Here is a 57671-nt window from a genome sequence, read left to right on the forward strand (position 1 = left end):
GGCTCGCCCTGATGGCGGTGCCGCTCGCCTTCTTCGCGGTCTTCTTCGCCTATCCCGTGGCCGCCATCGTCACCCGGGGGCTGCGCGTCGGCGGGCGGTGGCGGTTCGGCCGGATCGCCGAGGTGGTGACCGATCCGGCGACGCTGGACGTCCTGTGGTTCACCTGCTGGCAGGCGGTCGCGTCAACCGCCCTCACGCTCGCGGTGGCGCTGCCCGGCGCGTATGTCTTCGCCCGCTTCGACTTCCCCGGCAAGGGGCTGCTGCGGGCCGTGGTGACCGTGCCGTTCGTCCTGCCGACCGTCGTCGCCGGATCGGCCTTCCTGGCACTGCTCGGCCGGGGCGGGCTGCTGGACGAGCTGTGGGGGGTGCGGCTGGACACCTCCGTCTGGGCGATCCTCCTGGCCCACGTCTTCTTCAACTACGCGGTCGTCGTCAGGACCGTGGGCGGGCTGTGGGCCCAGCTCGACCCGCGCCAGGAGGAGGCCGCGCGGGTACTCGGCGCGAGCCGGCTGTCGTCCTGGCGCCGGGTGACGCTGCCCGCCCTGGCCCCGGCCGTGGCCGCGGCCGCGCTGATGGTCTTCCTGTTCACCTTCACCTCCTTCGGCGTGATCCAGATCCTCGGCGGCCCCCGCTACGCCACCCTGGAGGTGGCGATCTACCGGGAGACCGCGCAACTGCTCGACCTCCCCACGGCCGCGGTGCTGACCCTCGTCCAGTTCGCCGCTGTCGCCGCCGTATTGGCCCTGCACGCGTGGACCGTAAGGCGCCGCGAGAGCGCCCTGCGGCTCGTCGACCCGGGCCGCACCGCGCACCGCCCGAAGGGCCCGGCCCAGTGGGCGCTGCTGTGGGGCGTGCTGGCGGTGGTCGCGCTGCTGATCGTGACACCGCTCGCGGTGCTGGTGGAGCGCTCGCTGAACGGACCGGACGGCTACGGGTTCACCTACTACGAGGCGCTGCGGTCGGCCGCGGACAGCGGGGGCACCTTCTTCGTGGCTCCCATGGAGGCCGTCGGGAACTCCCTGTGGTACGCGGCGGTCGCCACCGTCTTCGCCCTCGTCGTGGGCGGTCTCGCCGCCGCGGCGCTCACCCGTAAGGCGGGCAGGCTGGTGCGGGGCTTCGACGCGCTGCTGATGCTGCCGCTGGGCACCTCGGCCATCACCGTGGGGTTCGGCTTCCTGATCGCCCTGGACGAGCCCCCGCTGGATCTGCGCGCCTCCTGGGTCCTGGTGCCGCTCGCCCAGGCCCTGGTGGGCGTGCCCTTCGTCGTACGGACCATGCTGCCGGTGCTGCGGGCGGTGGACCACCGGCTCCGGGAGGCGGCGGCCGTGCTCGGGGCGTCCCCGTGGCGGGTCTGGCGGGAGGTGGACCTGCCGCTGGTCGGACGGGCCGTGGCGGTCGCGGCGGGCTTCGCTTTCGCCGTATCCCTGGGCGAGTTCGGGGCGACCGTCTTCATCGCGCGCCCCGACCATCCGACCCTCCCGGTGGCCATCGCCCGCTTCCTGGGCCGGGCCGGACAGCTCACCTACGGGCAGGCGATGGCCCTGAGCACGATCCTGATGCTGGTCTGCGCCGGATCGCTGCTGGCGCTCGAGCGCATCCGCACCGACCGTTCCGGGGAGTTCTGAATGACGCTGCTGCGACTGGACGAGGTGACCGTAAGGTTCGGCCGGCACGACGCGCTGGCCTCCGTGGACCTGGAGGTCGCCGAGCACGAGACGGTCTCTGTGCTGGGGCCGAGCGGAAGCGGCAAGTCCACCATGCTGCGCGTGGTGGCCGGGCTGCGGCGCCCCGACACCGGCCGGGTCTGGCTCGCCGGACGCGACCAGAGCGGGGTGCCCACGCACCGGCGCGGTGTGGGGCTGATGTTCCAGGACCACCAGCTGTTCCCGCAGCGGGACGTGGGCGGCAACGTCGCCTTCGGGCTGCGGATGCGCAAGGTGGGCCGCGCGGAGGCGGATCGCCGGGTCGCCGAACTGCTGGAGCTGGTGGGGCTGCCGGGCGCCGAGCGCCGCCCCGTCGACTCGCTCTCCGGCGGTGAGCAGCAGCGGGTGGCGCTCGCCCGCGCGCTTGCCCCGCGACCCAAGCTGCTGATGCTGGACGAGCCACTGGGCCAGCTCGACCGGGGGCTGCGGGAGCGGCTGGTGGTGGAGCTGCGCGAGCTCTTCGAACGGCTGGGCACCACCGTCCTCGCGGTCACCCACGACCAGGGGGAGGCGTTCGCGCTCGCGGACCGGGTGGTGGTGATGGAGAACGGCCGGATTGCCCAGACTGGCACGCCGCTGGAGGTGTGGCAGCGGCCCGCCACCGAGTTCGTCGCCCGGTTCCTCGGCTTCGACAATGTGGTCGAGACGATCGTGCACGGCGAGGTCGCCGACACCGTATGGGGCAAGCTGCCCGTGCCGCCCGGCTCCCGGCCGGGCCCCGGCAGGCTGCTGGTCCGCCCCGCCGGGGTGCGGCTGACGGACCCCGAGGAGGGGCTGGCGTGCACCGTGGCGGCGCGCACCTTCCGCGGCGACCATGTGGCGCTCATCCTGCGGCTGTCGGACCCGGCCGCGCCGCGTCTGGAGGCGTCCTGCGCCCTGCGGGACGCCCCGGAGGCGGGGGCCCGGGTCGGGGCGGTCATCGACCCGGCCGACGTGGTGCTCCTGGACCCCGAGCCCTGACACCGGGCCCCCTGGTCTCCGCTGGTACGCCTCGCCTGGTACTCAGCGCTTCCTCGGCGCCGGTTCAGCCCAGCATCGACAGCAGCGCCTCGGGTGCCTCGTCCACCGAGTCCACCAGAGCGATACGGGCCTTCATGGACCGTCCCTCCGCGAGCGCCTCGAGCAGCGGCCAGGTCGGCAGCCGCCGGGTCCAGTGGTCCCGGTCCACCAGCACCATCGGGGTCGGCTCACCGCGCGACTCGTAGTAGTTCGGCGTCGCGTTGTCGAAGATCTCCTGGACGGTCCCGGCGGCGCCGGGCAGGAAGACCACGCCCGCGGTCGAGCGCGCCAGCAGCCCGTCCTCACGGGTGGCGTTGGCGAAGTACTTGGCGATGTGCGAGGCGAACGCGTTCGGCGGCTCATGCCCGTAGAACCAGGTGGGGATGCCGACCGACGCCCCGCCGTCCGGCCAGCGCTCGCGAACCGCGAAGGCGGCCTCGGCCCAGTCCCCGATGGACGGCCGGAAGGAGGGCGTCTTGCCGAGCAGTTCGAGCGCCTCGTCCAGCACCGCGTCCTCGTGCGGGGCCGCGTAGGCGCCGAGGTTCGCGGCCTCCATCGCGCCCGGCCCGCCGCCCGTCGCGACCGTGAGGCCGGTCCGCGCCAGGGCCCGGCCGAGCCGTGCGGCGCCCGCGAATCCGTCGGAGCCGCGCTCCAGCGCGTGACCGCCCATGACGCCCACCACCCGCGTCCCGACGAGGAATTCGTCGAGCGCGTCGGAGACCGCGTCGTCGTGGATGGAGCGCAGCATCGAGGCGAAGATGTCGCCGTCGGTCTTGGTCCGCTGGAACCAGGCGTAGGCGAGCGCGTCCGGCGTCCGCACGTAACCGTGTTCGGTGAGGCCCTCGAAGAGCTCCGCGGGGGAGTAGAGGGTGCCGCGATACGGGTCGAACGGCAGATCCGGCACCGGCGGGAACACCAGCGCGCCCCCGGCCCGGACCTTCGCCGCCGCCTCGGTCTCCATCGGGCAGCCGAGGAAGACGGACTCGCTGGTGTCGGTGGAGAGGAGCGCGGCCGTACGGCCTGTCAGGTCCACGGACTGGACCCGGAACCCGGCCAGGGTGCCGCGGGCGACGACCTGGTCGAACTCCTCGATGGACTCTATTTCCCGGTCTGGTTCCTGCACGCCGACATGCTAATCACACCGGAGGTAGGGGGCTGTGGATTGTGGCGATCGTGACCGGGCCGCTTCGCCGCACAATCCCGGCATGAACACCGACACCCGGGAATTTCAGCGGTGGAACGGCATCGCCGTGAGATGCGCCACCACCCACACCAGCGGCACCAGGAGCGCCAGCAGCGCCGTCGCGCGCAGCGCGGCCGCCCCGCGGAGCAGCCGGGCCGGGGCGCCGAGGCGGACGAGGGCGGCCGTCGTGCGCTCGCGCGCGCTCCTCGCTTCCACGACCGTGGTCAGGGTCGTGGCAGCGGCGCACAGGGCGACCAGGGCCGCGCCCAGACCGGTGAGCGGGCCGAAGGCATGGGCGCCGGACGGCCCGGAGGCCCTTCCATACAGTTCGAGGACGGTGAATCCGGCGGTGGCCAGGGCACACAGCGCGCCGACCGGGCGTCCGATCAGCCCGGCCTCCTGCTGGAGCATCCGCCCGGCCAGCAGCCGCAGCACGCCCGGCCGGCCGACGGCCAGCAGCCTGCCGCACAGATGGGTGAGGCCGGGTCCGGCCAGCACCAGCCCGAGCGCCGCCAGCGCCCAACCGCCCACCACACCGGGCGGGTTGCCGCCGAGCCGGCCGGGCACGGCGAGCAGGGCGTCGGGGAGCGGGGGTGCGTCACCGCTCGCGTACGCCTGGAGGGCGAGTCCGGCCGCGGTCAGGGCGATGCCCCAGGGAAGTCCGGAGGCGGCCCGGTGGGGCCGGGGCGCGACCGGCCCCGTCACAACGGTGGCCCGGACTGGGGCCACCGGGCGGCGGGCGCCCCGTGGTCCGCGGACCGGCTGGTGCACCGCCCTCGGCTGCCGGGGCCACAGCCCGGCCGCACACGCCGCGCCCACCACCACGGGGACGACGGCGAGCAGCGTGACCGTACCGGCCAAGGGCAGCGACCGGTCGCCGCCGAGCTGCCGACCGGCCGTCCCGCTTCCGGCCCAGTCCAGCCAGGAGCCGAGATCGCCGCGCAGATGCAGGAAGACCAGCAGCGCCAGCACTCCGCCGAGCGCACAGGCGGCCGCCATCGAGACCGCCGCGAGCAGCGCCGCCCGGGCCGGACCGACTCCGGCCGCCGCGAAACCGGGGCCAGGGCCGGTGCTGGGGTCGGCGCGGCCCACGGCGATGGCCAGCTGGACGGTCGCGGCCAGCGGTACCAGGCACCACAGCAGTCGCCCCACCGCTCCCTGCGGGTCATCCGGATGGCCCGAGGCGAACCCGAGGGCGCTCAGCAGCAGAAAGCTCGCGCCCGCCGCCGCGACGGTGACCAGCGACCGCCGCAGCAGCACCGACGGGCGGGCGCCGCGGGCTAGGCGGAGGCTGAGCACGCGGCCCTGCCTTCCGCCCCGGAGGGGTCCGAGCCCATCCTGCGCCCGTCGAGCAGGGCGACGGTGTGGTCGGCGAGGGTGGCCACCTCCTGGTCATGCGTCGCGAGGACCACGGTGATGCCGTGGGAGCGGGCCGCCGAGGTGAGGGTGCGCAGCATCTGGGCGCGGTCGGTTTGGTGCAGCGGGGCGGTGGGCTCGTCGGCGAAGAGCACACTGGGTCCGGCGGCCAGCGCGCGGGCGAGCGCGACCCGCTGGCGCTGCGACTGGAGCAGTGCGGCGGGCCGTGCCCGGGCGCAGTCGCCGATGTCGAGCCGGTCCAGCCATTCGCACGCGGCGCTCTTCGCGGTGCGCCGCCCGGTGCCGCGCAGCATCAGGGCGAGCGCCGCGTTCTCCCAGGCGGTGAGCTCGGGGACGAGCTGGGGTTCGGTGCCGATCCAGCCGAAGTGCTCGCGCCGCAGCCGTTCGAGGCCGAGTGGAGGGAGGCTGTGCACGGGCACGCCCTTGAACCACACCTCCCCGCCGTCCGGGACGAGTTGGCCCGCCAGACAGGCGAGGAGAGTGGTCTTGCCACAGCCGCGCGGACCGGTGACGGCGACGATCTCACCCTTCCGGGCGCCGAGGGAGACCCCGATGAGGGCGGGCGAGCCGCCGTAGGCGTACGACACGGTGCGTGCCGCGAGCATGTCGTCGTCCGGCGGAGCCACCATCCCGAGCACCTCGCCTTACCTGCGACCGTCTCATTCCCCCGGTTGGGGGAACGAGCGCGGAGCCAATGGGTCACTGGCACGGTAAGGACTCGGGTCGGGGCCCGCGCCCAGGCTCGGCGCGGGTGGCCCCCATTTCCTCCGATCAGCCCTGATCGAGGTCGGGCTCCGATCAGCGCTGATCGGTACTGGGCCCGTCCGGTCGGCGCTGATCGGGACTGGGCCCGCCATCGGGACCGTGGCCGCCGTCGGGGCCGCCGTCGGTGAGCCGGTCGAGGTGGGTGGGCGCGAACATCCGCAGCAGCGCGGGCAGTACCACGACCGACGGCCCGGGGGCCGCCAGGGCGCCGGCGAGGTCCGCGCGCAGCCGCTCGGGTGTGGTACGGACCGCCGGGACGCCGAAGGACTCGGCCAGTGCGACGAAGTCCGGGCGGGACAGCTCGGTGGCGGCCGCCTCGCCGAATGTGTCCGTCATGTACTCGCGCAGGATGCCGTAGCCGCCGTCGTCCACGATCAGCCAGGTGATGGGGAGTTGGTACTGATGAGCGGTCGCGAGTTCGGCGATCGAGTACATGGCGCCGCCGTCGCCCGACACGGCCAGCACCGGCCGCCCGCGGTCCGCGGCGGCGGCCCCGAGGGCGGCCGGGAAGCCGTAGCCGAGGCCGCCCGCGCCCTGCGCCGAGTGCAGGGCGCCCGCACGGGGATCGAAGGCGGACCAGGCCCAGTAGGCGAGGATCGTCATGTCCCAGAAGCTGGGGGAGTCATCGGGCAGCGCGTCTCGCACCGCGTCCAGCACCCGCCGCTCCAGCTCAAGGCCCTGCGCGTCGATCCGCTCCCGCACCCGGGTGAGCAGCCCGGCCGCGGCCTTGGCCGCCGTGCCCGGCGGGCGGGGCGTCACGGCCTCGGTGAGGGCGGCCAGCGCCTCGCGGGCGTCGGCGTGGATGCCGAGCGCCGGATGGTTGGACTCCAGCTTGCCGAGGTCGGCCTCGATCTGTACGAGACGGCCTCGTGGGCTGAACGTGTGGTAGTTGGAGGAGAGTTCACCGAGTCCGGAGCCGACGACCAGCAGGACGTCGGCGTCCTCCAGGAACTCGGTGGTGTGCGCGTCCTCCAGCCAGGACTGGAGCGAGAGCGGATGCTCCCATGGAAACGCGCCCTTGCCGCCGAAGGTCGTCGCCACGGGGGCGTCCAGCGCCTCGGCCAGTGCCCGCAGCTCCTGCCGCGCCCCGGCGCGCACCACTCCGCCCCCGGCGAGGATCACCGGACGCTCGGCGGCGTTCAGCAGCCGCGCCGCCTCCACCGTCAGCTCCGGCCGGGGCGGCAGCGGCCGGGGCTCGGCCCGCAGCGAGGTCACCGGCGGCACGGAGACCGGTGCGAGCAGCACATCCTGCGGAATCTCCAGCCACACCGGCCCGGCGGGGGCCTCCAGCGCGGAGGCCCAGGCGGCGGCGACCGCGGAGGGGATCTGGGAGGCGGTGCGGACCGTGTGGACGGACTTCACCACGTCGCGGAACGACGCCTTCTGGTCCACGAGTTCATGCAGATAGCCCTTGCGCCCGCCGCCCAGCCCCGCCGTCGGCACCTGGCTGCCGATGGCGAGGACCGGCGCGGACGCCGCCGTCGACTCCTGGAGCGCGGCGAGCGTCATGAGTGCCCCCGGCCCGGTGGACACCAGCAGCGGCGCCACCGTGCCGGTGATACGCGCGAAGGCGTCGGCGGCGAACCCGGCGTTGTTCTCCACCCGCAGTCCCACATAGGTGAGCCCGGACCGCCGCAGCGCGTCGAACGCCCCCAGAGCGTGCTGTCCGGGAAGCCCGAACACGGTGCTCGCCCCGAGCGCGGTGAGGGACTCCACGACGAGATCGCCGCCGTGACGCGCGCGCTGTGCGGTGGGCATGGGTTGGTGCCTTTCTGACGATGTGTATCGAAGAGAGCGAGCGTGACGCGGTGTCAGGCGCCTGCGGTGGCCGGACTGGTGGTCTCCGAGACGGGGGCCGCGGGCTCACCGGCCAGCCGTCGCCGCCAGACGTCCAGGATCGCCGCGTCCGTCGGCTTGGTGGCGAGGCTGACCGCCACATACGCCACCAGCGAGGCCAGCAGCCCGAAGTAGATGGGCTCGTTGGCGAGGATGCCCTTCCACCCCATCAGCGCGATGACCGTGAGGCCGCCGACACCGACCGAGGCCAGTGCGCCCGCGCCCGTGCCGCGCTTCCACAGCAGCCCGCCCAGGATCGGCATCAGCAACCCGCCGACCAGCATGTTGTACGCGACGGTCAGCGCCTCGACGACATCGTTGAGCGCCACGGAGATGCCGATCACGGCGACGCCCATGATGAGGATGAAGACGCGGTTGCCGCCGATCTCGTCATGGGAGGCACCGGCCGTACGGAGCGTACGGCCGCGCAGCCGGGCCCAGATGTCGTTGTTGGCCACCGTCGCGCAGGCGATCAGCGCGCCCGAGGAGGTGGACATCACCGCGGACAGCGCGGCGGCCAGCACCAGCCCCTTCACGCCCACCGGGAGGGCGTCCTTGACGATGGTCGCGAACGCGTCGTCCGGGGCGCCCAGCTTGGGGTACAGCACCCTGGCCGCCGTGCCGATGACGGCGCCCGCGACCGCGTAGGCCAGGCAGTACGTACCGGCCGCGGTGCCGCCGAGGCGGGCGACCCGGTCATCGCGGGCGGTGAAGACCCGCTGCCAGATGTCCTGGCCGATCAGCATGCCGAAGGAGTAGATCAGCACATAGGTGAAGACGGTCTGGCCGCCGATGCCCATGGGGGAGAAGTAGCCGTGGGGGAGTTCGGCCTTCATCGCGTCGAAGCCGCCCGCCTTCACCACCGCGATCGGCAGCAGCAGGAGCAGCACGCCCACCGTCTTGACCACGAACTGCACCATGTCGGTGAGGGTGATCGACCACATGCCGCCGAGCGTCGAGTAACAGACCACGATCGCCCCGCCGAGCACGATGGCGACGACCCGGTCAAGACCGAAGATCACGTCAAAGATGGTGGCGTAGGCGATGGTCGAGGTGACCGCCAGCATCAGGGTGTAGGCCCACATCACGATGCCCGAGATCAGCCCGGAGGAGCCGCCGTAGCGCAGGTCCAGCATCTGGCTGACCGTGTAGACCTTGAGCCGGGCGATGCGCGCCGAGAAGAAGACCGACAGCGCCAGCAGCCCGAGGCCGATGGCGATGACCATCCAGGCACCGGAGAGCCCGTACTGATAGCCGAGCCCGACACCGCCGATGGTGGACGCGCCGCCCAGCACGATCGCGGCCATCGTCCCGGAGTACATCAGCGGCCCCAGCCGCCGCCCCGCGACCAGGAAGTCACTGGTGGAGCTGGTGCGGCGCATCCCCCACCAGCCGAGCGCGAGCATGCCCGCGAGATAGACGACGATCACGGTGTAGTCGACAGCGGTCATGGCGGTGCTCCTCGGTCCGGCGGGGGTCGGCTGGCGGTCGGGAGGTCGGGACGTCGGGCGGGCGGGGACGCACGGGATCGGGGAGGTCCCGGCGATCCGCGGGGACCGAGCCCCGGGGGAGGGTGGGGAATGTGGGGAGTGACGGAGACCCTAGGTGTCGCCGAAGCGTCCGGGAAGTGTACGTTTCCTCCACTCCCGATCCCCGGGATGTACGAACCATCCCCTCGCGAGGCCCGCCGTGATGAACGACCGCGTCCCCCCGACGGCTCCCGTCCCGCTCTCCACCCTCCTTCGCCACCCCGCCCTGGGCTTGCGGCAGGTCGCGGGCGGGCGCGAGACGGACACGCAGGTCTACTTCGTCCACACCAGCGAGATGGAGGACCCCGTTCCGTATCTGCTGGGCGGAGAGCTGCTGCTCAGTGCGGGGGTGCACTGCCCGGAGGCGGCGGGGGCCGGCACCTACTGGGACCGCTATGTGGCCCGTACGCTCCAGGCGGGCGCGGCGGCGCTCGGCTTCGGCATCGCGCCGGTGCACGACACGGTGCCCCGTGCGCTGGCGGAGGCATGCGACCGGCACGGACTGCCGCTGGTGGAGGTGCCCCGGCAGACGACCTTCACGGCCGTGGCGAGCGCGGTATGGGACGCGATGGCCGAGCGCCGCCACCACGAGCTGCGGAGCCTCACCGAGGCGCAGCAGTCGCTGGCGACGGCCGCGGCGCGCCCGCACCCCGTACCGGCCGTGCTGCGCCAGCTCGGCCAGCACCTCGGGGCCTGGACGGTGCTCTACGGCCCGGCCGGTCCGGACGCCCCGGACGGCGCGGAGCTGGCGGCCGCCGGGCCGCGGCCGCCGCGCGAGGCCCGTAAGGCGCTCGGCGCGCTCGCGGCGCGGCTGCGCTCGGGCCCGTCCTCGGCGGCGGGCAGGGCGACCGGCGCGGACGGTGAGGAGCTGCTGCTGACCGCGTACGGGCTCGGCGGCCCGGCGGGGCCGGAGGACCGGCTCGCGCTCGGCGTCTGCGCACCTCGGCGGGACGGGGCGGACGGGGCGATCGTGGGGATGGCCGTGGTGCTGCTGTCGCTGCTGACGGCGCGCCGGGTGGTCGGGGCCGAGGCCGAGCGCACATCGGCGCTGGTACGGCTGATGCTCGGCGCCGAACCGGCGCGGGTGGCGGCGCTGCTGAGCCCCTCGCCGGGACGGCCGGGCACACCGGGCACGCCAGCACAGCCGGGCACGTCGGGACGGCCAGGGACGCCGGGACGGCCGAGCATGTCGGGGCAGCCGGGCATGTCGGGGCAGCCGGGCACGCCGGGACAGCCAGCACAGCCGGGCACGTCGGGACGGCCGGGCACGCCGGGACAGCCAGCACAGCCGGGTACGCCGGGACGGCCGGGGACGCCAGCACAGCCGGGCACGTCGGGGCAGCCAACACAGCCCGGCACACCCGGACAGCCGGGCATGTCGGGGCAGCCAGGCACGCCGGGGCTGCCGGGACGGCCCGGCACGCCGGGGCAGCCGGGCGCGCCAGCACAGCCCGGGCAGTCGGGGACCTCCCCCGAGCCTCCGGAGGGCGGCGGGCTGTGGACCGTGGTGTACGGGCGGCGGCGTGGCCGTGGCCGGGACGACGGGCTGCTGGCCACGGCGGCGCTCGCGGCCGGGCTCGGGACCCCGCTGGTCGACCTCGACGGGGACGCGCTGAGCGCCCTCGTCCCGGGCGAGGGCGAGGTACGGGCGCAGCCCGGCTGGACCCTGGGTGTCGGGGCGCCGGTACCGGCCGCGGACCTGACGCGCGGCAGCGCCGACGCCGCCCGCGCGCTGCGGCGGGCGGTGGCCGAACGGGTGCCGCTGGTGCGGGGCGGCCCGGCCCGCGCGGGCGGCGTCGGCTCGCTGGTGGACCCGGCCGAGGCGGGGGCGCACGGCCGGGCCCTGCTCGCGCCGCTCGAGGGCGCACCGGCGCTGCTGGAGACGCTGCGGGTGTGGCTGTCGCTGCACGGCAGCTGGGACCGTACGGCGGTGGCGCTGGAGGTCCACCGCAATACGGTCCGTCAGCGGATCGCCCGCGCCGGGGCCCTGCTGGATGTGGACCTGGGCGACGCGGACGTCCGTATGGAGCTGTGGTTCGCGCTCAAGTGGGCGTGAGACCGGGCGTGAGACGCCAGGGCCGGAGCGAAACCGGGCGTGAAACCCCAGACCTTGAGCTGCCGTGGCGGCCTCAGAGCTTGGTCCACGCCTCCGTCAGTACCGTCCGCAGCACCTGCTCGATCTCGTCGAACACCGCCTGGTCGGCGATGAGCGGCGGGGCCAGCTGGACGACCGGGTCGCCGCGGTCGTCGGCCCGGCAGTACAGCCCGTTCTCGAACAGCGCCTTGGAGAGGAAGCCGTAGAGGATCCGCTCGGTCTCCTCCTCGTCGAAGGACTCCTTGGTGGCCTTGTCCTTCACCAGCTCGATGCCGTAGAAGAAACCATTCCCCCGGACATCGCCGACGATCGGCAGCTCGTGCAGCCGCTCCAGCGTGGAGCGGAACGCGGTCTCGTTGTCCAGCACATGCTGGTTGAGGCCTTCGCGCTCGAAGATGTCGAAGTTGGCCAGGGCCACGGCGGACGAGACCGGATGGCCGCCGAAGGTGTAGCCGTGCAGGAAGGTGTTGTCGCCCTCGTAGAAGGGCTCGGCGAGCCGGTCGGAGACGATGCACGCGCCGATCGGGGAGTAGCCGGAGGTCATCCCCTTGGCGCAGGTGATCATGTCCGGGACGTAGCCGAACTTGTCGCAGGCGAACATCGTGCCCAGCCGCCCGAAGGCGCAGATGACCTCGTCCGAGACGAGCAGCACGTCATGGCGGTCGCAGATCTCGCGGACCCGCTGGAAGTACCCGGGCGGCGGGGGGAAGCAGCCGCCCGCGTTCTGCACCGGCTCCAGGAAGACCGCGGCCACGGTGTCCGCGCCCTCGAAGAGGATCTGCTGCTCGATCTGGTCGGCGGCCCAGCGGCCGAACGCCTCGGGGTCGTCGCCGAAGATCGGGGCGCGGTAGATGTTGGTGTTGGGGACCTTGTGGGCGCCGGGGACCAGCGGTTCGAAGGGGGCCTTGAGCCCCGGCAGACCGGTGATCGACAGGGCGCCCTGCGGGGTGCCGTGGTAGGCCACCGCCCGGGATATGACCTTGTGCTTGGTGGGCTTGCCGGTCAGCTTGAAGTACTGCTTGGCCAGCTTCCACGCGGTCTCGACGGCCTCGCCGCCGCCGGTGGTGAAGAAGACCTTGTTCAGGTCGCCGGGCGCGTAGCCCGCGATGCGCTCGGCGAGCTCGACGGCCTTGGGGTGGGCGTAGCTCCACACCGGGAAGAAGGCGAGCTCCTGGGCCTGCTTGTAGGCCGTCTCCGCCAGCTCGACCCGACCGTGGCCCGCGTTGACCACGAACAGGCCGGCCAGGCCGTCGATGTACCGCTTGCCCTTGTCGTCGTAGATGTACGTGCCCTCACCGCGCACGATCGTCGGCACGGGGGAGTTCTCGTACGACGACATGCGGGTGAAGTGCATCCACAGGTGGTCGTACGCCGTCTTGGAGAGGTCGGCGCTCATTGCTATCTCGTTCCCCAGGTATAGGTCTGCTTCCGGAGCTTGAGGTAGACGAAGCTCTCGGTGGAGCGCACACCGGGCAGCGTGCGGATCCGCTTGTTGATCATTTCGAGGAGATGGTCGTCGTCCTCGCAGACGATCTCGATCAGGAGATCGAAGGAGCCCGCGGTGACGACCACGTACTCGACCTCGTCCATGGCGGTCAGCGCGTCCGCGACCGGGTCGAGGTCGCCCTCGACGTTGATGCCGACCATCGCCTGCCGCCGGAACCCCACGGTGAGAGGATCGGTGACGGCGACGATCTGCATCACGCCCTGGTCGAGCAGCTTCTGCACACGCTGCCGTACGGCGGCCTCGGAGAGCCCGACGGCCTTTCCGATGGCGGCGTACGGCCGGCGACCGTCCTCCTGGAGCTGCTCGATGATCGCCAGGGATACGGAGTCGAGGGTCGGCGTGCCGTTCTTGTCAGGTGTGGCCACGACCCTCACTGTGCACGAGCCTCGCCCGTGTCGCAACCCTTCTTCGATGAATTTCGTCGTTGAGGGACCTTAAAAACACTGATTCCGTCGTTCTGGTGTGGCGGGTATGTTGAAAACGCAGCACCGGCGACTACTGTGGGTGTCTCACCCATCGGACAGCTGACAGGAGGGGTGGCACGTGACCACCGAACTGCGTCGTCTGCGCAACTACATCGACGGAGAGTTCCGGGACGCCGCGGACGGGCGGACCACGGAGGTGGTCAACCCGGCCACGGGCGAGCCCTACGCCACCGCGCCGCTGTCGGGCGCCGCGGACGTGGACGCGGCGATGGCCGCCGCCGAGGCCGCCTTCCCGGCCTGGCGCGACCTGGTGCCCGGAGAGCGGCAGAAGGCCCTGCTCAAGATCGCCGACGCCTTCGAGGCGCGGGCGGAGGAGCTGATCGCCACCGAGTCGGAGAACACCGGCAAGCCGATCGGTCTCACGCGGGACGAGGAGATCCCGCCGATGATCGACCAGATCCGCTTCTTCGCGGGCGCGGCCCGGATGCTGGAGGGCCGCTCGGCCGGTGAGTACATGGAGGGGCTCACCTCGATCATCCGGCGCGAGCCGGTCGGGGTGTGCGCCCAGGTCGCACCGTGGAACTACCCGATGATGATGGCCGTATGGAAGTTCGCCCCGGCGCTGGCGGCGGGCAATACGGTCGTCATCAAGCCCTCGGACACCACGCCCGCCTCCACCGTGCTGTTCGCCGAGATCATCGGCGGGGTGCTGGCGGAGCTGGGCCATCCGCAGGGCGTCTTCAACGTGATCTGCGGCGACCGCGAGACCGGCCGGCTGATGGTCGAGCACTCCGTGCCCGCCATGGCGTCCATCACCGGCTCGGTGCGGGCCGGTAAGCAGGTCGCCGAGAGCGCGTCCAAGGACATCAAGCGGGTGCACCTGGAGCTCGGCGGCAAGGCCCCGGTCGTGGTCTTCGAGGACACCGACATCCCCAAGGCGGTCGAGGACATCTCGGTCGCGGGCTTCTTCAACGCGGGCCAGGACTGTACGGCCGCCACCCGGGTGCTGGTCCACGAGTCGATCCACGACGAGTTCGTGAGCGCGCTCGCCAAGGCGGCCGCCGAGACCAAGACCGGCGCGCCGGACGACGAGGACGTGCTGTACGGCCCGTTGAACAACGCCAACCAGCTGGCCCAGGTCACCGGCTTCATCGACCGGCTCCCCGCGCACGCCAAGGTCGAGGCGGGCGGCCACCGGGTCGGCGACAAGGGCTTCTTCTACGCGCCCACCGTGGTCTCCGGGCTCAAGCAGGACGACGAGATCATCCAGAACGAGGTCTTCGGCCCGGTCATCACCGTGCAGACCTTCTCGGACGAGGAGCAGGCCATCTCCTACGCCAACGGCGTGGAGTACGCGCTCGCCTCGTCGGTGTGGACCAAGGACCACGCCCGCGCGATGCGGATGTCCAAGGCCCTGGACTTCGGCTGCGTCTGGATCAACACCCACATCCCGCTGGTCGCCGAGATGCCGCACGGCGGCTTCAAGAAGTCCGGCTACGGCAAGGATCTGTCCGCGTACGGCTTCGAGGACTACACCCGCATCAAGCACGTCATGACGTCGCTGGGCTGATGCGGGGCTGACTCCCGCGCGGGGCGGGCCGATGTCCGCCCCGTGCGGGTGGTTCCCGTGCGGGTGGTTCCGGTTCGGCGTGGGCCGATTCCCGCGCCGGGCTTGTCACTTGGTCATGGCGGGGTCACCTGTCATGACCAAGGGGGGCCATCCGCACCAGGGCCGCGAGCGCGGCGACGCGGTTGGTGGTGATCGCGTCGACGCCCGCCCGCAGCAGCCGGGACATCGACCGCCGGGTGTCCGCGGTCCAGGCGGAGACCAGCAGCCCGTCGGCGTGGTGGCGGGCGACCAGTTCCCGGGAGACCAGCCCGAAGCGGTAGTTGAGCCACCGGGGGCGCAGCTCGGCCAGCAGCGCCGGACGCGGTGGGGCCAGCGTGGTCCAGGTCAGCGCGATCTCGGCGTACGGGTCAGCGCGGCGCACGGCGTGCAGGGCCGCCAGGGCGCCGCAGTAGTACACCCGGTCGGCCGCCCCGCTCTCCCGCACCTGGGCGACGGCGGCGGGCGCGGCCGACGCGTCCGGCAGGTCGATCAGCAGCCGGGTGGAGCCGGCGTCGGCGAGGGCCTCGCGCAGGGTCGGCACGCCCCCGCCGGTCAGCTGCCGCACCTCCTCGGCGGTCAGCCCGGACAGCGGCCGGTCCTCGCCCCACAGCCGCTTCAGCGTGGCGTCGTGGAGCAGCACCGGCACACCGTCCCGGGTCAGCCGTACGTCGATCTCGACCGCGCCCGCGCCCGCGCGCACCGCGGAGCGGATCGAGGGCATGGTGTTCTCGCGGCACACATACGGGTCGCCGCGGTGGCCGACGGGGACGCATCCCGGCCCCGCCGGTCTCATCGGCCCGCGACCACCGTATAGGCGTCGATCTCCGCCGAGAGCCGCGCCTTGCCCTCGGCGTCCAGGAAGGACGCCTCGACCGCGTTCTTGGCGAGGGCAGCGACGCCCGCCGCGTCCAGATCCAGCAGCTGGGCCGCGACCTGGTACTCGGTGTTGAGGTCGGTGCCGAACATCGGCGGGTCGTCGCTGTTGATCGTGACCAGCACCCCGGCCTCGACCATCTGCTTCAGGGGGTGCTCACCGAGCGTGGCGACGGCGCGGGTGGCGATGTTGGAGGTCGGGCAGACCTCCAGCGGAATGCGGTGCTCCGCGAGATGGGCGAGCAGTTTCGGGTCCTGGACGGCGCTGGTGCCGTGGCCGATGCGCTCCGCCCGCAGCTCGATGAGGGCGTCCCAGATCGTCTGCGGCCCGGTGGTCTCGCCCGCGTGCGGCACACTGCGCAGCCCGGCGGCGATGGCCCGGTCGAAGTACGGCTTGAACTGGGGGCGCGGCACCCCTATCTCCGGACCGCCGAGACCGAAGGCGACCAGCCCCTCGGGGTTCAGCTCACAGGCGATCCGGGTGGTCTCCTCGGCGGCCTCGAGACCGGCCTCGCCGGGGATGTCGAAGCACCAGCGCAGCACCGTGCCGAAATCCGACTCGGCGGCCTTACGGGCGTCCTCGATCGCCTCGACGAAGGCGGTGTCCGGGATGCCGCGCCGGGTCGAGCTGTAGGGCGTGACGGTCAGCTCGGCGTAGCGGATGTGCTGCCGGGCCATGTCGCGGGCGATCTCGTAGGTCAGCAGCCGGACGTCATCGGCGTCGCGGATCAGGTCCACCACGGAGAGATAGATCTCGATGAAGTGCGCGAAGTCCTGGAAGACGAAGTACTCGGCGAGGGCCTCGGGATCGGTGGGCACCTTGGAGTCGGGGTGGCGGGCGGCCAGCTCGGCCACGATGCGCGGCGAGGCGGATCCCACGTGGTGCACATGGAGCTCCGCCTTGGGCAGCCCGGCGATGAAGGTGGTCAGATCGGTCAACAAAACCTCCGGGAGACGCCCGCCGACGGCGGGTTCCGGTCATCGTATTGTGTGGCGCCGACGGGCTCGCCACAGGCCGTAGCATGGGCGGACGTCTTTGTGGGGAGCTCCATGGCCGACCAGCACGATCCGTCCGAGCCGCGGGATGAGCAGCGGCGACCCGGACTGCCGAGGCAGCCCGAGCCGCTCGACCGCGACCCCTGGGCTCCACCGGCGCGGCGGGTCGCGATGGACAAGTCCGCTGGGGAGACAGGCGCGGCGGACAGTGGCGCGGGTGGTACGGGTGACGCGGGCGTGCCGGACAAGGCGGCGGACGGCGCGGGCATGGCGGACGTGGCGGACAAGGCGGCGGACGGCGCGGTGGGCGTGGGCGAGCAGGGCATACCCGCGCCCCGGCCCCCGGCAGCCCCCGCTCCCCGGCCCAAGGTGGCCGAGCAGCCGACCCTCACCTCACATCCCGCCATGCCGGGCCCGACGGCCCCGCCCCCTCCGCCGCCCCCGCCGAGCGCCGCGCGGCCACGGGGCCCGGTGCCCCCGCCGGGCGCGGTGCCCCCGCCGCCGCCCGCGCCGACCGGCCCGGGCACGCCCAGCGCCTACCCGGCGGGGCCGTACGGCCCCGCGGGCTACGCGCCGAACGGGTACGGCCAGAGCGGGTACGCCCAGCCGAACGGATACGGCCAGAGCGGATACACCCAGAACGGGTACGCCCAGCCCGCGTACGCGCAGCAGGCGCCGTACGAGCAGTCCCCTTACGGTGGGGCGGCGGGCCAGAGCCATCCCGGCTACGCCTACCCGGGCACGGGTTACCCCGGCACCGCCCAGCCCGGCACGGGTTACCTCAGCTCCGGTTACCCCGGCGCCGCCTACCCCGGAGGGGCGTACGGTCAGGGCTGGCCGGGCGGGCCGTATGTGCCGAACAACGGCCATGGCACGGCCGCCCTGGTCCTCGGCATCATCGGCCTGGTGCTCTTCGCGAGCATCGTGCTCGGCATCGTCCTCGGTGTGCTCGCGATCATCTTCGGTGTGCTCGGCCGCTCCAGGGCGGCTAGCGGCGAGGCGACCAATGGCGGCTCCGCGCTGGCCGGGGTGATCCTCGGCGTGGCCGCCGTGGTGGCGAGCGTCGTCATGATCTTCGTCTACATAGCCACCGAGGACGACGACTCGGGCAGCGATGACGACCCGGGCTATGCCACCGTCTCGGCCCCAGCGGTGCCCCCGCCCCCGCTCGCCGATATCAGCCGCTGACGCGCCTCCATCAGCGCGAACCCCAGCAGATTGAGCCCGCGCCAGCGGGCCGGGTCCGCCGCCCGCTCGTCGTCCGCCGCCAGCCCGATGCCCCACACCCGGTCCACCGGGCTGGCCTCCACCAGCACCCGCGACCCGGTGCCCAGCAGATAGTCGCGCAGCTCGGGGTGGTGGCCGAACTTGTGCACACTGCCCTCGACCACGAGCCCGAAGCGATGACGCCGCCAGGTCTCCTCGTCGAAGCCGCGCACCGCGCGGCCCGCGTCCTTGGCCTGCTTGGGGTGGGAGGCCCCGAGCGCCGAGCGCTCGGCCTCCGCGTCGCCGAACAGCCGCGCCTTGCCCGCCATCATCCAGTGCTCGGCCGTCGCGTAGGTCACCCCGGCCACGGTGAACGGCGACGGCCACCACTGGCTGAAGCACCCGGAACCCACGCTTCCGTCCGGTCTGGGCCGATGCCCCCAGAACCAGACGTACTTCAGGCGCTCACCGCGCGCCGCCCGCTCGACCAGCTCCTCGACCGACCGAGGGCCCCCGTCCGCCGAAACCGGTGGACTCCCCTCCGCCGAAACCGAATCCCCCACCCCGTTCGTCTTCATGCCCAGGATTCTCGCATCCCCCACTGACAGCCCCGCCGACCTGCGCAATTGGCCTGTCCAGGCATGAGTCCTGCCCATAACATTGCCGGACGTTAACCAGGAGGGGAGACCGAACGATGTCCAGCAACACACCCGGCCCACAGCAGGGGCCGTACGACCCACAGGCCAATCCCTACTCCGCGCCCCCGCCGCCGGCGCAGCCCCCGGCCGGGCAGCAGCCGCAGTACCCCGGGGCCGGCTACCCCGCCGCGCCGCCCCTCTACCCGGGGGCGGCCGGGATGCCGATGCAGCTGAGCAATGGCATGGGCACGGCCGCGCTGGTCTGCGGCATCGTCGGTCTGGTCTGCGGGATCACCTACTTCTTGTGGGTCTTCGCGGTCATCCTCGGCATCCTGGCGATCATCTTCGGCGCCATCGGCAAGGGGAAGGTCAGCCGCGGCGAGGCGAACAACGGGGGTTCGGCCACCGCAGGTCTGGTCTGCGGCATCATCGGCATGGTGCTCCCGGCGATCTACCTCGCCGCGCTGGACGCCGCCATCGACTCCGTCTTCTAGACGGCGCCCGGACCGGCCGTCCGGACCGGCTGCTCAATCCGTCGGTCCGGACCGGGGTCCGGCTCGGAAACGGTGATGCCGAGCCCACTCTGATCACTGAATCCGTCGCGAAACCAAAAAGCAACAACGGAATCCCTTGTTGAAGCGCTGCTCCTCTGTCAGGATCGGCCATCAATTCCGGTTGTAGCTACGCCGTGCCCCCATGGGCGGATCGGCGGAGGAGTGCGCGATGGATCAGCGGTTCGACGTGACGGAGCGATTCGCCGACGGTGCCCAGTACATCGCGGGCCGTCTGCGCGAGGGTGGCTCCGAGGGCACGCACGCGGTCGTCGACCCGGCCACCGGCGAGCAGGTGTTCAGCTACCGGCTCGCCGATACGGCCGATGTCGACGCCGCCGTGGCCGCCGCCGAGGCCGCCTTCCCCGAGTGGTCGGGCGCCACACCCGGCGAGCGGTCCGACGCGATGCACCGCTTCGCCGCGGCGCTCACCGAGCGGGCGGACGACCTCGCCCACGCCGAGTCGCTGCAATGCGGCAAGCCCATCAAGCTCAGCACCGAGTTCGATGTGCCCGGCTCCATCGACAACACCGCCTTCTTCGCGGGCGCCGCCCGCCACCTGGAGGGCAAGGCCGCGGGTGAGTACAGCGGCGACCACACCTCGTACATCCGCCGCGAACCCATTGGCGTCATCGGCTCCATCGCCCCCTGGAACTACCCCCTCCAGATGGCGGCGTGGAAGGTCCTCCCGGCCATCGCCGCGGGCAACACCATCGTGCTGAAGCCCGCCGAACTGACGCCCCTGACCTCGCTGATGTTCGCCCAGGCGGCCACGGAGGCGGGCCTCCCTGACGGCGTCGTCAACGTGGTGAGCGGTACCGGGCGTGAGGCGGGCGAGCGCCTGGTCTCCCACCCCGGCGTGGCGATGACCTCCTTCACCGGATCCACGGCGGTCGGCAAGCGGGTCGCGGAGCTCGCCACGGCCACCGTCAAGCGGATCCATCTCGAACTCGGCGGCAAGGCGCCCTTCGTCGTCTTCGACGACGCGGACCTGGAGGCCGCCGCCCACGGCGCCGTCGCGGGCGCGCTGATCAACACCGGACAGGACTGCACCGCGGCCACCCGGGCCTATGTGCAGCGCCCGCTGTACGACGCGTTCGTCGCCGCCGTCGCCGATCTCATGGCGACCGTAAGGCTCGGCGATCCCTTCGATCCGCACACCGACCTCGGCCCGCTGATCTCCCACGCCCAGCGCGACCGCGTGGCGGGCTTCGTGGACCGGGCCCGCGGCTACGCCACCGTCGTCACCGGCGGCGAGGCCCCGGGCGGCGACCTCGCCAAGGGCGCCTACTACCGGCCCACGCTCATCACCGGGGCGCCCCAGGACAGCGAGGTCGTCCAGTCCGAGATCTTCGGCCCGGTCCTGGTCGTCCTCCCCTTCGACGGCGACGACGAGGGCATCGCGCTCGCCAACGACACCCCTTACGGTCTCGCCGCCTCCGCCTGGAGCCGCGATGTCTACCGTACGGGCCGCGCCTCCCGCGAGATCCGGGCCGGCTGCGTCTGGATCAACGACCACATCCCGATCATCAGCGAGATGCCGCACGGCGGGGTGCGGGCATCCGGCTTCGGCAAGGACATGTCGGCGTACTCCTTCGAGGAGTACACGCAGGTCAAGCATGTGATGTTCGACAACACCGCGGTGGTCCGCAAGGACTGGCACCGCACGGTCTTCGGGGACCGACAGACCTGAATGTGCGGCCACCTCCGTGTGGCCTCGGCCGGCCGCCACCGGCCGACACCCTCGAAAGGCACAGCTTATGGAAGCACGGCACGAGCCCGAGAGCCTGTCCCCACCACAGATCGCCGCGATGCGGCGCTCCATGACCAACGGCCGTACGGCGCTCACCCGCCGCTCCCTGCTGCGTGCGGGAGGCGCCGGGGCGATCGCCGTCGGCGGGCTCGGGGCGCTCGGCGGCTGCGGTATCCCGCCCGCGGGACGCACCGAGGCGGACAACGCCTCAGACGACCACTCGGCCGAGGAGAAGCGGATCGCCTTCTCCAACTGGACCGAGTACATGGACGTCGGCAAGGGCGGCCGCCATCCGACCCTGGACGCGTTCCAGCGCCGTACCGGCATCAAGGTCAAGTACACCGAGGACATCAACGACAACGTCGAGTTCTTCGGCAAGATCAAGCCGCAGCTCGCGGCGGGCCAGGACACCGGCCGCGACCTCATCTGCGTCACCGACTGGCTGGCCGCCCGGATGATCCGGCTCGGCTGGATACAGCCGCTGGACCCCGCCCAACTGCCCCATGCGTACACCAACCTGGCGAAACCTTTTCGCACTCCGGACTGGGACCCGGGCCGCGCCCACTCCTACCCGTGGACCGGTATCCCCGCCGTCATCGCGTACAACAAGAAGGCCACCGGCGGCCGTAAGGTCACCTCGGTCTCGCAGCTGCTGGAGGACCCCAAGCTCAAGGGCCGGGTCGGGCTGCTGACCGAGATGCGCGACACCGTCGGGCTGACCCTCCTGGACATGGGCAAGGACCCCGAGACGGTCACCGCCGACGACTACGACGCCGCGATCGCCCGCCTCCAGAAGGCGTCCGACCGGGGCCAGGTCCGCCGCTTCACCGGCAACGACTACACCGGCGACCTCACCAAGGGCGACATCGCCGCCTGTATGGCCTGGGCCGGGGACCTGATCCAGCTCCAGTCGGACAACCCCGAGATCGAGTTCGCCATCCCCGACGCCGGCTATATGACGGCCACGGACAACCTCCTGGTCCCCAACAAGGCGCGCCACAAGAGGAACGCCGAACGGCTCATCGACTACTTCTACGAGCCCAAGGTCGCCGCGAAGATCGCCGCGTACATCAACTACGTCTGCCCGGTCGACGGAGTGCGCGAGGAGCTCGCGAAGATCGACAAGGCGCTGGCGGACAATCCGCTGATCCTCCCGGACGAGGAGATGGCCGCCAAGTCCCACTCCTTCCGCTCGCTCTCCAGCAAGGAAGAGACGGCATTCGAGGACAAGTTCGCCAAGCTCACCGGCGCCTGACAAGCGAGGAAGCGCACCGCCATGACCCAGCCCACCTCCGGCGGCGACGTCCGGCTCGACCGGATCAGCAAGACCTACGGGTCCTTCACCGCCGTCCACCCGCTCGATCTGCACATACCCGCCGGCTCCTTCTTCGCGCTGCTCGGCGCCTCCGGCTGCGGCAAGACCACCACCCTGCGCATGATCGCGGGCCTGGAGGACCCCACCACCGGGACCGTCCAGCTGGCCGGTGAGGACATCACCGTCCTCCCGCCCCACAAGCGGCCCGTCAACACCGTCTTCCAGAGCTACGCCCTCTTCCCGCACCTCGACATCTTCGAGAACGTCGCCTTCGGACTGCGCCGGCGCGGCGTCAAATCGGTGAAGAAGCAGGTCGAGGAGATGCTGGAGCTGGTCCAGCTCGGTGACTTCGCCCGCCGCAAACCGCAGCAGCTCTCCGGCGGCCAGCAGCAGCGCGTCGCGGTCGCCCGCGCCCTGATCAACCACCCCAGGGTGCTGCTGCTCGACGAGCCGCTGGGCGCGCTGGACCTCAAGCTGCGCCGTCAGATGCAGCTGGAGCTCAAGCGCATCCAGACCGAGGTCGGCATCACCTTCATCCATGTCACCCACGACCAGGAGGAGGCCATGACCATGGCCGACACGGTCGCGGTGATGAACGGCGGCCGGGTCGAGCAGCGCGGCGCCCCCGCCGAGCTCTACGAGAACCCCGGCACCACCTTCGTCGCCAACTTCCTCGGCACCTCCAACCTCATCGAGGCCGAGATCACCGACAAGAGCGGCGGGGACCTCGTGCTCACCGCCGCCGGCGGCAAGCTCGCCCTGCCCGCCGACCGATGTAGCGCCCCCGTTCGCACGGGTGGGAAACTGCTGGTGGGGGTGCGTCCCGAGAAGATCACCCTGGCCCATGCCGAGGACGCCGGGACCATCCCCGAGGGGCGCAACCGGATCACCGGGCGGATCGTCGACTCCAGCTTCATCGGCGTCTCCACCCAGTACCTCATCACCACCCCGGACTGCCCCGAGATCACCGTCTACGAGCAGAACATCGAGCGCGACGCCCGGCTCGTCCCCGGCGCCGAGGTCGTCCTGCACTGGAACCCCGCCCACACCTTCGGCCTCGACGCGGCCCAGGACATCGACGCCGGTACGGAGCTGGACGAGGAGGCCCCATGACGGCCACCGCGACTCCCGACGCGCCGCCGGCGGCCGGGCCCGTGCAGAAGCCACCCCTGGTCAAGCCCGCCGTCCGCAAGCGCCTGGTGCCCTACTGGCTGCTGCTCCCCGGCATCCTCTGGCTGCTGATCTTCTTCGCCGCGCCGCTGATCTACCAGGCGTCGACCTCCGTGCAGACCGGCTCCCTCGAAGAGGGCTTCAAGGTCACCTGGCACTTCCAGACCTACTGGGACGCGCTCACCGAGTACTACCCGCACTTCCTGCGCTCGGTGCTCTACGCCGCCACCGCCACCGTGCTGTGCCTGCTGCTCGGCTATCCGCTCGCGTACCTCATCGCCTTCCGGGCGGGGCGCTGGCGCAACCTGGTGATGATCCTGGTCATCGCGCCGTTCTTCACCAGCTTCCTGATCCGCACCCTCGCCTGGAAGACGATCCTGGCCGACAGCGGCCCGGTGGTGGGCGCGCTCAACTCGCTGCACCTGCTGGACGTCACCAGCTATCTGGGGATCACCGAGGGGCAGCGGGTGCTGGCCACGCCGCTCGCGGTGGTCTGCGGGCTGACGTACAACTTCCTGCCCTTCATGATCCTTCCGCTCTACACCTCCCTGGAGCGCATCGACCCCCGGCTGCACGAGGCCGCCGGAGATCTCTACGCCCGCCCCATCACCATCTTCCGGAAGGTGACCTTCCCGCTGTCCATGCCGGGCGTCGTCGCGGGCACGCTGCTCACCTTCATCCCCGCCGCGGGCGACTACATCAACGCCGAACTGCTGGGCTCCACCGACCAGAAGATGATCGGCAACGTCATCCAGTCGCAGTTCCTGCGGGTGCTGGACTACCCGACGGCGGCAGCGCTGTCCTTCATCCTCATGGCGGCCATCCTCACGATGGTCACCGTCTACATCCGCAAGTCCGGGACGGAGGACCTGGTGTGACGGCCCTGACGCGCTGGATACGGCGGAACCTGGTGGTCATCGCGGGGCTCGGCACCCTCGCGTATCTGATCCTGCCCAACGTCGTCGTCCTGGTCTTCTCCTTCAACAAGCCCAACGGCCGGTTCAACTACGAATGGCAGCGGTTCTCCACCGACGCCTGGACCGATCCGTGCGGCGTCGCCGACCTGTGCGGCTCGCTCTCGCTCAGCCTGAAGATCGCGATATGGGCGACGATCGGCGCGACCGTCCTCGGCACGATGATCTCCTTCGCGCTGGCCCGCTACCGCTTCCGAGCCCGCCCCGCGGTCAACAGCCTGATCTTCCTGCCGATGGCGATGCCCGAGGTCGTGATGGCCGCCTCGCTGGCCACCCTCTTCCTCAACATGGGCGTGGACTTCGGCTTCTGGACGATCCTCATCGCCCACATCATGTTCTGCCTGAGCTTCGTGGTGACGGCCGTCAAGGCGCGGGTGATGTCCATGGACCCCCGGCTGGAACAGGCCGCCCAGGACCTCTACGCCTCCCCGGCGCAGACCTTCCTGCGCGTCACCCTGCCGATCGCCGCGCCCGGGATCGCCGCGGGCGCGCTGCTGTCCTTCGCGCTCTCCTTCGACGACTTCATCATCACCAACTTCAACGCCGGCTCGACCGTGACCTTCCCCATGTTCGTCTGGGGATCCGCACAGCGCGGCACGCCCGTGCAGATCAATGTGATCGGAACGGCGATGTTCGCGGTCGCGGTGTTGTGCGTTCTCGTCGGCCAACTGGCCGGCGCCCGCCGCAAGAGGAGCTGAGAACCATGGCCACGGACGCCATGACCCGCTCGTCCGGGGGCGAGGGTGCCCCCACCCCGTCCGCACTCAAGGCCCTGGCCGGGGCCGCGTACCGGCCGTACTGGCTGGACGACCCCGGCAGGCCAGGCCCCCGCCCCGCCCTCGTCGGGGAGGAGCGGTGCGATCTGCTCGTCGTCGGCGGCGGCTACAGCGGACTGTGGACCGCCCTGATCGCCAAGGAGCGCGACCCCGACCGCGAGGTGGTCCTGGTCGAGGGCCAGGAGATCGGCTGGGCCGCCTCCGGGCGCAACGGCGGCTTCTGCGCCGCCTCCCTCACCCACGGCCTCGGCAACGGCGCCGCCCGCTGGCCCGATGAGCTGGCCGAACTCGAACGGCTCGGCCACCACAACCTCGACGCCATCGAGTCCGCCGTCGAGCGCTACGGCATCGACTGCGACTTCGAGCGCACCGGCGAGATCGATGTGGCCACCGAGCCGCACCAGGTGGCGGAGTTGCGCGAGGCCGCCCAGCTGGCGGCCGAAATCGGCGTCGGCGAGCAGGAGTTCCTCGACCGCGACGCGGTGCGCGCCGAGGTCGACTCGCCCACCTTCCTGGCCGGGCTGTGGGACCGCCGCGGCGTGGCCATGCTGCACCCCGCCAAGCTCGCCTGGGGCCTGGCGCGGGCCTGCGCCGAGCTGGGCGTACGGATCTACGAACACACCCCGGCCGAACGGCTGGCGAGCACGGGGGCGGCGATGGCCGTCCGCACCCCCTACGGCCGGGTGCGCGCCCGCCAGGTGGCGCTGGCCACCAACGCCTTCCCCGCGCTGGTGCGCCGCGTCCGCCCGTACATCACCCCCGTCTACGATCACGCGCTGATGACCGAGCCCCTTGACCAGGAGCAGCTCGACGCGATCGGCTGGCGGGGCAGGCAGGGACTCAGCGACACCGCCAACCACTTCCACTACTTCCGGCTCACCGCCGACCAGCGCATCCTGTGGGGCGGGTACGACGTCATCTACCGCTACGGCGGCCGGGTGCGCGCCGAATACGACCACCACCCCGCCACCTACCGCACCCTCGCCCAGCACTTCTTCCGCTGCTTCCCGCAGCTGGAGGGCGTGCGCTTCAGCCACGCCTGGGGCGGCGCCATCGACACCTGCTCGCGCTTCTCCGCGTTCTTCGGCAGCGCGCACGGGGGGAGGGTGGCGTACGCGCTCGGCTATACGGGCCTGGGCGTCGGGGCGACCCGGTTCGGCGCCGAGGTGATGCTCGACCTGCTCGCCGGTGAGCGCACCGAGCGCACCCGCCTGGAGATGGTCCGCAGCAAGCCCCTGCCCTTCCCGCCGGAACCGGTGCGGTGGGCGGGCATCGGGATCACGCAGTGGTCCATGACCCGGGCCGACGGGAACGGTGGGCGCCGCAATCTGTGGCTGAAGGCGATGGACAAGGTGGGGCTGGGGTTCGACAGCTGAGGCCGGAACCTCGTCGGGTCACCCCGGGCCGTTCCGCGCGGCCCGGGGTGACCGCGGCTTGTCGGGGCTGGGGTTTTACGGACCGCCGTGGCTCAATCGGCCGATCCTGAGCACCGTCCACAGCGGCAGACCGGACAGACACCAGCTCGCGACGGTGTCCAGCGGCCAGTGGTAGCCGCGCCTGACCAGCCCGGCGGCCACGGCGAGGTTCAGCACCGCGACGGCCACCAGGAGGGGCCGCCGGAGCCGCGGGCGCAGGAGGGGGTGGAGCAGCAGCGCCGCCGCGCCGTAGGCGACGGCGGCCGTCGCGGCATGGCCGGAGGGAAAGAATCCGGTCTCGTCCGCCAGCGGCCCGGGCGGGCCGGGGCGGTCGATCAGCGCCTTGAACGGAACCACCAGCGCCGGAACCGCCGCCATCGCCACCGCGGCGGCCAGCGGTGGCAGCCACCAGCGCGGTTCTTCCGCACGCCGGGCGCACCACGCCGCCCAGCCGAGGGCGACGGCGAGGACGGGGACCGCCACCGCCGTGTTGCCGAGGTCGGCGAGGAACTCGGCGACGGGGGAGGGGAGCGCCGAGCCGGCGATCGCGCGGCCGAGCCGTTCGTCGTAGCCGCGCAGCGGGCCATGGGCCGCGATCTGCCAGGTGCACAGCGCGAGCAAGACGATCAGTGCGAGGGGAGTGAGGGGCGTGCGGAGCGCGGGAAAGGGCGCCCGTGGCGCGGAAGGGGAGTGAACAGTCGGCGGCCCCGGAACAGGGGGGGTGGTTCCGGGGCCGCCGTGGCGATCGGTGTACCGCGCGCCCCGGGGGGTTTGGGGCGGGCGGCCGTCCGATCGGTGAGGAGATCCGGAGCCAGAGGCTCCAGTGGTGTGCGCGAGGGCACAGCCGGGTCGGGGCTGGGGAAGCACCGGCTCGGCATCGCCCGCAGTCCCCTGCGAGCGGGGTGTTTCTCTCATCTGCAATGACCGTACGGCAGCGAAGCCCCGCCCGACAGACCGATCACCCACCTGTCATCGGCCCCGCACATCTTCTTCACGCCACCCATCGGCCACTCACAGTCACAGCTCGGCGAAGGCGCTCTCGAGGATGTCGAGACCCTCGTTCAGAAGGTTCTCGCCGATCACCAGTGGCGGCAGGAAACGCAGCACATTGCCGTAGGTGCCGCAGGTCAGCACCAGCAGCCCGGCCGAGTGGCACGCCTTGGCGACGGCGGCCGTGGCCTCGGGGTTGGGGTCCTTGGTGCCGGACTTCACGAGTTCGATGGCGATCATGGCGCCGCGGCCGCGGAGGTCGCCGATGATGTCGTACTTCTCCCGCATCGCGGAGAGGCGGCCCTTCATGACCTCCTCGATGCGCTTGGCCCTGGCGTTGAGGTCCAGCTCGCGCATCGTCTCGATCGCGCCGAGCGCCGCCGCGCACGCCACCGGGTTTCCGCCGTAGGTGCCGCCGAGGCCGCCGGAGTGCGCCGCGTCCATGATCTCCGCGCGGCCGGTGACGGCGGCCAGCGGCAGACCGCCCGCGATGCCCTTGGCGGTGGTGATCAGGTCCGGGACGATGCCCTCGTCCTCACAGGCGAACCACTGGCCGGTGCGGCAGAAGCCGGACTGGATCTCGTCCGCGACGAAGACGATGCCATTGGACTTGGCGAACTCCGCGATCCTGGGCAGGAAGCCCTTGGCGGGCTCGATGAAGCCGCCCTCGCCGAGGACCGGCTCGATGATGATCGCGGCCACGTTCTCCGCCCCGATCTGCTTGCTGATCATGTCGATGGCCTGGGCCGCGGCCTCCTCGGCGCAGTTCTCCGGGCCGGTCAGCCAGCGGTAGGGGTAGGCGAGCGGAACGCGGTAGACCTCCGGCGCGAAGGGGCCGAAGCCGTGCTTGTACGGCATGTTCTTGGCGGTGAGCGCCATGGTGAGGTTGGTCCGGCCGTGGTAGCCGTGGTCGAAGACGACGACCGCCTGGCGCTTGGTGTACGAACGGGCGATCTTCACCGCGTTCTCCACCGCCTCGGCGCCCGAGTTGAACAGCGCCGACTTCTTGGCGTGGTCGCCGGGCGTGAGCCGGGCCAGCTCCTCGCAGACCTCCACATAGCCCTCGTACGGCGTGACCATGAAACAGGTGTGCGTGAAGTCCGCCAGCTGCGCGGACGCCCGGCGCACGACGGCCTCCGCGGAGGAGCCGACGGAGGTCACGGCGATACCGGAACCGAAGTCGATCAGCGAGTTGCCGTCCACGTCCTCGATCACACCGCCGCCCGCGCGCACGGTGAAGACCGGCAGCACACTCCCCACCCCACCGGCGACCGCCGCGTTCTTACGGGCGAGCAGCTCCTGCGACTTCGGGCCGGGAATGGCGGTGACGACGCGACGCTCCTGGGGGAGGGCAGGGCCTCCGGACAGTTCGGTCATGACGGGCTCCAGGGGAAAGAACAGGGGGTTTTAGTCGCAGGCTATGGGCGCGGCGAGGGATGAGGCATGTTCCGTTCGGGAGCACTGCGCGTGTTTCCTTGTCCGCGACGGCCATAGCCCGACGGCGGCCTTACGGATCCCACGAGCGAGACGGGCCCGCCCGGGTCGCTGAACTCCCCGCGCGGGAACACTAGATTGAGCGATGGCGCGAAAGCCGAGGAACAGCCGGTCAGGGGGCAAGGGGCAGCACATGGACACCGAGGGCACGTTCGACCCAAGCAGCACACGCCACAACCCGCCCCCACCCCCGCAATCCCCACCTTCCTTTCCCGCTGCCCCACCGCCGATGCCGCCGACCGCGCCCCCGGCGGCCCCCGGAGCGCCTCCGGTCCCCGCACCCTCGGCCCGCCCGTCCTTCGTCGCCTGGCTGCGCGCTCCGCGGTCCGAGGCGGCGCCGGGGGTGTGGACGTACGAGCACAAGCCGAAGGCACCGGAGGAGCCGGATCGGATTCCGGGGCAGCGGCTGCTCGGCGGGGCCCTGATCTCGGGTTTGTGCGGCTGGCTGGTCTGGTCACTGATCTATTACGAGTACTTCGGCAGCTTCTACCTCTGGCCGCTGTACTTGCTGACGCCGGAGTCCTGGGTCGAAGGCGACGACAAGATGGCGTTCGTCTGGGCTTGGCGTATCTACCAGGTCATCTTCGCAGGGGTCCTCGCCGTGATCTTCGGCCGTGTCGGCCACTGGCCCGAGGTCTGGCGTCGTTACATCGCGCCCCTCTTCCGGCGGGCCTGGGATGAGCCCGCTCCTGAGGTGGCAGCCGCGGGGCGGCCGGAGGGGGATCCGGTGGAGTGGCCGCAGTTGCGGGCCGCGGGGGGGCACAGTGCGGCTGATCGGCTGGCGGCGGACGCGCGGGCGGGGGCGATGAATGACGTCGACCACGCCCGGATCGAGCGCGCCTGGCAGTCCGTGCGGGCGGGGAGGTATTCGCTCGCCTCGTTCACCGACACCGTGCTGCGCCATGGCGCCGCCTCGTTCGGCCATCCGTCCGGGGCGCGGGATCTGCCCGTCCGGACGGCGCGGCATGATCTCCTCGCCCATCAGGTCCGCCTCGGCACCGCCCCTGAGGATCCCCGCAATCCTTACCAGCACCGCGGCGTCGGGCTCGCCCTCGATCCCGAGGTGCTCGGCACCTCGCTGCTGGCCGTCGGGCCGCCCGGTTCGGGGAAGACGGGGCGGGTGGTGCGGCCCGTCGTGGAGTCGCTGTGTCTACAGGCGCTCGCCGGGCAGGTCGCCGTCGTGGCGGTCGGGGCGGCGGGGGCCGGGCTCGGGGCGGATGAGGCGTTCGACGTCGTCGTGAAGATCGGCCGGCCCGACTCCGGCTACGACCTCGACCTCTACGGCGGCACCACCGACCCCGACGAGGCCGCGGGCATCCTCGCCGAGGCCCTGATCGGCGACATGGCGGCCTCGCTGCCCGGCGGGGACAGCCGGCGCGCCGCCACCGCGCTGGCCCAGCTGCTCGGCCCCTACCGCGCGGCCCACGGCCGCTTCCCGTCCGTCCCGGATCTGCGGGAGCTGCTGGACGGTTCCAAGGCGGCCGTCAACGCGCTGCGTGAGGCGCTGGACGAGGCGGGGGAGCGGGCGCAGGCCCGTGAGCTGGAGGCGCGGGTCCGGCAGTCGGGCGCGCCCGGGGACGTGGGCGCGCTGCTCGCGGACCGGATCGCACTGCTGGACCGGCCCGCGTTCGCCGATTTCTTCGACACCACGGGCGACCGCCGCCCGTTCTCGCTCCGCGCCCTCGAACACCCCCTCCGGGTCCGTATCGACCTGCCCGAGCGGGGCCACGCGGAGGCGTCGCGGATGCTCGCGCGGCTGGTCCTGGCGCAGTTCACCGAGTGCGCCGTGGGCCGGGCCGACCGTTCGCTGTTCGCCTGCCTCGTCCTGGACGACGCCTCGCACACCATCACCCCCGAGGCCCTGCGCGGCATCCAGCGGCTCCGCTCCGCCCACGCGGGCGCCGTGCTCACCCTCCGGACCCTCGACGACGTGCCCGAGTCGCTGCGCAGCGCGCTGCTCGGCGCGGTCGGCTGCCGGATGGCCTGTGCCGGGGTGACGACCTGGGACGGGGCGCGGTTCGCCGAGGTGTGGGGGACGGAGTGGGTCGAGACCCGCGACGTCACCGACCGGCAGATCATCGCCGATGAGCCGCTCACCAAGGTGCTGCACTTCATCCGTAAGGTCGCCACCGGCAAGGCCGTGACCACGCAGTCGGTGACCGTACGGACGGTGGAGCGCGAGCGCTGGTCCGCTTCGGAGCTGGCCCATGCGGTACCCCCGGGGCACGCGGTGCTGTCGGTGACCTCCGTAAGGGGCGAGGGCGGGCCCCCGGTGCTGGTGGATCTGCGCGGGTGACCGGCGGCCGTCGGCTCAGGGCGGCCGGGGCGGCCGGGGCAGCCGGACACCGCAGCGTCACGGCCATACCCGTGGCGAAATCAGGTCGTCAATTCCGCGTTTTCCTCCATTGAGGCAGAATCGGCAGTAGCCGTTCATACGGGACGGTGAAGTCGTCGCAAGTCGTCGCATTCGCTTCGAAGGTGCCATGCCTCCCACGCTCGCCTCGCTCGTCCGCCACCCCGGCCTCAAGCTGTCCGTCCTCGCGGGTGAGGACCGGCTGGAGACGCCCGTGCGCTGGGCGCATGTCAGCGAGCTGCCCGACCCCGTGCCCTATATGGACGGCGGCGAACTGCTCCTGATCACCGCGATGCAGATCGAGGCGGATGACCCGGAGGAGATGAGCCGCTATGTGCGGCGGCTGGTGGGCGCGGGCGTCGTGGGGCTCGGCTTCGCGCTCGGCGTCAACTACGCCGAGGTGCCGCCCGCGCTCGCCACGGCGGCCAAGGAGGAGGGGCTGCCACTGCTCGGCGTTCCCCGCCGCACCCCGTTCATCGCGATCAGCAAGGCCGTCTCCGCGGCGATAGCCGCGGACCAGTACCGGGCCGTGACGGCCGGGTTCGAGGCGCAGCGCGAGCTGACCCGCGCCGCCATCGGCGCCGAGGGGCCCGCCGCGCTGCTCGCCCGGCTCGCCGCCCACGTCGACGGCTGGGCCGCGCTCTACGACGTCTCCGGCGCCGTGGTCGCCGCCGCCCCCGACTGGGCCGCGCGCCGCGCCGCCCGGCTCACCGCCGACGTCGAGCGGCTGCGCTCCCGCCCCGGCCCCGCGAGCATCGTGGTCGGCGGGGGCTGCGGACCGGCCGGGGCCACGGGCGCGGAACCGGCCGAGGAGTCGGCCGTCGCCGACCGGGTGGAGCTCCAGTCGCTGGGCACCGGACGCCGTACGCGTGGGGTGCTCGCGGTCGGCACGGGCGCGCCGCTGGGCACCGCCGAGCGCTACGCCGTGCACTCCGCGGTCGCGCTGCTGACCCTGACCACCGAGCGTTCCCGCGCCCTCCAGGAGGCCGAGCAGCGGCTCGGCGCCGCCGTGCTGCGGATGCTGCTCGCGGGCGAGCCCGATCATGCGCGGGCGGTCGCCGGGCGGCTGTACGGCGGGCTGCTCGACGCGCCGTTCCGGATGCTGGTCGCCGAGGTGCCGTCCGGTGGTACGGCCCAGCAGGCCCACGCGGCGCCCTCCACCGCGGACGACGCCCCCGCGCAACACCCCACGGAGGCCACCACCACGGCCGCGGGTGAGGCCGGGGAGACCGACCCCCTCGGCACGCTCATCGACACCATGGAGGCGGCCGCGGCCCGTATCGGCGAGTCGGTGCTGGTCGTGCCCGACGGCGAGCGGCTCATGGTGCTGGCCCCCGACGGCGGGGCGGCGGTCGCGGCATGTGCCGAGCACGCCCGGGCCGTCGAGGCGCGCCGGGGTACGAAGGCCCGCCCCCGCGACCGCGCCGCGGGCGCCGCGTCCCGCGGCGACGAGCTCGTCATCGGGCTGTCCGCCCCCGCGGGCCCCATCGCCGCCGCGACCGCCTACCGCCAGGCGGAGCAGGCGCTGTCGGTGGCGCGCCGCCGCGGCCGGATGCTGGTCGAGCACGAGCAGGTGGCGGCGGGTTCGGTACTGCCCCTGCTCGCCGACGACGCCGTCAGGGCGTTCGCCGACGGCATGCTGCGCGCCCTGCACGAGCACGACGCCACCGGCCGGGGCGATCTGGTCGCCTCGCTGCGCGCCTGGCTCTCCCGGCACGGCCAGTGGGACGCGGCCGCCGCCGACCTCGGCGTCCACCGGCACACCCTGCGTTACCGGATGCGCCGCGTGGAGGAGATCCTGGGCCGCTCGCTGGACGACCCGGACGTCCGCATGGAGCTCTGGCTGGCCCTCAAGGCCACGGCCCCCGGCACCTCGGCCTGAACCGCCTCCACCTCCGCCCTCCTCCGTCCCCCACCTCCGCCCCGAGCCGTCGACTCTTCCCGATCAACGCCCCGGCCGTCCCACCCCGGTCACCACCCACAACCCCCTCCTCCCGATCCCTCCCCATTCCGGCACGCCATTGCGTAGCGCCCGCGCGCCCGACTGCTACGCCTCGGACAAACACCGAGCAGGCCGGGCGCGCCTACGGTGGGAGGAGAGACACCACTTCAGAAGGGTCGGGATCCGCTGTGCCAGACACACACGAAGCTGTCACCCACGCGTTCTGGCTCGCCGGCCGCAAGGCGACGGGCGAGAGCACGATCGAGGTCACCTCGCCCTGGGACGGCCGCCGCGTCGGCGTGGTGAGCGTTCCCACCGATGCGCAGATCGAGGAGGCCGTCGCCGCGGCCGACGCGGTACGCGAGGAGTTCGCCGCGACCCCCGCGCACGTCCGGGCCGCTGCGCTGGACCATGTGTCGCGCCGTATCGCCGAGCGCGGCGAGGAGATCGCCCGGCTGATCTCGGACGAGAACGGCAAGCCGATCAAGTGGGCGCGCGGCGAGGTGGGCCGCGCCGTGTCCGTCTTCCGGTTCGCGGCCGAGGAGGCCCGCCGCTTCAACAGCGGGGACGCCCAGCGGCTGGACACCGACGCCGGTGGCACCGGGCGGCTCGCGCTGACCCGCCGCTTCCCGCGCGGCACCGTCCTCGGCATCGCGCCGTTCAACTTCCCGCTGAACCTCAGCGCCCACAAGGTCGCCCCGGCGCTCGCCGTCGGCACGCCGATCATCCTCAAGCCGGCTCCCGCGACCCCGCTGTCCGCGCTGGTCCTCGGCGAACTGCTGGCCGAGACCGAGCTCCCGGCGGGCTCCTGGAGCGTCCTTACGGTGCCCAACGACCGGATGCCCGCGCTGGTCCAGGACGAGCGGCTGCCGGTCATCTCCTTCACCGGTTCGGAGAAGGTCGGCTACGCGATCAAGGAGTCGGTGCCGCTCAAGCACTGCACCCTGGAGCTCGGCGGGAACGGCGCCGCGGTCGTGCTGTCGGACTACGCCGCCGACGCCGACCTCGACTGGGCGGCCACCCGCATCGGCACCTTCTCCAACTACCAGGGCGGACAGTCCTGCATCTCCGTACAGCGGGTGATCGCGGACGCGTCCGTCTACGAGGAGCTCGTGCCGAAGATCGTCGCGGCCGTCGAGGCGCAGGCCACCGGCGACCCGACCGAGGACGCCACCGATGTCGGCCCGCTGATCAGCGAGGACGCCGCCAAGCGCGTCGAGGCCTGGGTGGACGAGGCCGTCCGGGCCGGCGCGAAGCTGCTCACCGGCGGCAAGCGCGAGGGCTCGAGCTACGCCCCGACCGTGCTCGCGGACGTCCCCGCCGATGTCGCCGTCTCCTGCGAGGAGATCTTCGGACCGGTGCTCACCCTGCACAAGGTGGCGGACGAGGACGAGGCGTTCGCGGCCGTCAACGACTCCAAGTACGGCCTCCAGGCGGGCGTCTTCACCCGCGAGGTGCAGACCGCCTTCCGTGCCCACCGCGCGCTGGAGGTCGGCGGCGTGATCGTCGGCGATGTGCCCTCGTACCGTGCCGACCAGATGCCCTACGGCGGCGCCAAGAGGTCCGGCGTCGGCCGCGAGGGCGTGCGGTACGCGATGGAGGACTACACCTACGAGCGGGTCATGGTCCTCACCGGCCTCGACCTCTGATCCACCCACCGCCGGGCCCCGCCACGAGAAGGGCCCCGCCACGAGAAGGGCCCGGCGCATGAGAGCGCATGGGGTTGACCCGTCCCGGCCACTCCGGACCCTCAACCGGAGAAGCCGAGACGGGCCAGTCTCAGGCCGCCGCCGCGCAGCGTGATGTGAAGGTCGTGCACGCCGGTCGGCGGTGTGGGCAGGGCGGCGCGGACCGTGGTGTAGAGGTAGCGGCCGCCGGTGGGCGGGACGGCGGCGGTGGCCAGGGTGGTGCCGTCGGCGAGGTGCGCCTCGACCATCGCGTCATGCTCCGCCCCGGCGGAGTCGTACGCGGCCTCGACCGTCATCGCCATGGCCCCCGCGCCGAAGTCGCAGGCGCGGAAGAGCAGTCGGCCGACCGCGTCGTCACGGCAGGCCACCGCGTCCCCGTGGACCTTGGCGCGGTCCACCAGCACGATCCCGTCCGCCGCGTCGTAGTCCGCGGCCTCCAGACCGCGCCGCAGCACCGGGCGAGGCGGGGGCGGCGGGCCCTCGACGGTCACGGTGGCGGTGGCGCGGAGGTCCGCGCTGGACGCGCCCGCGTGGATCTCGTACGTCCCCGGGTCGACGGTCCAGCGGCCGTGCGCCACGTCCCAGAAGCCCAGCGCGTCCTCGACCGGCACCGTGAAGAACAGCCGTACCCTCTCACCCCGGCGCAGCCGCACCCTGCGATGGGCGATGAGCCGGCGGTGCGGCAGCGGGACCCGCGACCCCGGGGCGCTCGCGTAGATCTGCACGACCTCCTCGCCGTCGCACGGACCGGAGTTGGCTACCTCGCACTCCACGGTCAGCCCCGCCTCCCGCCGCACCGACAGCTCGCCGTAGGCGAAGGCGGTGTACGACAGGCCGTGCCCGAAGGGGAAGAGCGGGGCGCCGTCGAAGTACAGATAGGTGGCGCGCGAGGCGATGATGTCGTAGTCGAGCGGATCGGGCAGATCGTGGTCGGAGGCGTACCAGGTCTGCGGTAGCCGCCCCGCCGGTGAGACGTCCCCGAACAGCACCCGGGCCAGCGCCGTGCCCGCCGCCTGGCCGCCGTGCGCCGTCCACAGCAGCGCGGGCAGCGCATCGGCCGCCTCCGCGACCGCGTACGGATAGCTCGAGGTCAGCACCAGTGCGGTCCGCGGATTGGCGGCGTGGGCCGCGCGCCACAGCCGCCGCTGCTGGGCGGGCAGGGCGAGAGTGGTGCGGTCCTCGGTCTCCCGGCCGCCGATGTGCGGGTCGTTGCCCGCCACGACCACCACGGCGTCCGCCCGCGCGGCGGCGCGGGCCACCGCGTCCTCGCCGCGCTCGACGACCTCCAGCCGGAAGACGGTCCCGGTCCCCTCCTCGCCGCCGTCACGTTCGGCAACCTTCAGCCCGCCCGCGGCGACACAGACGTAGCCGCCCGTCCCCAGGTGCCTGAGGAGGTGTCCGTCGGGGTGCGCTTCGAGCGTGAACGTCTCCTGGACCACCCAGCCCCCGGGCTGCTCCGCCGCCGCGCGGACGAAGCCGTCCTGGGCCACGGTCAGATAGCGGCCGGAGGGCGCGCGCAGGGTGAGCACACCGCCGCCCCAGTCGGCCAGGGACAGATCGGTGGGGGTGCCGCCGACGGTCAGCGGCGGCGGATCGGTACGGCCCTCCGTACGCGCCGGGTCGAGCGAACCCGATGGCTCCGGACCCTCGTCCTCCGCCGCCGGGTCCGGCACCCGCACCCAACCGGCCGCCGTGCGCAGCCGTACGGTGTCCAGGCCGTCCGCGAACACCACCCGGTCCGCGCCGAGCCGTTCGGCCAGCGCCTCGCGCGGCGAACCGCGGCGGATCAGGCTGCCGCTGTACCAGTCCAGCTTGCACTCGTCGGCGAGCGGACCGACGACCGCGAGGGTGCGGACGGCGCTCTCGGAGAGCGGCAGCAGACCGTCGTTGGTGAGGAGAACGACGGCCTGTTCGGCCGCCTCCAGGGCGAGCGCCCGATGGGCGGGGGTGTCGAAGGCACCGTCGAGTTCCTTTGGCTGCCCGCCGGGCCCGTCGAACTCGCCCAGCGCACACCGCATCCCCAGCAGCCGCCGCACCGCCGTGTCCACCGTGGACACGTCGATCAGCCCGCGCGCCAGCGCGCCCCGCACCCGCGCGATCGTCTTCGACGGGTTCTGGTCGTGGTCGGTGAAGCTGTCCACCCCCGCCCGCAGGGCCGCCGCGATGGCCTCCTCATGGGTGTCGAAGTAGTGCTCGGAGTCGACCAGGTTGGACGGCGCGCCCGCGTCGGAGCAGACCACCAGCTCCTGGTCGGTCCAGGCGCGCAAGTGCTCGCGCAGATACGGGGAGACGTGGTTGGGCCGCCCGTTGACCAGGTTGTACGCGGGCATCACCCCGGCCACCGCGCCCGCCCGCACCGCCCCGCGGAAGGCCGCCAGATCGTATTCGTGCAGCACCCGCGGCCGCACCGAGGAGGAGGTGGTGTCCCGGTCGGTCTCGTTGTTGTGCGCCAGCCAGTGCTTGAGGACGGGCGCGGTGCGCCAGCGGTCCGGGTGGTCGCCGCGCAGTCCGCGGGTGTAGGCCGTGGCCAGGGCCGAGGTGAGGTACGGATCCTCGGCGTACCCCTCCTCGTTGCGGCCCCAGCGCGGATCGCGCAGCGGATTCACCGTCGGCGACCACACATTGAGGCCCACCCGCGGATCGCGTGCGCGCATGGCCCGTGCCTCGCGGCCGACCGCCTCGCCGACGCGCCGCACCAGCTCCGGGTTCCAGGTCGCACCGAGCCCTACGGCCTGGGGGAAGACGGTCGCAGGGCCCATCCAGGCGACGCCGTGGAGCGCCTCCTGCCCGGTGCGGAAGGGCGCGAGGCCGAGCCGTTCCACTCCGGGCGCGTACTGGTGGAGCATCGCGATCCGCTCATCCAGCGTGAGCCGGGCCAGCAGATCCTCGACGCGGGCACGCACCGGCAGCCGTGGATCGCGGAAGGGCGGATCGCGGAAGGGCGGACGCGTGATCAGATCACCGTCATCGCTCACGGATACGGCCCCTCTTCCCCAGCTCGTGCGCCGAATTCCCCAGCCCCTGATGTCGAGTCGAGCGAGTCGATTCGACATCGATTCGAAGCGCTTCGATGCTGGGCGCACCATGCCCACCCTGTCAAGGCTCCACGGCGGCACGACCCGTCGGCACCTTGCGCCACCGCTCTTGCGCGACCCCACCCCCCGCCTTAATCTCAGCGCAATATTGAAGCGCTTCGACCAATCTTCGATCAATCTCGGCCAACTCGACCATCGGTCGTACGGCGGGCACGCCACGAAGGGTTGACGCAATGCCGAACTCCCAGGCTTCGGCCTCCACTTCCCCTCCCAGCCGGAGAACCTTCCTGGCCTCCACGGCGGTTGCCGCGGCGGCCGTCGCGGGAGGTGCTCCGCTGCTCACCGGCTGCTCCACCGAGGAGGGCTCCGGCAAGGGCGGCACCACCTCCGGCAAGGAGTTGAAGAACCTACTGCCGACCTATGTGGCCTCGAAGGTCGCGGACCCCGACATCCCCAGCGTCAACGGCTCCAGCCCCGGCTACACCAAGGCACCGCCCGCCGCCGAACTGGTCGCCTCCGTGCGGGGCAAGCCCGGCCACGGCGGCAGCTACACGATGTTCGAACCGCTCTGGGGCACCCCGCCGCCCAAGAACAACGCCTACTACAAGGCGGTCAACAAGGCGCTCGGCGCCACGGTCAAGCTCCAGCCGCAGGACGGCAACACCTATGGCGAGAAGCTCGGCGCCGTCCTCGCCTCGGGCGACATCGCCGATATCGTGATGATCCCGCTCTGGGAGATGGGCGGCCGGATCCATGGCGCGGTCAGCGCCAAATTCGCCGACCTGGGCCCGTATCTCTCCGGTGACAAGGTCAAGAAATATCCGAACCTCGCCGCCATTCCCACCGCCGCCTGGCAGATGTCCGTCTTCGGCGGCAGGCTCCGCGGGCTGCCGATGCCCTCCCGTCCGCTCGCCGGTGTCATTCCGTACTACCGCGAGGACATCTTCGGCAAGGAGGGCTATCACGTCCCCAAGAGCCCGGCGGAATTCCTCGCCCTGGCCAAGGAGATCACCCGGCCCAAGAGCAAGGTGTGGGCCTGCGACGACATGTGGTGGTCGGCGCAGCGGTTCTTCGGCTGCCCGGGGGAGAAGCCGTACTACTGGATCGAGAAGAACGGCAAGCTGGTCCACAAGGTCGAGACCGAGAACTATCTCGAGGCCCTGGAATGGTGCCGCAAGCTCTTCGCCGGGGGCTATGTCCACCCCGACGCGGTCGCGGGCAAGGCCAATGACGCGCTGACCCGCTTCACCTCCGGCCAGACCCTCATCTACAACGACGGCGACGCCAAGTGGTACGGCGCCACCTTCGAACAGGCCGGTCCCAACCCCGACTTCAAGATCCAGGGAATGGACTGGTTCGGCCCCGACGGCGGCGATCCCGTCATCTATCTCGACCCGCCCGCCCAGATCTGGTCGTTCCTCAACAAGAACCTCTCCAAGGACCAGATCGAGGAAATCCTCGCCCTCGCGAACTTCATCGCCGCGCCCTTCGGCACCAAGGAGCAGCGCCTCATCGACTACGGCGTCGAAGGCGTGCACCACGAGATGAAGAAGGGCGTCCCGGTCAAGAACGCCACGGGGGTCCGGGACGTCCAGGACACCTACCGCTTCATCGTCTCCCCGCAGGCGAGCGTCGCCTATCCGGACTTCCCGCGGATGGTCGAGGACTACTGCGGCTGGATGCGGCGGATGGGCGAGTTCGCCAGGAAACCGCTCTTCTACGGAATGCAGATACAGGAGCCCAATCGGTACGCCTCGCTCTACACGCCGTTCGAGGACCTCGCCAAGGACGTCACCCGGGGCCGTAAGTCGATCAAGGACGCCCAGCGGGCCATCAGCGACTGGCGCAGCGGTGGCGGCCACCGGCTCCGCGACTGGTACGCGGGGCTCCTCGACGAGAACGGCAGCGGCGCCTGATGGCCGAGCGGGCCCGCGGCGCCCTGTCGGACCGTGGCACCGGGCCGAGACACGGCACCGCGGCGGGCCCCGCCACTCCGCCAGGCCCGGGCACCCCGACCGCCCGCACCGGATGGTGGCACCGGCTGCGCCGCGACCGCACCCTGCTGCTGATGGTCGCCCCCGCCGTCGGTCTGCTCCTGCTCTTCACCTACGTCCCGCTGCTCTGGACCACGGTCGCCTTCAAGGATTACGACCCGTTCACCCAGGGGCTGTGGACCAGCCCCTGGGTGGGCCTCGACAACTTCACCCTCCTCTTCGAGGACAGCCGCTTCTGGGACGCCTTCGCCAACACCCTCTCCATCACCTTCATCCAGCTGGTGCTGTTCTTCCCGGTCCCCATCGCGCTGGCGCTGCTGCTCAACAGCGTGCTCAGCGACAAGGTCCGCGGCTTGGTGCAGTCGATCCTGTACCTGCCGCACTTCTTCTCCTGGGTGCTGGTGATCACGATCTTCCAGCAGATGCTCGGCGGCGCCGGACTGCTCGCCCAGCAGCTGCGCGCCCACGGGCACGAGGGCTTCGACCTGATGACCGACCCGGGCGTCTTCAAGTTCCTGATCACCGCCCAGCTGGTGTGGAAGGACGCGGGCTGGGGCGTGATCGTCTTCCTGGCCGCGCTCTCCGCCGTCAACCAGGACCTCTACGAGGCCGCGGCCGTGGACGGCGCCAACCGCCGGCGCCGGATGTGGCACGTCACGCTGCCCGCGCTGCGCCCGGTGGTCGCCCTGCTGCTGGTGCTGCGCGTGGGCGACTCGCTGACCGTCGGCTTCGAGCAGATCCTGCTCCAGCGTGACGCGGTGGGGCCCGGCGCCTCGGAGGTCTTCGACACCTATGTGTGGTGGGTCGGCATCGCCAACACCGACTACGGGATCGCCGCCGCCGGCGGTCTGATCAAGGGCGCCTTCAGCCTGGTGCTGGTGCTGATCGCCAACAAGGTCGCCCATATGCTCGGCGAGCAGGGGGTTTACCGGAAATGACCGTGACCGAGCGGACCGCGGCCGAGACCGGACCCGCTGCCCCGCCCCCGCGGCGGCGCCGCGACGAGAGGCGCCCGGTGTGGGAGGAGGAGCCCGGCCGGGTCGGCCAGGGGCTCAAGGGGGCCACCCTGGTCGGGGTGTGTCTGGCGATCCTCGGCCCGCTGTGGGTGGTGATCGTCACCAGCCTCTCCGACCAGAGGACCATCACCGACGCCGGGGGGCTGGTGATCTTCCCCAAGACGATCACCTTCCGGGCCTACACCGAGCTGCTGAGCGGCGGCACGGTGACCCGGGCGACGCTCGTCAGCCTCGCGCTCACCGCCGTGGGCACCGTGATCAGCACCGTCGTCTCGGTCCTGTGCGCCTACGGCCTGTCCCGCCCGGGGTCCTTCCTGCACCGGCCGATCCTGATGGTGCTGCTGGTCACCATGTTCTTCAACGCCGGTCTCATTCCCACGTATCTGCTGGTCACCGAGGTCGGCCTGGAGGGCAGCTACTGGTCGATGATCCTGCCCGGGGCCGTCTCGGTCTTCAACGTCCTGGTGCTGCGGGCGTTCTTCCAGAACATCGCGCCCGAGCTGATCGACAGCGCCCGGATCGACGGCGCGGGGGACTGGCGGATCCTGTTCCGCATCGTGCTGCCGCTGTCGAAGGCCGTGATCGCGGTGGTCTCGCTCTTCTACGCGGTCGGCTACTGGAGCCAGTGGTTCAACGCCATGCTCTACCTCAACGACCAGGACATGTGGCCGCTCCAGATGATCCTGCGCCAGCTGGTGATCAAGCAGCAGGCGCCGCAGGGCATGTCCCAGATGATCTCCACCCAGCAGATCCCCGGACTGGCCGTGCAGATGGCCGTCATGGTGCTCGCGCTGATCCCGGTCGCGGTGCTCTACCCCTTCGTCCAGAAGCACTTCACCAAGGGCATGCTCACCGGCGCCGTCAAGGGCTGACGCCGGTCGCCCCCCGTACCCAGCCGACCCGAGACGGGAGCCGGTATGCCCGACCTGAACGACGCCACCCGCGGCCGCCTCCTCTACGGCGGCGACTACAACCCCGAGCAGTGGCCCGAGAGCGTCTGGCACGACGACATCCGGCTGATGCGCCGGGCGGGCGTCACCACCGTCACCGTCGGCGTCTTCTCCTGGGCGCGGCTCGAACCCCGCCCCGGCGCACGGGACTTCGACTGGCTGGACCGGGTCCTGGACCTGCTCCACGAGGGCGGGATCGAGGTGTGCCTGGCCACCCCGACCGCCTCCCCGCCGCCCTGGATGGGCTCCCGCCATCCCGATACCCTGCCGCGCGACCAGAACGGCACGGTCGTCTGGTACGGCTCACGGAACCAGTTCTGCGCCTCGTCGCCCGTCTACCGCGACCACGCCCTGCGCATCACCGAGGACCTGGCGGACCGCTACGGCGGCCATCCGGCGCTGCGGATGTGGCACGTCGGCAACGAGTACTCCACCCACTGCTGGTGCGACGAGACCGCCCGGCACTTCCGCCGCTGGCTGCGCGCGCGGTACGGCGGCCTGGCCGCCCTCAACGAGGCGTGGGGGACGGCCTTCTGGAGCCAGCGCTACGACTCCTGGGAGGAGATCATCCCGCCGCGCCGCGCCCAGTACCTGATCAACCCCGGCCAGGCGCTGGACTTCCGCCGCTTCACCAGCGACGCCCTGCTGGAGTGCTTCACCGCCGAACGCGACGCGCTGGCCGCCCGCACCCCGCATATCCCCGTGACCACCAACTTCATGCCGCTGTTCATCGGCCAGGACGGCTGGGCCTGGGCGGCGGAGGAGGACGTGGTCTCGGTCGACCTCTACCCCGACCCCAAGGACCCGCACGCGGCCGCCTACGGCGCGCTGGTCCAGGATCTGACCCGCTCCCAGGCGGGCGGCCCCTGGGTACTCATGGAGCAGGCCGCGGGCCCGGTCAACTGGCGCGGTGTGAACCGGCCCAAGCCGCACGGGCTGATGCGGCTGTGGTCCCTCCAGGCCGTCGCGCGCGGCGCCGACGCGGTCTGCTTCTTCCAGTGGCGGCAGTCCCGGCAGGGCAGCGAGAAGTTCCACTCCGGGATGGTCCCGCACGCCGGTGAGCACAGCCGCACCTTCGCCCGGGTCCGCGAACTCGGCGCCGAGCTGCGCGAACTGGCCCCGGTCGTGGGCACGGACGTCCCCGCGCGGGCCGCGATCCTGCACGACTGGCACTCCTGGTGGGCCACCGTCCAGGACGGCCGCCCCTCCTCCCTGGTCTCCTGCGAACGGCTGCTGCGCGCCTGGCACCAGGCCCTGTGGGAGCGGAACCTCACCACCGACTTCGCCCATCCGCACGCCGACCTCACCGACTACGCCCTCGTCGCCGTCCCCCAGCTCTATCTGCTCACCGACGAGGCACTGGACAACCTCGCGGCGTACGTACGCGGCGGTGGCACCCTCGTGTGCGGCTTCTTCACCGGCGTCGCCGACGAGGACGACCGGGTGCGCCCCGGCGGGGTGGACCGCCGCCTCCGTGGGCTCCTCGGCATCCGTACGGTCCACGAGTGGTGGCCGCTGGACGAGGGCGAGACGCTCACCGCCGAAGGCGCCTGGCTGGGCGCGTTCCACGGCGCGCTCTGGTCCGAGGACCTGGAGCCGTCCACCGCCGAACCGGTCGCCCGGATCAAGGGTGGTGAGCTCGACGGCCGCCCCGCCGTCACCCGCAACGCCTACGGCACCGGCACCGCCTGGTACGTCTCCACCCTCCCCGAACCCGCCGCCCTGCGCTCCCTGCTCGGCCGCGCCGCCGAGGAGGCGGGGCTGGCACCCGCGCTGCCCGGCCTCCCCGAGGGCGTCGAGGCGGTGCGGCGCGGTCCGTATCTCTTCCTGCTCAACCACGGCCGCACCCCGGCGGTCGTCCCCCTCCCGTCCGCTCCGTCCGCGCGGACGGATCTGCTCACCGGGCGCGCGCACCACACCAGCGTCCGGCTGGACCGGTTCGCGGTCGTGGTCCTGGCTCCGCCCGAACCCCTCGCCTGAAGCTCCGTCCGAATCCCCCATATGAAAGGGAAGGTCCCGTGCAACGAGCCGCTCGAACGCTCTTCCTCACCCCGCTGATCGCGTTACTCGCGCTGATCGGCTTCGCCGCCGCCCCCGCCCAGGCCGCCACCTGGTCCTCCTCGGACCAGTGGGGCACCTGGTCCAACGGCGGCTACACCCTCTACAACAACATCTGGGGCTCCGGCGCCGGAGCCCAGACCATCTGGGCCAACTCCTACAGCGACTGGGGAGTGTGGGCCAACCACCCGAACACCGGCGGCATCAAGTCCTACCCCAACGCCAAGAAGGTCGTGGGCAGGAAGATCAGCGCCATCTCCACGCTGACCAGCACCTACAACGTCACCGTGCCGTCCTCGGGCGCGTACAACACCTCGTACGACATCTGGGACTCCAACTACGACTACGAGATCATGCTGTGGGTCAACAAGACCGGCCCGGTCGGCCCGCTCGGCACCGCCCAGGGCAATGTCACCCTCGGCGGCCACACCTGGAGCGTCTACAAGGGCAGCAACGGAGCCAATGAGGTCTTCTCGTTCATCCGCACCTCGAACTCCACCTCCGGCTCCGTGGACATCAAGCCCATCGTGAACTGGATCAAGAACACCAAGGGCTGGTTCGGCGATGTGACCATCGGCGACGTCCAGTTCGGCTACGAGATCACCTCTTCGGCCGGCGGTCTGGACTTCCGCACCAACGGCTTCGGGGTGAGCGCGAGCTGACTCCCGCGTACCGCCGCCGCCCGGCCGCGCGGCGGCGGTACGCCACCGGCCCGGCGAGGTCGCGTCAGGACGTGCCGGGCGCCGGGCCCGAGCTGGCCCGTACGGTCAGCTCCGGGGCGAGCAGGGTCACCTGCTCCGCCGGGGCGCCGCCCGCCAGCTTCGCCACCGCCAGCTCCACCGCCCGCCGCCCCATCTCCTGCGCGGGGATGGCCACCGAGGTGAGGCGCACCGACGCCTGGGTGGCCACCTGCTCGGGGCATACGGCGACCACCGAGACGTCCTCGGGCACCGCGCGGCCCTGCCGGCGCAACAGGCTGAGCAGCGGATCGATGGCCGCCTCGTTCTGCACCACGAAGCCGGTGGTGCCGGGCCGCTCGTCGAAGATCCGGGAGAGGGTGCCGTCCATGGACTCGTAGCTGCCCTCGCACGGGCGGTGCAGCAGCCGCATCCCCAGCGCGGCGGCGCGGCGGCGCAGCCCCTCCAGGGTCCGCTCGGCGAATCCGGTGTGGCGCTCATAGACGGCCGGGGCCTCGCCCACGACGGCGATCTCCCGGTGGCCGAGGTCCGCCAGATGCTCGGCGCACAGCGCACCGGTGGCGGTGAAGTCCAGATCGACGCAGGTCAGGCCGACGGTGTCGGTGGGAAGCCCGATCAGTACGGTGGGCTGGCGGGCCGCGTGCAGCAGCGGCAGCCGCTCGTCCTCCAGCTCCACATCCATCACGATCATGGCGTCGGCGAGTCCGCTGCCGGTCACCCGGCGCACCGCCGCCGGCCCCTCCTCGCCGGTGAGCAGCAGGACGTCATAGCCGTGGGAGCGGGCGGTGGTGGCGACCGCGATGGCGATCTCCATCATCACCGGCACATACATGTCCGTCCGCAGTGGCACCATGAGCGCGAGGATGTTGGAGCGGCTGCTGGCCAGGGCGCGGGCTCCGGCGTTGGGGTGGTAGCCGAGCTCCTTGATGCTGTGCTCGACGCGCTCGCGCGTGGGAGCGGAGATCGACCGCTTGCCGCTGAGGACGTAGCTCACCGTGCTGGCGGAGACTCCGGCGTGCCGGGCGACCTCGGCGAGGGTGACCATGCGGGGGACTCCATCCGGGGGATTGTCGGCGAAGCGCTTCGACGCATGGCCCGATCCTCATTCCGCCTGGCCATGCGGATTGACCCTAACCCGCAGCGCAAGGGCTGTCCAGAGGGATGTCGAAGCGCTTCAACGCACCCATTCATGTACCTCAGTACCCCTGCCGGGTCCGCCGCGGCGGCCATCCTTCCCGAACCTCCGGATTCCGGCGTCCTCCCGCTTTGCCGTCCCGTCGGACCGGATGCACACTGGCAGCGGTACGTGCCGGTAATGTCACGAGATCGTCGCGGCAAAGGGAGCACCGATGACCGCATCCTCCGTCAGGCCGGTGTCCGAGCGTGAAGCGCGCCAGGTCGCCGAGGCCGCACGCGAACAGGTATGGCACAAGCCCAGCTTCGCCAAGGAGCTCTTCCTCGGCCGCTTCCGACTCGATCTGATCCATCCCCACCCCGCCCCCGCCCCGGACGACGTCCGCCGCGGCGAGACCTTCCTCGCCAAGCTCCAGGAGTTCTGCCGGACGCGGGTCGACGCCGCCCGTATCGAGCGCGAGGCGCAGATCCCCGACGAGACCATCGAGGGGCTCAAGGAGGTCGGCGCGCTCGGCATGAAGATCGACACCAAGTACGGAGGGCTGGGCCTCACCCAGGTCTACTACAACAAGGCCCTGGCGATGGCCGGCTCCGTCAGCCCGGCGATCGGCGCCCTGCTCTCCGCCCACCAGTCCATCGGCGTACCGCAGCCGCTGAAGCTCTTCGGCACCCAGGAGCAGAAGGACCGCTTCCTGCCGCGCTGCGCCCGCACCGACATCTCGGCCTTCCTGCTCACCGAGCCGGACGTGGGCTCCGACCCGGCCCGCCTCGCCACCACCGCCGTGCCCGACGGCGACGACTACCTGCTGGACGGCGTCAAGCTGTGGACCACCAACGGCGTGGTCGCCGACCTGCTGGTGGTGATGGCCCGCGTGCCGCGCTCCGAGGGCCACAAGGGCGGCATCACCGCCTTCGTCGTCGAGACCGCCTCCGAGGGCGTCACCGTGGAGAACCGCAACGCCTTCATGGGGCTGCGCGGTCTGGAGAACGGCGTCACCCGCCTGCACCGGGTCCGCGTCCCGGCCGCCAACCGGATCGGCCCCGAGGGCGCCGGGCTCAAGATCGCGCTGACCACGCTCAACACCGGACGGCTGTCGCTGCCCGCGATGTGCGCGGGCGCCGGGAAGTGGTGTCTGAAAATCGCCCGCGAATGGTCCGCCGCCCGTGAGCAGTGGGGCAAGCCCATCGCCAAGCACGAGGCCGTCGGCGCCAAGATCTCCTTCATCGCGGCGACCACCTTCGCCCTGGAGGCCGTCATCGACCTCGCCTCCCAGATGGCCGACGAGGACCGCAACGACATCCGCATCGAGGCGGCGCTCGCCAAGCTCTACGGCAGCGAGATGGCCTGGCTGATGGCGGACGAACTGGTCCAGATCCGCGGCGGCCGGGGCTTTGAGACCGCGGCCTCGCTGGCGGCCCGCGGGGAGCGGGCCGTCCCCGCCGAGCAGATGCTGCGCGATCTGCGCATCAACCGGATCTTCGAGGGCTCGACCGAGATCATGCACCTCCTCATCGCCCGCGAGGCGGTGGACGCCCATCTGTCGGTGGCGGGCGATCTCATCGACCCCGACAAGTCCCTCCAGGACAAGGGCAAGGCGGCCGCCAAGGCCGGTGGCTTCTACGCCCGCTGGCTGCCCGGCCTGCTCACCGGTCCCGGCCAACTGCCCCGCTCCTACCCGGAGTTCAACCCCGCCGGGCATCCGGACCTCTCCCCGCATCTGCGCTATGTGGAGCGCTCGGCGCGCAAGCTGGCCCGCTCCACGTTCTACGCCATGTCGCGCTGGCAGGGCCGGATGGAGACCAAACAGGGCTTCCTCAGCCGGATCGTCGACATCGGCGCTGAGCTGTTCGCGATGAGCGCGGCCTGCGTACGGGCCGAGATGCTGCGCTCCCGCGGTGACCACGGTGTCGCGGCCTACCAGTTGGCCGACGCGTTCTGCCGGCAGGCCAGGATCCGCGCCGAGGAGCTCTTCGGGCGGCTGTGGACCAACACCGACGAGCTCGACCGCAAGGTGGTCTCCGGGGTGCTCTCCGGAACGTACGAGTGGCTCGAGCACGGCGTGATCGACCCCAGCGGTGACGGCCCCTGGATCGCCGACGCCACCCCCGGGCCGACCGCCAAGCGGAACGTCCACCGGCCCATCCACTGAGGAGCCGCCGGGAAGCCGCCGGAGCACGTGCTGACGAGCCCCCGGGATCCGCGATCAGCGGATCCCGGGGCTTGTCACCGAGCCGTCACCCCTTGCCCCCACAATGGGGGGATGACGGATTCCCTGGCTGACCCGCATCTGCGCGTTCCGGCGGCCACCGCCGCGGCGAGCGTGCGCGACATCGTGATCCTGGGCTCCACCGGTTCGATCGGCACCCAGGCCATCGACGTGGTGCTGCGCAACCCCGACCGCTTCCGCGTGACCGCCCTGTCCGCCGCCGGGGGACGGGCCGGGCTCCTCGCCGAGCAGGCCCACCGGCTGCGGGTGGACAGGGTCGCGGTCGCCCGGCCCGAGGCGGTGGCCGAGGTGCGCCAGGCGCTGAGCGCGCGCTACGGCGCCGGTGAGCCGCTCCCCGAGATCCTGGCGGGGCCCGACGCGGCCACCGAGCTCGCCCGCTCCCAGTGCCACACCGTGCTCAACGGCATCACCGGCTCCATCGGCCTGGCACCCACCCTGGCCGCCCTGGAGGCGGGCCGGGTGCTGGCGCTGGCCAACAAGGAATCGCTCATCGTCGGCGGCCCCCTGGTCAAGGCCGTGGCCAAGCCCGGGCAGATCGTCCCCGTCGACTCCGAGCACTCCGCGCTCTTCCAGGCGCTGCTCGGCGGCGCCCGCGAGGAGGTCCGCAAGCTGGTGGTCACCGCCTCCGGCGGCCCGTTCCGCGGCCGGACCAAGCGGGAGCTGGCCTCGGTCACCCCTGAGCAGGCGCTGGCCCACCCCACCTGGGACATGGGCCCGGTGATCACGATCAACTCCGCGACCCTCGTCAACAAGGGCCTGGAGGTCATCGAGGCTCATCTGCTCTACGACATTCCCTTCGAGCGGATTGAGGTGGTGGTCCACCCTCAGTCGTATATCCACTCGATGGTTGAATTCACCGATGGCTCGACGCTCGCCCAGGCGAGCCCGCCCGATATGCGGATGCCCATCGCGCTCGGCCTCGGCTGGCCCGAGCGGGTGCCGGACGCCGCGCCCGGCTGCGACTGGACCAAGGCCCACACCTGGGAGTTCTTCCCCCTGGACACCGAGGCGTTCCCCTCGATCGGGCTCGCCCGGCAGGTCGGCGGCCTCGGCGGCACCGCCCCGGCCGTCTTCAACGCGGCGAACGAGGAGTGCGTGGACGCCTTCCTTGACGGAAAGCTGCCGTTCAACGGAATCGTCGATACGGTCGCCGAGGTGGTGGCCGAGCACGGCACCCCGGCCGAGGGAACCCGGCTCACCGTCGCGGACGTCCTCGAGGCCGAGACATGGGCCCGCGCCCGCGCAACGGAACTGGCCGCCAGAGCGGCGAAGGCGACCCCGGAGGCTCGCGCATGACGACACTGATGACGGTCCTCGGCATAGTGGTGTTCGCCGTCGGCCTGCTGATCTCGATCGCCTGGCATGAGCTCGGCCATCTCTCCACGGCCAAGCTCTTCGGCATTCGGGTGCCCCAGTACATGGTCGGCTTCGGGCCGACCATCTTCTCCCGGAAGAAGGGCGACACCGAGTACGGCATCAAGGCGGTGCCGCTCGGCGGCTATATCCGCATGATCGGGATGTTCCCGCCGGGCGACGACGGCAAGATCGCCGCGCGCTCCACCTCGCCCTGGCGCGGCATGATCGAGGACGCCCGGTCGGCCGCCTTCGAGGAGCTCCAGCCCGGCGACGAGAAGCGCCTCTTCTACACGCGCAAGCCGTGGAAGCGCGTGATCGTCATGTTCGCGGGACCGTTTATGAACCTGGTCCTCGCCGTGGTGATCTTCCTCGGGGTGATGATGAGCTTCGGCGTCAACACCCAGACCACCAGTGTGGGCACGGTCTCCCAGTGCGTGGTCGCGGCCTCGTCCTCCACCGACAAGTGCCCCAAGGGCGCCAAGGACTCCCCGGCCAAGGCCGCCGGGCTACAGCCCCGGGACAAGATCGTCGCCTTCAACGGCCACCCCACCCCGGACTGGGGCGCCCTCCAGCAGGACATCCGCGAGACCACCGGCCCCGCCACGATCACCGTCGAGCGGGACGGCGTCCGCAAGACCCTGCACGCCAATCTCATAGAGAACCAGGTCGCCAAGTCCGACGGGAACGGCGGCTATGTCGAGGGCGAGTTCGTCACCGCCGGCTTCCTCGGCTTCACCCCGGCCAACGGAGTGGTCCAGCAGTCCTTCGGGCAGTCCGTGGACCGTATGGGCAACATGGTCGAGGACGGCATCGACTCCATGATCGCCCTGCCCTCCAAGATCCCGGACCTGTGGAACGCGGCGTTCGGGGACGGTGAGCGCAAGGCGGACTCCCCGATGGGCGTCGTGGGCGCGGCCCGGGTCGGCGGCGAGGTCGCCAACCTCGACATCCCGCCCTCCCAGCGGATCGCGACCATGCTCTTCCTGGTCGCCGGGTTCAACCTCTCGCTGTTCCTGTTCAACATGCTGCCGCTGCTGCCGCTGGACGGCGGCCACATCGCGGGCGCGGTGTGGGAGGCCATCCGGCGCCACACCGCCCGGCTGGTCCGGCGGCCCGACCCCGGACCGTTCGATGTGGCGAAGATGATGCCGGTCGCCTATGTGATCGCCGGGGTTTTCATCTGCTTCACGCTGCTCGTCCTGGTGGCGGACGTCGTGAACCCCGTGAAAATCTCCTGATGACGCGAGATGTCCTGAAGTTCGCCTTTGGGTGGACTTCAGGAGCGCGGTGTGCTGAGGGCGTGACCGGTGCCGTAATCTCGGAGATCGGAGTCCGCTGATCTCCAGCCACGCACACACCTTGGGGTTACGAACCAGATGACTGCGATTTCGCTAGGAATGCCGTCCGTACCGGCCAAGCTCGCCGAGCGCAGGGTCAGCCGGAAGATCCAGGTCGGATCGGTGGCCGTGGGTGGTGACGCGCCGGTTTCGGTGCAGTCGATGACGACGACGGTGACGGCGGACATCGGTGCGACGTTGCAGCAGATCGCGGAGTTGACGGCGTCGGGGTGTCAGATCGTGCGGGTGGCGTGTCCGTCGCAGGATGACGCGGATGCGTTGCCGGTGATCGCGAAGAAGTCGCAGATCCCGGTGATCGCCGATATTCACTTTCAGCCGAAGTATGTGTTCGCGGCGATTGATGCCGGGTGTGCGGCGGTGCGGGTGAATCCGGGGAACATCCGGCAGTTCGACGACAAGGTCAGGGAGATCGCGAAGGCGGCGTCCGAGGCGGGTGTGCCGATTCGTATCGGGGTGAACGCGGGGTCGCTGGACAAGCGGTTGCTGGAGAAGTACGGCAAGGCCACGCCGGAGGCGTTGGTGGAGTCGGCGTTGTGGGAGTGTTCGCTGTTCGAGGAGCACGGGTTCCGGGACATCAAGATCTCGGTGAAGCACAACGATCCGGTGGTGATGGTGAACGCGTACCGGCAGTTGGCGGCTGCGTGTGACTATCCGCTGCATTTGGGTGTGACGGAGGCGGGTCCGGCGTTCCAGGGGACGATCAAGTCGGCGGTGGCGTTCGGTGCGCTGCTGAGCGAGGGGATCGGGGACACGATCCGGGTGTCGCTGTCGGCGCCTCCGGCGGAGGAGGTCAAGGTCGGGATTCAGATTCTGGAGTCGTTGAATCTGCGGCAGCGGCGGTTGGAGATCGTCTCGTGTCCGTCGTGCGGTCGGGCGCAGGTGGATGTGTACAAGCTCGCGGACCAGGTCACGGCCGGTCTCGAGGGCATGGAGGTCCCGCTGCGGGTGGCGGTCATGGGCTGTGTCGTCAACGGCCCCGGCGAGGCGCGCGAGGCGGACCTGGGCGTCGCCTCCGGCAATGGCAAGGGGCAGATCTTCGTCAAGGGTGAGGTCATCAAGACCGTGCCGGAGTCGAAGATCGTGGAGACCCTGATCGACGAGGCCATGAAGATCGCCGAGCAGATGGAAAAGGACGGCATCGCCTCCGGCGAGCCCGAGGTCTCGGTCAGCTGATTTTTTGAGGCTCGGTTCGCCTCCGGGGCGCCTCAGTCTCCCCCAGCTACCGCTGGGAGGTGCCCCCTGTCGACGGTCGACGTGCTCGGTCGCCCACGCGGCGGAGCCGCATATCGATCGCAGCCCTCGCTCCCTGCGCGCGTCTCCCTTTCGACAGCGACGCGCCCCTTCGGCTCGCCCCCAGCTACCGCTGGGAGGTGCCCCCGGCCGGAAGACCCCAGAACCCGACACTCTCTGGTGCCATTGGGCTCATCCAATTGCCGTGGGAAGTGAACCCGAGCCGGGGAAAAGGCGGTGAGGGGCCCTCTTGGCCTGCGCGGTAGAGTCTGGAGAATCGACGTCCCCGGCCCGCGGGCCCGCACCACGTGAGGCAGACCGACACGTGCTGACCACGTCCACCACCAGGGTTCTCGAGCCCCATGAGCTCGACGCGGCCCTTGCGGTGCTCGACCGCGACCCCGTCTCGAACGCCTTCGTGGCCGCCCGCGTCCAGGTCGCCGGCCTGGACCCGTGGCGGCTCGGCGGCGAGATGTGGGGCTGGTACTCCGGCGGACGGCTGGAGTCGCTCTGCTACGCCGGGGCGAACCTCGTGCCCATCTGCGCCACCCCCGAGGCCGTGCGCGGCTTCGCGGAGCGGGCCCGCCGGGCGGGCCGCCGCTGTTCCTCCATCGTCGGCCCCGCCGAGACCACCGCCTGGCTGTGGTCCCTGCTGGAGCCCAGCTGGGGCCCGGCCCGTGAGGTCCGCGCCCGTCAGCCGCTGATGGTCACCAGCTCGATGCCCGCCGACGTCCCGCCCGATCCGCTGGTGCGCCGCGTCCGTAAGGACGAGATGGACGTGATCATGCCTGCGTGCGTGGCGATGTTCACCGAGGAGGTCGGCGTCTCGCCGCTCGCGGGCGACGGCGGGCTGCTCTACCAGGCGCGGGTCGCCGAGCTCGTCACCGCCGGGCGCTCCTTCGCCCGGGTCGAGAACGGCCGGGTGGTGTTCAAGGCCGAGATCGGCGCGGCCACCCCGCACGCCTGCCAGATCCAGGGCGTATGGGTGGCCCCCGAGTACCGCGGCCGCGGCCTGTCGGAGACCGGAATGGCGGCCGTGCTGCGCTATGCGCTGAGCGAGGTCGCCCCGGTGGTGAGCCTGTACGTCAACGACTTCAACACCGCGGCCCGCGCCGCGTACCGCCGGGTCGGCTTCCGGGAAGTCGGCGCGTTCATGAGTGTGCTGTTCTGATCGACGGGCCAGTAGGGTGCCGCCCATGCTGCATCTCCCCGGGGGGCTGAGCCCGGAACCCGAAGACATCGTCGTCGGGCCGCTCGACCTCGCCGCACGCGTGGACGAAGCGCTCGACGTCCAGGCCGTCGCCTTCGGGCTGACGGACGAGGAGGTCGGCGTACGACGCCACATCGTGCTGCGCCACCTCAAGAGCCCCGGCGCCCGCGCGCTCGGCGCGACCACGCCCTCCGGACGGCTCGTCGGCTTCGTCTACGGCATGCCCAACAACCGCACCCACTGGTGGTCCACGGTCGTCCAGCCGTATCTGCGCGCGGCCGGGCACGAGGACTGGCTGGACGACTGTTTCGTCATCACCGAGCTGCACGTCCACCCGGAGTACCAGCACCGCGGCATCGGCCGGCAGCTGATCACGACCATCACGGACGGCGCCGACGAGCCGCGCTCGATCCTGTCCGCGATCGACACCGAGAGCCCGGCCCGCGCGCTCTACCGCTCACTGGGCTACCGCGACCTCGCCCGCCCCGTGCTCTTCCCGAGCGCCCCGAGCCCGTACGCCGTGATGGGAGCCCCCCTACCGCTGCGCCGCTAGGCCCGGCCCGGTGCCGCGCGGCCTTACGCATTTCCGGGAAACCAGCCCGTGCGGCTAACCTCCTGAACATCCCATCGCACGCAGGAGAGACCCCATGGCCCACGCCGTCAACGTCCAGCGCATGTCCACGATGATGCTGAAGACGCTGCGCGAAGACCCGGCGGACGCCGAGACCGCCAGCCACAAGCTGCTCGTCCGCGCCGGGTACGTCCGCCGCGCCGCCGCGGGCATCTGGACCTGGCTGCCGATCGGTAAGAAGGTCCTGGAGAACGTCTCGCGGATCGTCCGCGAGGAGATGGACGCCATCGGCGCCCAGGAGGTACTCCTGCCCGCGCTGCTGCCCCGCGAGCCGTACGAGACGAGCGGCCGCTGGGACGAGTACGGCGATCTGCTCTTCCGGATCAAGGACCGTAAGGGTGCCGACTACCTCCTGGGCCCGACCCACGAGGAGATCTTCACCCTGACGGTCAAGGACCAGTGCACGTCCTACAAGGACCTGCCGGTCATGCTCTACCAGATCCAGACCAAGTACCGGGACGAGGCCCGCCCCCGCTCGGGTGTGCTGCGCGGGCGCGAGTTCCTGATGAAGGACTCGTACTCCTTCGACACCACCGACGAGGGCCTCGCCGAGTCCTACCGGCTGCACCGCGAGGCGTACCAGCGGATCTTCCAGCGCCTCGGCCTGGACTACCGCATCGTCTCCGCGGTCTCCGGCGCGATGGGCGGCTCGGCGTCCGAGGAGTTCCTGGCCCCGGCGGCGGCCGGCGAGGACACCTTCGTCGACTGTCCGAACTGTGACTACGCCGCGAACACCGAGGCGGTCACGGTGACCGTGCCGCCGGTCGAGGGCGCCGCGCACGGTCCCCTCGAGGAGCTGGACACCCCCGACACCCCGACCATCGAGACCCTCGCCGAGTACCTCGGCGTCCCGGCCTCCGCCACCCTGAAGAACCTCCTGGTCAAGGTCGACGGCGAGATCACCGCGGTGGGCGTCCCCGGCGACCGCGAGGTGGACCTGGGCAAGCTGGGCGAGCACCTCGCCCCGGCCGTCGTCGAGCTCGTCACGGCCGAGGACTTCGAGGGCCGCCCCGAGCTGGTGCGCGGCTACGTCGGCCCGCAGGGCCTGGCGGGCAAGTCCTTCCGCTACATCGCCGACCCGCGCGTCGCCCCCGGCACCGCCTGGGTGACCGGCGCCAACAAGCCCGACACCCACGCGCGCGACGTGGTCTGCGGCCGTGACTTCGAGGTCGACGAGTACCTGGACGTCGTCGTGGTCGAGCCGGGCGACCCCTGCCCCCGCTGCGGTACGGGCATCGAGCTGGACCGGGCGATCGAGATCGGCCACATCTTCCAGCTCGGCCGCAAGTACGCCGACGCCTTCCAGCTCGATGTGCTCGGGCAGAACGGCAAGCCGGCGCGGGTCACGATGGGCTCGTACGGCATCGGCGTCTCCCGCGCCGTCGCCGCCCTCGCCGAGCAGACCCACGACGGGTCCGGGCTCTGCTGGCCCCGCGAGGTCGCCCCGGCCGACGTCCACATCGTCGCGGCGGGCAAGGCCCTCCAGACCGAGATGGCCCTGGACCTCGCGGAGAAGCTGGGGACGGCGGGCCTGCGCGTCATGGTCGACGACCGCGCCGGCGTCTCCCCGGGCGTGAAGTTCACCGACTCCGAGCTGATCGGCGTCCCGACCATCCTGGTCGTGGGCCGCGGCGCGAAGGACGGCGTCGTCGAGCTGAAGGACCGCCGCACGGGCGAGCGCGAGGATCTCCCCATCGACGAGGCCGTCGCCCGCCTCACCACCACCGGCTGACGACCGCGGCGGCGCCGGGGGCGCGGCGCCGGGCGGCGAAGCCCGCGCCCCGCCCCCTCCGCTGCCCAATCGCGCCGCGGGGGACGAAAGCCGTACCCGGCCGGGCCGAGCGCCCCCGTCAGAGCCAGCCCGCGAACTCCAGCAGCAGCTCCGCGCGGCGGCGGTCACCCGCGGCGGCGTGGCGCAGGCCCGTCTCGACGGCGCGGTAGAGGGACCAGCCGCGCAGCCGGTCGCGGTCGACGTCCAGGGAGTCCGCCAGCTTGGCGACCCGGCGGCGCGCGGCCGCGGCGGGGCCGGGTCCCGCGGCCAGGTCCTCGCAGCGGTCGAGCACCAGCCGCGCCAGGTCGTACGCGCGCTCGCCCACGAGCGGCGCCGGACCCACCGCGAGCCAGGGCGCGCGCTCCCCGGCCAGCACCTTCCCCTGCCGGAAGGCGCCGTGCAGCAGCACCTCCTCGGGCGGTTCGGCGGGCAGCGCCGTCCGCAGCTCCAGCGCCTCGTCGGTGAGCGGACGGGCGTCCGCCGCCCAGTCGCCGGCGCCGAGCACCCGCAGGATCTCGTGCTCCTCCTCGGTACGCCCGGTGACCGACGCGAACGGATGCGCCTCGGGCGGCGGCACCCACAGCCGCCGCACCGTGCCCGCCGCCTCCAGCAGCGCTTTCGGCTCGGGCAGCGAGCGCAGCGACACCGCGCCGTGCAGCCGCTCGAGCAGCAGCGCACCGGTGTCCGGGTCGGCGCGCAGCAGCCGGGCCGCGCCCCAGCCGTTCCAGTGCGCGAGGGCGGCCCGCTCCCGGTCCGCGTCCGGGCCGGGGACCGGGAACTTCAGCGCCGCCGGGGTGCCGTCCGCCTGCCGTACGAGCGCGACGAGCCCGCGACGCCCCCCGGGTGTCGCGACCCGCTCCAGGGTCAGCTCCCAGGCCGCCAGCTGCCGCTCGGCCGTCCTCGGCAGCGCGTCCAGCCAGCTCCGCACGGCGCTCGCGGGGTCGTCGCTCAGCGCGTCCAGAAGCCGCTTCGGCACGGGGACGCGGTCCGTATCGCGGCCGCCTGGCCATGGTGCCGATGCCATTCCTGAGCTGTCCCCTCCACCATCAGTGACGTCACACCCCGTCCGACCCACCGCTCGGCGACGCCGACGGGGTGGCCGGTGCGGCGCGTTCGGTGAGCCCAGGGAAGGCTACGCCGCCGCCCCGCCAGCGCACCGCCCGGACCGCCGCCTCCCGCAGCGCGCCCGCCGCCCGGCGGCGCAGCGATCCGGTCGAGGCCCGTACGAGGTCGGCGTAGACGGCGGCGACCCGGTTCTCCAGCTCGGCCGCGAGCCGCACCGCGGCGGGCGCGTCCGGCACCGCGAAGGGCAGGGCGTAGGCGGGGGCCGCGCTGGTGGGGCGGCCGCCGAGGTCGCGCACGGTGCGGGCGAGGTCGTCCCGGCGCGCGCGGTGCGCGGCGTAGCCCTCGCGCGCCTCCGCGAGCCGGTCGTCGCCGATCCGCCCGCCGACGACGCCGTAGCCGTACACCGCGGCGTGCTCGGCGGCGAGCGCCGCCTGCGCGGCCCTGAGCGCCGCGGCGCGTTCGCCGACGGCCGGGCGGTCTGCTCGAGCGGCCATGTCAGTACCCCTTCCCGGTAGTCCCGAGCGTGATCACGAGTCCGTGTCGCGCTGCGTGAGGAGATACACGTGGGCGGCGCCGCAGGCCGCGACGGAGGCCAGCAGCCGGGCCAGCTCGGGCGGCGCGGTGGCGAGCGCGGCGGTGCGGGTGTCGGCGGTCTGGCGCTCGGCCTGGACGAGGGCGGAGAGGGCCTGCTTCTCGTCCTTCGGGACCTTGGGCATCCGCCGCCCGCCCGCCGACGGGGAGCGCGACATGGTCGCGGAGGGGGAGGGGGACCGGC

44 protein-coding genes (1 of these 44 only partly in view) are annotated in these 57671 nt (G+C 71.9%); 27 read left to right on the forward strand and 17 right to left on the reverse strand.

The window, feature by feature from the left end:
- Positions 1 to 11: 11 nt before the first annotated feature.
- Together ACJX2R_RS35940 and ACJX2R_RS35945 are read left to right on the forward strand one after the other, a co-directional pair.
- Positions 12 to 1625 (forward strand): ABC transporter permease, encoded by a 1614-nt coding sequence (locus tag ACJX2R_RS35940; RefSeq protein WP_413106022.1) that lies wholly within the window; start codon positions 12 to 14, stop codon positions 1623 to 1625.
- Entirely contained in the window at positions 1626 to 2663 is a 1038-nt protein-coding gene (locus tag ACJX2R_RS35945; RefSeq protein ID WP_413103482.1) for an ABC transporter ATP-binding protein, read from the forward strand.
- Between the two features lie 64 nt (positions 2664 to 2727).
- Here the strand turns inward: ACJX2R_RS35945 and ACJX2R_RS35950 are convergent, their stop codons facing one another.
- The 5 genes from ACJX2R_RS35950 to ACJX2R_RS35970 form a co-directional block, all read right to left on the reverse strand.
- The gene (locus tag ACJX2R_RS35950; RefSeq protein ID WP_262703922.1) at positions 2728 to 3825 is read right to left on the reverse strand and encodes an LOG family protein; all 1098 of its coding nucleotides are present in this window, start codon (positions 3823 to 3825) and stop codon (positions 2728 to 2730) included.
- 105 nt (positions 3826 to 3930) lie between these two features.
- Positions 3931 to 5184, reverse strand: a complete 1254-nt coding sequence (locus tag ACJX2R_RS35955; protein ID WP_413103483.1) for a hypothetical protein — start codon at positions 5182 to 5184, stop codon at positions 3931 to 3933.
- On the reverse strand, positions 5166 to 5891 hold the full coding sequence (locus ACJX2R_RS35960; protein WP_413103484.1) for an ABC transporter ATP-binding protein: 726 nt from the start codon (positions 5889 to 5891) through the stop codon (positions 5166 to 5168). Before ACJX2R_RS35960 ends, ACJX2R_RS35955 begins: the two co-directional genes overlap by 19 nt.
- Before the next feature lie 169 nt (positions 5892 to 6060).
- A complete protein-coding gene (locus ACJX2R_RS35965; RefSeq protein WP_413103485.1) occupies positions 6061 to 7785 on the reverse strand; it encodes a thiamine pyrophosphate-binding protein in 1725 nt (574 codons plus the stop codon).
- Positions 7786 to 7838: 53 nt separating this feature from the next.
- On the reverse strand, positions 7839 to 9314 hold the full coding sequence (locus tag ACJX2R_RS35970; RefSeq protein ID WP_413103486.1) for a sodium:solute symporter: 1476 nt from the start codon (positions 9312 to 9314) through the stop codon (positions 7839 to 7841).
- Positions 9315 to 9555: 241 nt separating this feature from the next.
- On the opposite strand from ACJX2R_RS35970, the gene ACJX2R_RS35975 reads away from it, so the two are divergent.
- A complete protein-coding gene (locus ACJX2R_RS35975) occupies positions 9556 to 11448 on the forward strand; it encodes a PucR family transcriptional regulator ligand-binding domain-containing protein (RefSeq protein ID WP_413103487.1) in 1893 nt (630 codons plus the stop codon).
- Between the two features lie 73 nt (positions 11449 to 11521).
- Here ACJX2R_RS35975 and ACJX2R_RS35980 read toward each other — a convergent pair whose 3' ends face one another.
- Together ACJX2R_RS35980 and ACJX2R_RS35985 are read right to left on the reverse strand one after the other, a co-directional pair.
- On the reverse strand, positions 11522 to 12883 hold the full coding sequence (locus tag ACJX2R_RS35980; protein WP_413103488.1) for an aspartate aminotransferase family protein: 1362 nt from the start codon (positions 12881 to 12883) through the stop codon (positions 11522 to 11524).
- 2 nt (positions 12884 to 12885) lie between these two features.
- Positions 12886 to 13359, reverse strand: a complete 474-nt coding sequence (locus ACJX2R_RS35985) for an Lrp/AsnC family transcriptional regulator (RefSeq protein WP_020868121.1) — start codon at positions 13357 to 13359, stop codon at positions 12886 to 12888.
- A 178-nt stretch (positions 13360 to 13537) separates the two neighbouring features.
- Between ACJX2R_RS35985 and ACJX2R_RS35990 the strand changes: the two genes are divergently transcribed.
- Positions 13538 to 14989 carry a gamma-aminobutyraldehyde dehydrogenase gene (locus tag ACJX2R_RS35990; RefSeq protein ID WP_262703928.1) on the forward strand — a complete coding sequence of 484 codons (1452 nt, stop codon included), beginning with the start codon at positions 13538 to 13540 and terminating at the stop codon, positions 14987 to 14989.
- Positions 14990 to 15113: 124 nt separating this feature from the next.
- Here ACJX2R_RS35990 and ACJX2R_RS35995 read toward each other — a convergent pair whose 3' ends face one another.
- Positions 15114 to 15821 (reverse strand): glycerophosphodiester phosphodiesterase, encoded by a 708-nt coding sequence (locus ACJX2R_RS35995; RefSeq protein ID WP_413103489.1) that lies wholly within the window; start codon positions 15819 to 15821, stop codon positions 15114 to 15116.
- The gene (locus ACJX2R_RS36000) at positions 15818 to 16840 is read right to left on the reverse strand and encodes an adenosine deaminase (RefSeq protein WP_413103490.1); all 1023 of its coding nucleotides are present in this window, start codon (positions 16838 to 16840) and stop codon (positions 15818 to 15820) included. The genes ACJX2R_RS35995 and ACJX2R_RS36000 overlap by 4 nt, the downstream gene beginning before the upstream one ends.
- A gap of 111 nt (positions 16841 to 16951) precedes the next feature.
- Here ACJX2R_RS36000 and ACJX2R_RS36005 point away from each other — a divergent pair, with 111 nt between their 5' ends.
- Positions 16952 to 18085, forward strand: a complete 1134-nt coding sequence (locus ACJX2R_RS36005; protein ID WP_413103491.1) for a hypothetical protein — start codon at positions 16952 to 16954, stop codon at positions 18083 to 18085.
- Here the strand turns inward: ACJX2R_RS36005 and ACJX2R_RS36010 are convergent.
- Positions 18025 to 18681, reverse strand: a complete 657-nt coding sequence (locus tag ACJX2R_RS36010) for an NADAR family protein (protein WP_413103492.1) — start codon at positions 18679 to 18681, stop codon at positions 18025 to 18027. The two genes, ACJX2R_RS36005 and ACJX2R_RS36010, sit on opposite strands and share 61 nt — an antisense overlap.
- Before the next feature lie 116 nt (positions 18682 to 18797).
- On the opposite strand from ACJX2R_RS36010, the gene ACJX2R_RS36015 reads away from it, so the two are divergent.
- From ACJX2R_RS36015 to ACJX2R_RS36045, 7 genes are all read left to right on the forward strand, one after another.
- Positions 18798 to 19235: a DUF4190 domain-containing protein gene (locus ACJX2R_RS36015; protein ID WP_413103493.1), complete on the forward strand. Its 438-nt coding sequence runs from the start codon at positions 18798 to 18800 to the stop codon at positions 19233 to 19235.
- 229 nt (positions 19236 to 19464) lie between these two features.
- Positions 19465 to 20985, forward strand: coding sequence for a gamma-aminobutyraldehyde dehydrogenase (locus ACJX2R_RS36020; RefSeq protein ID WP_413103494.1), 1521 nt, complete (start codon positions 19465 to 19467; stop codon positions 20983 to 20985).
- 67 nt (positions 20986 to 21052) lie between these two features.
- Complete coding sequence (locus tag ACJX2R_RS36025; RefSeq protein WP_413103495.1) at positions 21053 to 22300, forward strand: spermidine/putrescine ABC transporter substrate-binding protein; 1248 nt, start codon at positions 21053 to 21055, stop codon at positions 22298 to 22300.
- 21 nt (positions 22301 to 22321) lie between these two features.
- Positions 22322 to 23473 carry an ABC transporter ATP-binding protein gene (locus tag ACJX2R_RS36030; RefSeq protein WP_413103496.1) on the forward strand — a complete coding sequence of 384 codons (1152 nt, stop codon included), beginning with the start codon at positions 22322 to 22324 and terminating at the stop codon, positions 23471 to 23473.
- Positions 23470 to 24408: an ABC transporter permease gene (locus ACJX2R_RS36035; RefSeq protein WP_413103497.1), complete on the forward strand. Its 939-nt coding sequence runs from the start codon at positions 23470 to 23472 to the stop codon at positions 24406 to 24408. The genes ACJX2R_RS36030 and ACJX2R_RS36035 overlap by 4 nt, the downstream gene beginning before the upstream one ends.
- Complete coding sequence (locus tag ACJX2R_RS36040; RefSeq protein ID WP_413103498.1) at positions 24405 to 25202, forward strand: ABC transporter permease; 798 nt, start codon at positions 24405 to 24407, stop codon at positions 25200 to 25202. The genes ACJX2R_RS36035 and ACJX2R_RS36040 overlap by 4 nt, the downstream gene beginning before the upstream one ends.
- 5 nt (positions 25203 to 25207) lie before the next feature.
- Positions 25208 to 26656 carry an NAD(P)/FAD-dependent oxidoreductase gene (locus ACJX2R_RS36045; RefSeq protein ID WP_413103499.1) on the forward strand — a complete coding sequence of 483 codons (1449 nt, stop codon included), beginning with the start codon at positions 25208 to 25210 and terminating at the stop codon, positions 26654 to 26656.
- 75 nt (positions 26657 to 26731) lie between these two features.
- Here the strand turns inward: ACJX2R_RS36045 and ACJX2R_RS36050 are convergent, their stop codons facing one another.
- Both ACJX2R_RS36050 and gabT read right to left on the reverse strand, forming a co-directional pair.
- On the reverse strand, positions 26732 to 27610 hold the full coding sequence (locus ACJX2R_RS36050; RefSeq protein ID WP_413103500.1) for a phosphatase PAP2 family protein: 879 nt from the start codon (positions 27608 to 27610) through the stop codon (positions 26732 to 26734).
- 102 nt (positions 27611 to 27712) lie between these two features.
- Complete coding sequence (gabT, locus tag ACJX2R_RS36055; protein ID WP_413103501.1) at positions 27713 to 29062, reverse strand: 4-aminobutyrate--2-oxoglutarate transaminase; 1350 nt, start codon at positions 29060 to 29062, stop codon at positions 27713 to 27715.
- Positions 29063 to 29312: 250 nt separating this feature from the next.
- Between gabT and ACJX2R_RS36060 the strand changes: the two genes are divergently transcribed.
- The 3 genes from ACJX2R_RS36060 to ACJX2R_RS36070 all read left to right on the forward strand — a co-directional run bounded on the left by ACJX2R_RS36060 (position 29313) and on the right by ACJX2R_RS36070 (position 35123).
- The gene (locus tag ACJX2R_RS36060) at positions 29313 to 31475 is read left to right on the forward strand and encodes an ATP-binding protein (protein WP_413103502.1); all 2163 of its coding nucleotides are present in this window, start codon (positions 29313 to 29315) and stop codon (positions 31473 to 31475) included.
- 187 nt (positions 31476 to 31662) lie between these two features.
- Complete coding sequence (locus ACJX2R_RS36065; RefSeq protein ID WP_413103503.1) at positions 31663 to 33414, forward strand: PucR family transcriptional regulator; 1752 nt, start codon at positions 31663 to 31665, stop codon at positions 33412 to 33414.
- Between the two features lie 248 nt (positions 33415 to 33662).
- A complete protein-coding gene (locus tag ACJX2R_RS36070) occupies positions 33663 to 35123 on the forward strand; it encodes an aldehyde dehydrogenase family protein (RefSeq protein WP_413103504.1) in 1461 nt (486 codons plus the stop codon).
- A gap of 101 nt (positions 35124 to 35224) precedes the next feature.
- Here the strand turns inward: ACJX2R_RS36070 and ACJX2R_RS36075 are convergent, their stop codons facing one another.
- A complete protein-coding gene (locus ACJX2R_RS36075; RefSeq protein WP_413103505.1) occupies positions 35225 to 38137 on the reverse strand; it encodes a glycoside hydrolase family 3 C-terminal domain-containing protein in 2913 nt (970 codons plus the stop codon).
- Positions 38138 to 38430: 293 nt separating this feature from the next.
- On the opposite strand from ACJX2R_RS36075, the gene ACJX2R_RS36080 reads away from it, so the two are divergent.
- From ACJX2R_RS36080 to ACJX2R_RS36100, 5 genes are read left to right on the forward strand one after another with little or no spacing between them, the layout of a single operon-like run.
- Positions 38431 to 40113: an extracellular solute-binding protein gene (locus tag ACJX2R_RS36080; protein WP_413103506.1), complete on the forward strand. Its 1683-nt coding sequence runs from the start codon at positions 38431 to 38433 to the stop codon at positions 40111 to 40113.
- Entirely contained in the window at positions 40113 to 41129 is a 1017-nt protein-coding gene (locus ACJX2R_RS36085) for an ABC transporter permease (protein WP_413103507.1), read from the forward strand. The genes ACJX2R_RS36080 and ACJX2R_RS36085 overlap by 1 nt, the downstream gene beginning before the upstream one ends.
- The gene (locus ACJX2R_RS36090) at positions 41126 to 42079 is read left to right on the forward strand and encodes a carbohydrate ABC transporter permease (RefSeq protein WP_413103508.1); all 954 of its coding nucleotides are present in this window, start codon (positions 41126 to 41128) and stop codon (positions 42077 to 42079) included. Before ACJX2R_RS36085 ends, ACJX2R_RS36090 begins: the two co-directional genes overlap by 4 nt.
- Before the next feature lie 45 nt (positions 42080 to 42124).
- Positions 42125 to 44137 (forward strand): beta-galactosidase, encoded by a 2013-nt coding sequence (locus tag ACJX2R_RS36095; protein WP_413103509.1) that lies wholly within the window; start codon positions 42125 to 42127, stop codon positions 44135 to 44137.
- 38 nt (positions 44138 to 44175) lie between these two features.
- A complete protein-coding gene (locus ACJX2R_RS36100) occupies positions 44176 to 44877 on the forward strand; it encodes a glycoside hydrolase family 12 protein (RefSeq protein ID WP_413103510.1) in 702 nt (233 codons plus the stop codon).
- Between the two features lie 64 nt (positions 44878 to 44941).
- Here the strand turns inward: ACJX2R_RS36100 and ACJX2R_RS36105 are convergent, their stop codons facing one another.
- A complete protein-coding gene (locus ACJX2R_RS36105) occupies positions 44942 to 45958 on the reverse strand; it encodes a LacI family DNA-binding transcriptional regulator (protein WP_413103511.1) in 1017 nt (338 codons plus the stop codon).
- A gap of 304 nt (positions 45959 to 46262) precedes the next feature.
- Between ACJX2R_RS36105 and ACJX2R_RS36110 the strand changes: the two genes are divergently transcribed.
- The 7 genes from ACJX2R_RS36110 to ACJX2R_RS36140 all read left to right on the forward strand — a co-directional run bounded on the left by ACJX2R_RS36110 (position 46263) and on the right by ACJX2R_RS36140 (position 55792).
- Positions 46263 to 48197, forward strand: a complete 1935-nt coding sequence (locus ACJX2R_RS36110) for an acyl-CoA dehydrogenase family protein (RefSeq protein WP_413103512.1) — start codon at positions 46263 to 46265, stop codon at positions 48195 to 48197.
- A 111-nt stretch (positions 48198 to 48308) separates the two neighbouring features.
- Entirely contained in the window at positions 48309 to 49571 is a 1263-nt protein-coding gene (gene dxr / locus ACJX2R_RS36115) for a 1-deoxy-D-xylulose-5-phosphate reductoisomerase (protein WP_262703951.1), read from the forward strand.
- Complete coding sequence (locus tag ACJX2R_RS36120; RefSeq protein ID WP_262703952.1) at positions 49568 to 50869, forward strand: M50 family metallopeptidase; 1302 nt, start codon at positions 49568 to 49570, stop codon at positions 50867 to 50869. The genes dxr and ACJX2R_RS36120 overlap by 4 nt, the downstream gene beginning before the upstream one ends.
- Positions 50870 to 51007: 138 nt before the next feature.
- Entirely contained in the window at positions 51008 to 52162 is a 1155-nt protein-coding gene (gene ispG, locus ACJX2R_RS36125; protein ID WP_413103513.1) for a flavodoxin-dependent (E)-4-hydroxy-3-methylbut-2-enyl-diphosphate synthase, read from the forward strand.
- Positions 52163 to 52544: 382 nt separating this feature from the next.
- Positions 52545 to 53390, forward strand: a complete 846-nt coding sequence (locus ACJX2R_RS36130; protein WP_413103514.1) for a GNAT family N-acetyltransferase — start codon at positions 52545 to 52547, stop codon at positions 53388 to 53390.
- Between the two features lie 25 nt (positions 53391 to 53415).
- The gene (locus tag ACJX2R_RS36135) at positions 53416 to 53982 is read left to right on the forward strand and encodes a GNAT family N-acetyltransferase (protein WP_413103515.1); all 567 of its coding nucleotides are present in this window, start codon (positions 53416 to 53418) and stop codon (positions 53980 to 53982) included.
- 94 nt (positions 53983 to 54076) lie between these two features.
- Positions 54077 to 55792 carry a proline--tRNA ligase gene (locus tag ACJX2R_RS36140; protein ID WP_413103516.1) on the forward strand — a complete coding sequence of 572 codons (1716 nt, stop codon included), beginning with the start codon at positions 54077 to 54079 and terminating at the stop codon, positions 55790 to 55792.
- Between the two features lie 118 nt (positions 55793 to 55910).
- Here the strand turns inward: ACJX2R_RS36140 and ACJX2R_RS36145 are convergent, their stop codons facing one another.
- The 3 genes in view from ACJX2R_RS36145 to ACJX2R_RS36155 are tightly spaced (at most 33 nt apart) and all read right to left on the reverse strand, a layout consistent with a single transcriptional unit that may run on beyond the window.
- Positions 55911 to 56855, reverse strand: a complete 945-nt coding sequence (locus ACJX2R_RS36145) for an aminoglycoside phosphotransferase family protein (RefSeq protein WP_413103517.1) — start codon at positions 56853 to 56855, stop codon at positions 55911 to 55913.
- A gap of 31 nt (positions 56856 to 56886) precedes the next feature.
- A complete protein-coding gene (locus tag ACJX2R_RS36150) occupies positions 56887 to 57390 on the reverse strand; it encodes a ferritin-like domain-containing protein (protein WP_262705641.1) in 504 nt (167 codons plus the stop codon).
- Between the two features lie 33 nt (positions 57391 to 57423).
- Positions 57424 to 57671 carry the 3' portion of a hypothetical protein gene (locus ACJX2R_RS36155; RefSeq protein WP_413103518.1) on the reverse strand. 454 nt of this gene lie beyond the right edge of the window, so only the last 248 of its 702 coding nucleotides appear in the window; the start codon falls outside the window, past its right edge; the stop codon is at positions 57424 to 57426.

The sequence above is a fragment of the Streptomyces sp. Inha503 genome (assembly GCF_047215865.1).
Classification (GTDB): Bacteria; Actinomycetota; Actinomycetes; order Streptomycetales; family Streptomycetaceae; genus Streptomyces; species Streptomyces lycopersici.

Excerpts from the sequence above, each read along its gene's own strand:
- ACJX2R_RS36110 (WP_413103512.1), top strand. The coding sequence starts at position 46,263 with ATGACCGCATCCTCCGTCAGGCCGGTGTCCGAGCGTGAAGCGCGCCAG.
- dxr (WP_262703951.1), top strand. The coding sequence starts at position 48,309 with ATGACGGATTCCCTGGCTGACCCGCATCTGCGCGTTCCGGCGGCCACC.
- ispG (WP_413103513.1), top strand. The coding sequence starts at position 51,008 with ATGACTGCGATTTCGCTAGGAATGCCGTCCGTACCGGCCAAGCTCGCC.
- ACJX2R_RS35940 (WP_413106022.1), top strand. The coding sequence starts at position 12 with ATGGCGGTGCCGCTCGCCTTCTTCGCGGTCTTCTTCGCCTATCCCGTG.
- ACJX2R_RS35975 (WP_413103487.1), top strand. The coding sequence starts at position 9,556 with ATGAACGACCGCGTCCCCCCGACGGCTCCCGTCCCGCTCTCCACCCTC.
- ACJX2R_RS36035 (WP_413103497.1), top strand. The coding sequence starts at position 23,470 with ATGACGGCCACCGCGACTCCCGACGCGCCGCCGGCGGCCGGGCCCGTG.
- ACJX2R_RS36050 (WP_413103500.1), bottom strand. The coding sequence starts at position 27,610 with ATGAGAGAAACACCCCGCTCGCAGGGGACTGCGGGCGATGCCGAGCCG.
- ACJX2R_RS36010 (WP_413103492.1), bottom strand. The coding sequence starts at position 18,681 with ATGAAGACGAACGGGGTGGGGGATTCGGTTTCGGCGGAGGGGAGTCCA.
- ACJX2R_RS35965 (WP_413103485.1), bottom strand. The coding sequence starts at position 7,785 with ATGCCCACCGCACAGCGCGCGCGTCACGGCGGCGATCTCGTCGTGGAG.
- ACJX2R_RS36025 (WP_413103495.1), top strand. The coding sequence starts at position 21,053 with ATGGAAGCACGGCACGAGCCCGAGAGCCTGTCCCCACCACAGATCGCC.
- ACJX2R_RS36140 (WP_413103516.1), top strand. The coding sequence starts at position 54,077 with ATGGCCCACGCCGTCAACGTCCAGCGCATGTCCACGATGATGCTGAAG.
- ACJX2R_RS36085 (WP_413103507.1), top strand. The coding sequence starts at position 40,113 with ATGGCCGAGCGGGCCCGCGGCGCCCTGTCGGACCGTGGCACCGGGCCG.
- ACJX2R_RS36030 (WP_413103496.1), top strand. The coding sequence starts at position 22,322 with ATGACCCAGCCCACCTCCGGCGGCGACGTCCGGCTCGACCGGATCAGC.
- ACJX2R_RS36105 (WP_413103511.1), bottom strand. The coding sequence starts at position 45,958 with ATGGTCACCCTCGCCGAGGTCGCCCGGCACGCCGGAGTCTCCGCCAGC.
- ACJX2R_RS36135 (WP_413103515.1), top strand. The coding sequence starts at position 53,416 with ATGCTGCATCTCCCCGGGGGGCTGAGCCCGGAACCCGAAGACATCGTC.
- ACJX2R_RS36095 (WP_413103509.1), top strand. The coding sequence starts at position 42,125 with ATGCCCGACCTGAACGACGCCACCCGCGGCCGCCTCCTCTACGGCGGC.
- ACJX2R_RS36145 (WP_413103517.1), bottom strand. The coding sequence starts at position 56,855 with ATGGCATCGGCACCATGGCCAGGCGGCCGCGATACGGACCGCGTCCCC.
- ACJX2R_RS36060 (WP_413103502.1), top strand. The coding sequence starts at position 29,313 with ATGGACACCGAGGGCACGTTCGACCCAAGCAGCACACGCCACAACCCG.
- ACJX2R_RS35945 (WP_413103482.1), top strand. The coding sequence starts at position 1,626 with ATGACGCTGCTGCGACTGGACGAGGTGACCGTAAGGTTCGGCCGGCAC.
- ACJX2R_RS35960 (WP_413103484.1), bottom strand. The coding sequence starts at position 5,891 with ATGGTGGCTCCGCCGGACGACGACATGCTCGCGGCACGCACCGTGTCG.
- ACJX2R_RS36045 (WP_413103499.1), top strand. The coding sequence starts at position 25,208 with ATGGCCACGGACGCCATGACCCGCTCGTCCGGGGGCGAGGGTGCCCCC.
- ACJX2R_RS36150 (WP_262705641.1), bottom strand. The coding sequence starts at position 57,390 with ATGGCCGCTCGAGCAGACCGCCCGGCCGTCGGCGAACGCGCCGCGGCG.
- ACJX2R_RS36065 (WP_413103503.1), top strand. The coding sequence starts at position 31,663 with ATGCCTCCCACGCTCGCCTCGCTCGTCCGCCACCCCGGCCTCAAGCTG.
- ACJX2R_RS36015 (WP_413103493.1), top strand. The coding sequence starts at position 18,798 with ATGTCCAGCAACACACCCGGCCCACAGCAGGGGCCGTACGACCCACAG.
- ACJX2R_RS35970 (WP_413103486.1), bottom strand. The coding sequence starts at position 9,314 with ATGACCGCTGTCGACTACACCGTGATCGTCGTCTATCTCGCGGGCATG.
- gabT (WP_413103501.1), bottom strand. The coding sequence starts at position 29,062 with ATGACCGAACTGTCCGGAGGCCCTGCCCTCCCCCAGGAGCGTCGCGTC.
- ACJX2R_RS35980 (WP_413103488.1), bottom strand. The coding sequence starts at position 12,883 with ATGAGCGCCGACCTCTCCAAGACGGCGTACGACCACCTGTGGATGCAC.
- ACJX2R_RS36020 (WP_413103494.1), top strand. The coding sequence starts at position 19,465 with ATGGATCAGCGGTTCGACGTGACGGAGCGATTCGCCGACGGTGCCCAG.
- ACJX2R_RS36090 (WP_413103508.1), top strand. The coding sequence starts at position 41,126 with ATGACCGTGACCGAGCGGACCGCGGCCGAGACCGGACCCGCTGCCCCG.
- ACJX2R_RS36005 (WP_413103491.1), top strand. The coding sequence starts at position 16,952 with ATGGCCGACCAGCACGATCCGTCCGAGCCGCGGGATGAGCAGCGGCGA.
- ACJX2R_RS36120 (WP_262703952.1), top strand. The coding sequence starts at position 49,568 with ATGACGACACTGATGACGGTCCTCGGCATAGTGGTGTTCGCCGTCGGC.
- ACJX2R_RS35995 (WP_413103489.1), bottom strand. The coding sequence starts at position 15,821 with ATGAGACCGGCGGGGCCGGGATGCGTCCCCGTCGGCCACCGCGGCGAC.
- ACJX2R_RS36080 (WP_413103506.1), top strand. The coding sequence starts at position 38,431 with ATGCCGAACTCCCAGGCTTCGGCCTCCACTTCCCCTCCCAGCCGGAGA.